Origin of the sequence: Aeromonas sobria, from assembly GCF_006243315.1 — a bacterium.
GTDB lineage: Bacteria > Pseudomonadota > Gammaproteobacteria > Enterobacterales > Aeromonadaceae > Aeromonas > Aeromonas sobria_A.
Genome location: NZ_NKWE01000061.1, coordinates 1 through 47,100 on the forward strand (window position 1 = coordinate 1; position 47,100 = coordinate 47,100).

The window sequence follows — 47,100 nt, forward strand, 5'->3', positions numbered from 1 at the left end:
TCCCCAAGCATCGCTTGGGGAGTTTTTTGAGCTTTGTTCCCCTTCCGGGATCTGAACCTTTCATCACCACATCAAGGTGCTAATACCAATGGTATTAAGGATGCTCTTCACCGAGTAGGGCGATAATGAGCACGGAGGGAATGGGGTCGGATTTAGTTGGCCACTACAGATAGTGGCTAAAACTGGGCAGCATGCGTGGCGTGAAGNNAAAAAATCCGAAACCAATCAATAGGTTTCGGATTTTCACACCTCAGAAGGATCGGTCAATAGATCCTTAACTGGTCGGCATTACGCCATGTGCGCCGGTTTTTTGTGAGTGAAGAGCTAGTGGGCCTTATTGCGCCTGCTCTATGTGTTGCTGGTAGCGCTGCTGCCACTTACTGGTTTCAGCTTCATCTCCCTGATCCTTCCAGAAGGCGCAGATGGAGTTGGCAAGTTCGGAGGCCATGGCGTGGTCCCCGTCACGGCGACTCATTAAATAATCAGCCAGCCAGCTTTGATATTGCTTCATTACCCGATCTCCTTATCTCATGAGCTCTTGATGGTGTCGTTGCTAACAGTATCTTGTTAGCCCGCTATCCGAGGTGACATCATCAGGCATGATGGTGCAAAGTCACGACCCGTGCAGACAGCCCGATGGGCAATCTGGCGGCGAACGTGGAGTGAGATGTCAAAAAACGAGCGCTATGATAGCACAAACTGACCAACTTGGGGGGATTGTCGCCACACTTGGCTGCTGTTCGGCCCCATCTCCTTGTTCCCAAAACAGAAAAACTGCCGTGATGGCGGGATTATTTGCTGATAAAGGCGCTGAAATTGACTAGCGCCGAGCGCTGGCCAGGCACTTGACCATCCCATCGGTGGCCCTTCCCCACTGCGTGAAGCCAAGGCCACAGCAGTACAGTGTGAAAAAAACCAATAAAAATGCCAGTCAGGCTTAACTGACTGGCATCAGGACCTCGGCCCCTCTCATGATACTAAATTGCGCTATTAGCGAATTTGCAGGATGGTCTGCTGCAGCGAACTGTTGACCTCCAGGGAACGGGAGTTCGCCTGGAAGTTACGCTGGGCGGTGATCAAGTCAACCAGTTCGGAGGTCAAATCCACGTTGGACTGCTCCAGCGAGGATGACTTGATGGTGCCAAAAGTCCCTGAGTTGGGCGTCCCCGGCAAAGCATCGCCAGATAGCAAAGATTGCCGCCAGGAGGTATCCCCCACTTGAGTCAGCCCTTGCGCGTTGGCGAATTTAGCCATCGCAACCATGGCAACCTTGATGGTGGTGGCGTTACTGTAAGTTGCGGACACAATGCCATCCGGTGTGATCTCCACCTTGGTCAAGCGGCCGACAGTGGAACCATCCTGTGACAACTTATTGACTTCAAAAGGAGAGGCATACTGGGTTATTGTCCCAAGTGATATCTCAACGGTTTGGGTGGGGTCTGCACCGTTAGTGATAATACCAGCGCCTACTGGGGGCGCGGCGCCCAATTGCTCTGTCTTGATGGTCGCCGGTGTGGTTGGGGTGTTCATTTTACCATCTGCGCCGAATGTAACACGTGCGCACAAAGGAGCTGCAGGTACTGTTGCGGCCATTTGTGTTGGTACACCACCATCCACATCGATCGCTTTACCACCTTCATATAGATACATACGCCATGCGGTCGGATCTGCAGGTTTGGTGGGATCTGCATCGCTTGCTTCTTTGACGAAATACTTAGTGATGGTATGAGGTTCACCAAGCGAATCGTAAATTACGACTGACGTTGAGGATGAGTAGGTTTTCGAATCTTTTGGATCAAAGTTTGATAGGCTGCCGATTACAGGAGGAACGGCTGCGGGATCAGGTACAGCTCCCGATACCAAAGGGGTCGCTTTAGACGGTAAATTGAAGCTTGCCTCAATCTTCGTGGTCTTCACTGGCTCGCCAGCCCGGTCCGGGATCTGGATCGGCTTGGTTGCATTGATACTGACCGCCTTAGGCGTACCATCGGCGTTAATTTCATACCCCTGCAGATAATGCCCCTGATTGTTGACCATATAGCTGTTTTCATTGAGCTTGAAGGCCCCGGCACGGGTGTAAGTACGATCCAGGTTGGTCAGACCGTCGGAGGTCACAAAAAAGCCGTTGCCCTGGATCGCCAGATCCAGTGCGTTATTGGTAAATTGCAGTGCCCCTTGATGGAACTGCTGGGCCACCGCCCCCGTTGCCACGCCGTTACCGACCTGGGTCCTGGCATTGACAAAGATGGAGTTGGCATACACATCGGCAAACTCCGCACGAGACTCTTTAAAGCCCATGGTGTTGACGTTGGCAATGTTGTTAGCGGTAACGTTCAGATCTTTTTGTGCCGCGTTGACACCGCTCAAGGCATTGTTAAATGACATTTTCAGCTCCTCAGATCGATACTGTCGACGTGCTCTTTGGTTCGGGGGTGGGTTTGTTTTGGTTAGGCCCTGATATTTGCAGGATGCTGTTTAGCGTGATTGGGTTAAGCCCCTTCAAATTTAGCAAGGTCGGGTTTGCGCCATTCCCAAGCACCACGCTATCAACCTTGCCATATGTATAGGCATTAATGCTTTCCGACTTGCCATCCATGATGCCATTGGCTTTGATGACATATTTTCCAGACTTGGCTGGCTTGCCATCCTTGTCTGTACCATCCCAGCTAAATTCGACATTGCCCCGTTGCTCGCCTTCCAGGGGAAACTCCTTGATGACCTGTCCACTTTCATCTTCTACGGTAATCTTGACGCTCGAGAACTTGTTTTCAACACCGACCGTCACAACACCGGATATGGTTCCATCCTTTTCCAAAAAACCTTTATTATCGGGCAATAACACATTTTGCCCGACCAAGGCTGAGGCTTGCAGCGCCTGGCTGGAGGTCATCAGGGTATTGAGGTTACCCATCTGGGCAGACAAACTGTTGATCCCCTCTGACGTCGACATGGACGTCATCTGGGAGAGCATCTGGGCGTTATCAACCGGTTTGAAGGGATCCTGATACGACAGTTGCATAGTGAGCAATTTCAAAAAGGAAGCCTGGTCCAGCTCTTTTTTGGGGGCTGTCGTCGTCTGAGGTGTGGTACGGCTGATACCGTTCACACTGTTGGTTGTATCGACCATATTGCATCCCTCCTATCAGGACTTGCCAAGCTGGAGCGTCTGCTGCAACATTTTCTTGGCCGAGTCAGCAACCTGAACGTTAGTCTGGTAACTGCGGGACGCGTTGATCATGTCAGCCATCTCTTCCACCATGTTGACGTTCGGTTTGAAGATGAAGCCATCTTTGTCCGCCATCGGGTGGTTCGGGTTAAATTCCTTAAGCAGAGGGGCCTTACTCTCAACTATGCCCTTCACCTCAACCCCGACTGCCCCCTGTTTATCAGACATTGCCTGGTCAAGCTGAGCGGCAAATATTGGCCGCCGGGCATGGTAAGTATTTTCCACACTGGAGCTGACACTGTCTGCATTGGCCATATTGCTGGCAACCGTGTTGAGCCGCACAGACTGTGCACTCATAGCCGAGCCTGCTATGTCAAAGACCTTGAACAAACTCATCACTGTTCTCCTTTCAGGGCCTTGAGCAGGCCGCTGATCTTGCCATTCATAAATTCCAGGGAGGTTTGATACTCAAGACTGTTACGCAGGAAATCACTACGTTCCTGCTGCACGTCAACAGTATTGCCATCGCCGGTATCCGGTTGTAACGGATTGCGATATTGCACAGTACCTGGAGCATCCATATTCAAGGCAAAGTGCTTCTCGCTAGTGGTTGCCAGTCCAAAACCCTGCTGATGTTGGGCATCCTGCAGCGCCTGAGCAAAATTGATATCCCTGGCTTTGAACCCCGGGGTATCAGCATTGGCAATATTGCTTGAAAGCACCTCAGCACGCTTGGCACGAACGCTGATCGTGTGTTGATGCACACCAAATACCTTGTCAAATGAAAGAGCCATAGCACACCTCCTGCTTGGTATTTGTCTTGCAATAGGTATGCCAGAAGAGCGTACGCGGCAGCGAGGTTCGAAATAGCAACACCTGACATAGCAAAAAGATCACAGGATCCTGCCCATAACGGGGAGAGCCGATCCTCATTTTTCACCTGTATCGACGTGATTCTGAAGTCAAACATAAAGAAAGAGGGAAGCAGAATGCTTCCCTCAGGTATCACAGCAAGGGTCGATACAACCCCCAGATTACGCGGTTACCGGGCCTATTTGACCTTATAAACGATCCCTGGATTACAACGGATCATCTCGAATCTGTCGGTCAGGCCGGCCAATGATTCTGACGCGCCCAGCATCAGATAACCACCTGGGTTAAGGCTGCTGGCAAACTGGTTAAGGATCTTCGACTTAACATCCGGAGCAAAGTAGATAAGCACATTACGACAAAAAATAATGTCAAATTTTCCGAGCAAGCTGTAACTTTCCAGCAGATTTATTGGCCGGAAAGTGGTCAATTTTCTGACTCGCTCAACCACCCGCATCTTGCTATCACCATAGGGTTCAAAAAACATTTTTTTGCGCTCCGGTGACAACCCCCGAGCCAAGGCCAGGCTGTCATAGACACCCTCCTTGCACTGGTTCAACATAGTTGTCGAAATATCCGTTCCCACAATCTGAACGCCACCAGGCAAGGTGCCGGGTTTTTTCATCTGTTGCTCAATGGCTGTCATGGCAATTGAGTAGGGCTCCTGCCCGGATGATGATGCAGCAGACCAGATCTTGATGGGACGACCACTTTTTCCCAACTCTGGGAAAATTTTATCGGTCAGTAACTGAAACGGATAGGTATCACGAAACCAAAGGGTCTCGTTGGTGGTCATGGCATCAACCACCGCCATTTTCAGGTCACGCTCTCGTACACTCATTGCACGAGTGACCAGATCAGACAAACTCTCGATGCCAAACTGCGCCATCAAAGGTGAAAGACGGCTCTTCACCAGATACTGTTTGTTATCACCCAGCACAATCCCGCTCTGTACCGCCAGAAAGTTGCTGAACTGTTTGTATAAGTCGTCCGAAAGTGTCTTCATGCAGCGATTCTTCTTTATTAGAGTGCGTTTTGTACGGCTTTGGCCAACTCATCCGGTTGAAACTTGGCGATGAAGTTGTTCGCACCGACTTTCTGCACCATTGCCTGGTTAAATACCCCACTGAGGGATGTATGCAGAATAACATGCAAATCCTTGAGATTTGGATTATTCCGGATCTCGGCAGTAAAGGTATAGCCATCCATTTCCGGCATTTCGATATCTGAAATCACCAGCGCAATCTGATCCTTGATAGGGCCATTCTTGGCCATTTCCAGCAGCATGTTTAACGCTTCCCGACCATCTTTTGCCAGCACACACTCAACCCCAATCGCTGCAAGTGCACGTTGCACCTGTTTACGCGCGACAGACGAGTCATCTGCAACCAGCACAGGGCGCCCCAAAGTCGGATGATCGGAACTGGCTTCCACCAACTCTTGGCTTACTTCAGTAGATACCGGAGAAATTTCGTTGAGGATCCGCTCAACGTCCAGGATCTCTACCAGCTCACCATCGACCTCAGTGACTGCGGTCATGTAGTTGATACGGCCAGCCCCTTTAGGAGGCGGCAAGATGGATTCCCAGTTCATATTGATGATGCGCTCGACCGAGTGCACCAGAAAACCCTGAACAGATCGGTTGTACTCGGAGATAATGATGAAGCACTTGCTCAAATCTTCAATCGGGCGCTTCCCCACCGCCATGCTGAGGTCGATGACAGAAATAGTCTGGCCACGAATATGGGCAACCCCGCGAATGCAGGAGTTCAACTTGGGCATCACGGTCAAATGCGGGCATTGCAACACCTCACGTACTTTAAATACGTTAATGCCAAATCTTTGACGTCCATTGAGACGAAATAACAATAACTCCAGCCGGTTTTGCCCCACTAGCTGGGTACGTTGGTTGACCGAGTCCAGGATACTGGCCATAAACACTCCCTAAAAGACGCTTGGCATTAATCATGCATGCGTAATGGATTGCATCAGACTATCGATGTGACCACAAACAGATTCTGAAGCAATCATAGTTAAATATGGTGATATGCGTGAACAACTTATCGACCAACGAGCGAAAATGATTAACCGTCTTTTACTCATCAGCCTCTTTTTAGGTAGCATCTCCTCCAGCTATGCCTCTGACGTCACCACCTATCTGCAAGAAAAAGCGCAAGAGTTCGTTTATGGCCAGCTAGAAGTGCCCTTGGATGCCCGGGCTGATGTCACCTCGGCAACGCTGGATGAACGACTCCCGCTGACCCGCTGTGAAGACCGATTAACCATCAGCTTACCCGCTAAAATGGAAATTCGTCGAAATACAACGGTTTACCTTAAGTGTGCAGAAGACAAACCTTGGGATGTCTATTTGCCTGTACGGGTTAGCATTCAAAAACCCTATGTCACCGTCGCCAACCCCATTGCTAAAGGGGATCTGCTGACCGAGCCGCAACTAATAGTGGCCTATCAGGATCAAACCCTGATCCGTGGCGACTATCTGACCGACCCCACCCCACTCATAGGGGTACGTAGCAAACGGGAAATCAAACCGGGGCAGCCCATCCGTTTGAGCCAGGTGTGTGTGGTATGCAAAGGGGATCAGGTCACTCTGACAGCAGAAAACAACAACTTCCAGATCAAAACCATGGCCCGAGCCTTGCAAGATGGCAGCTTCGGAGAGATCATCAAACTCGTCAATATTCGATCCGGCAAAACCGTTGAGGGTAAAGTAAGTGGTGTAGGTGCTGTATCGATCACTTTCTAATGCCAGATGTTCGATAATTTTTCTAAAGTTCTGACCTGCTGCACCGATAAACAGGTAAGCAAACCTTAAAGCAGACGAAGGTAACTAAAATGGCCATCAACAATATCAACAACTTGGCGAACAATCGGTTGCAAAATACCGGTAACAGCCAGGGGACAGGCAGCAAGTCAGTCACCTCATCGCCCGAAAACAAAGCGGCTACTGTCAAGCTGGACTCAGTCTCCTTGACCAGTGAGGCGCAACAATTGCAAAAGATGCAACAGACCCTCAATACCGCGTCTACCGGTAATGAAAGCAAGGTCGAACAGCTGAAAAAAGCCGTCGCAAGTGGCGAATATCAGGTCAATAGCGATGCAGTAGCCAAGAAGATGTTCAGTTTCGAAGCTAATCTGGACAAAGTTCTTAGATGATGGACTTACCTTCGTTACTGCACACCCAAGATGATTATCTCACCCAGATGCAAGGCATTCTGGAAGAGGAGTTCCGCTTGCTCGAGCAGCATCAGGCACTGGCCCTGCCTGCACTGACCGAGCGCAAACAGCAGTTGCTTGCTGCGATAGAAACCCTGGACAAGACGCTGGCAGAGATGCCGGAACTGGCACTACAGCTGGCAGCCTATCCCGATGAGATGGCGCGGCTAAGTGCAAAACTGGATGCCTGCCAGGCACAAAATGATATCAACGGTCGGCTGCTTGAATTGAGCATCGTCTCCAACCGTCGTCTGGCAACCTTTCTGAGTCAGCTGCGCGATCGCAACAGCCTGACCTATGACGCCAAAGGCAATACTCGCTCTGGCACCCGCTCCTACGGTATCAAGGCCTGACATCTCTTATCAGGCCTTGCATTTTTTCTGTCCGTTTTTTATAGCGCCAGTCGCAGCAACTCTCGTCCATCCTCACACGCATTCACTCGCAGCACCCCAGCCTCATAGCTACCGTAACTGGCAGGCAATTCGCCGCGCGGAAAACAGATTGAGCCCGGATTCATCAATACTCGCTCGCCCTGCCATTCCAATACCGGTACATGGGTATGGCCGCTCAGGAACAGACTGCCCGGCGGCAGTTGTACCTCGTCAGGATGATAGAGATGGCCATGACTGACAAACCAGCGCCGTTCATCGACCAGCAGCTGGTTGTAGGGGGCGGTGATGGGGAAACGCAATAACATCTGATCCACTTCAGAATCACAGTTACCACGCACGGCGATGATCTGTGAGGCCAACTCGTTGAGCCGATCGGCCACAGCTGGCGGGTTATACCCGTCAGGCAGAGGGTTGCGCGGCCCATGATTGAGCAGATCACCGAGCAGCAGGTAGTGATCGGGCTGCCATGGCTCAAGCAGGGTCAGCACCCGCTCCAGCGCAATGATGCTGCCGTGGATGTCGGAAATAATGGCAAGTTTCATGAAATGCTCCTCACTGCTGGCTGAAATAGAGATCCTTGGTGGCAATCGTCCCTCTCAAACTCTCGCTGGGCAGCCCACGCAGGGTGGGATCGACCAGCCTCATCTGATTGTAATGATACACGGGAAGGATCGGCGCCTCCTCAAGCAGCAACTGCTCGGCATGTCGATAGAGTTCGACTCGACTCGTGCTGTCCAGCGTGTTGGCAGCCTGATCCAGCAGCAGATCAAAATCGGCATTGCAGTAGCCACTCTCGTTGCGCAGGTCCTGACAGCGGAAACTCCCCAGCATGGCTGACGGCTCCACGTAATCGCCGAACAGGAAGCTTCTGGCTATCTGGAAGTCACCGCTATCCTTGGCCATCTGATAGGCCCCCCACTCCAGATGGTTGAGGGTGACCTGCACCCCCAACTTCTGCCACGTGGCCGCGATAGCCAGCGCCATCTGCTTGTGGGTCTCGGCGGTGTTGTAGGTAATGCTCAGCTTGAGTGGATTCGCGCTGTTATACCCGGCCGCTGACAGCAGGGCTGCCGCTTTGGCCTGCCGAGTCGGCATATCCTCCAGCGCAACAGGCAATACCACCCGCGGATAACCCGGCATCTGCGGCAACAGCGACCATGCCGCCGGCTCATCCTGCCCGCTCACCGATCCAATAAGCTGCTGCCGATCAACCGCCATGGAGAGCGCCTGACGCACCCGCACATCCTGCAGTTCGGGGCGCTTCAGATTGAAGGCGTAGAGATAGGTACCAAACAGCGGCAAGCCCCAGAGCCGCTCCGGGGATCCGCGCTTCATCTTCTGGTAATAGCCGAGAGATACCTTGTTGGTGAGCTGGATTTCGCCGGCCTCATAGCGTAGCCGTTCTGCATGCTGCGAGGCGATAGGCAGATAGGTGACCCGGGCAATCCGGCTATGGAGATCGTCCCAGTATTGGATATTACGCTCGGCTTCAAGCCGCTCATGGGGTACCCAGTCTACTAACCGGTAAGCACCATTGCTCACCAGTTTGCCTGGCGCCGTCCACTGCTTGCCAAACTTGGCTATCGCCTTCTGGCTAACCGGCACGAAGGGGCGCTGGCTGATAAGCTGCAGGAAATAGGGAGAGGGTCGTTCCAGGGTGATTTTCAGGATCTGATCGCTTTGCGCTTCAATCCCCAGGTTGTCGAGTTCCAGTGCCCCCGCATAAATGGATTGGCCGTTGTTGATGCCCGTCGCCAGCAACAGCTCAGCGGAAGGGGAACCCATTGCCGGATCGAGCAGACGGCGCCAGGCATAGACAAAATCAGCGGCAACCAAGGGGTCGCCATTGGACCACTTCAGTTGAGGTCGCAGGAAGAATCGCCACTCCAGTCCATCTTGACTCACCTCCCAGCGCTGCGCCTGCGCCGGAACGATATGCCCTTGCCCATCGTCGCTGACCAGCCCTTCAAACAGATCGACCAGGACCGCCTCCCCCGGGAAACCGGATCGCACCAGCGCAGGATCCAGCGACTCCGGCTCACCGCCATTACCTTTGACCAGGGTTTGCCGATCGGCAAGCAGAGGCTGTTGCTCAACTGTGGTTGCATGGGCCAAGGGCCCTGCCAGCACAGCAAGCAATAGCGGGGAGAGCCAGCGTTGCGCCAGCTTGGGGAAGAAACCATAGCTCATGATAAAACCTCGAATAAAACCACTGCCGGAGGGGAAGGCCGAGGGCGCGCCTGATGAATGCCTGATGCCGCTCTTGTTATCCCCGAAAACGCCCCGTATTGTATCGAGCTTGCCCGAGAGATGGAGTCTTTCGGGCTATTTTTTTCAGGAGTTTTTATGGGGTATGAGTGGCTGGCACTGGGTTCGGCCAGTTTATGGGCAATTGCGGCACTAATTTCGGTCAAACCGGCCCGTCATCTGGGGGCATTTGCCTACAGCCGCTGGCGTATGTTTCTGGTCAGCCTGATGCTCGGCAGCGTGAGTCTGCTCACTGGTGGCTGGCAAACACTCACTGCCAGTGCACTGCCCTTGCTTGCCATCTCGGGGCTGATCGGCATTTTTGTTGGCGATACAGCGCTGTTTGCCTGCATGAACCGGCTGGGGCCAAGACGCAGTGCCCTGCTCTTCTCCTGTCATGCGCTGTTTTCTGCCCTGCTCGGGCTGTGGCTGTTTAACGAAACACTCACTGATTGGCGACTGCTGGGGGCCATGCTGGTGTTTGCCGGCGTAATGCTGGCGATCCTGTTTGGCAGACGCAGTAGCAGTAACGAGTGGGAGCAGATCCGGGGCAATCTGGCGCTGGGGATTGGCCTTGGCCTGACCGCCGCGCTTTGTCAGAGTCTGGGGGCCATTATCGCCAAGCCAGTGATGATGAGTGGTGAGGTGGATGCGGTGAGCGCATCGGGTATCCGGATGGGCAGTGCCCTGCTGGCCCACTGCGTCCTGCGGCTGGGGCGCTTGCCTCTGGCTATGCCGCTCAAACCGGTCAATCGCCAGATCCTTGCCATGATCGCCACCAACGGTTTTCTGGCGATGGGGCTGGGCATGACCCTGATCCTGATGGCCTTGCGTAAGGGCGAGGTCGGCATGGTGGCCATACTCTCCTCCTCCACTCCCGTGCTACTGCTGCCGCTGTTGTGGTGGCACTCGGGGGAGCGGCCATCCGTTGCCGCTTGGGCTGGTGCCCTGATTGCCACACTCGGCACCGCACTGGTACTGGGTTTCAGCGGTCACTGAAACCGGATAAGGCAGGCGCAATCAGAACAGAGCGATCTCCTCAGCAGTGAGTTCGCGATAGTCACCCGGCGCCAGCGCATCATCCAGCACCAGGCTACCAATTTGCTCACGATGCAGGCCCACCACCTTGTTGCCGATCGAGGCAAACATTCGCTTGACCTGATGGTATTTGCCTTCGTGGATGGTCAGTCTGGCCTCGCACTCGTCGAGGATTTCAAGCTGGGCAGGACGAGTCTTGTCATCCTCATTGCGCAGGAATACACCTTCGGCAAACAGCTCGATGGCATCCGGGCTCACCGGGTCGGCAAGCCAGACATGATACGTCTTGGCGCACTCGTGGCGCGGCGATGTGATGCGGTGGGACCATTTACCATCATCGGTCACCAGCACCAGACCTGTGGTATCGAGGTCAAGGCGACCCACCACATGCAGTTTGCCCATCGCCGGCTCATCCATCAGGAAAAACACTGTCGGGTGATCAGGGTCTTCATTTGAGCAGACGTAACCGACCGGTTTGTGCAGCATGAAATAGCGGTTGCGCTGCTCTAGCATCAAGGTGACACCGTCAAATTCGATCTGGCTCTGCTCATTGATATGAAAAGCGGGTTGCTTGACCACAATGCCATCCACCATGACCTCACCCTGACGGATCAGTTTGCCGGCCAGCGAGCGGGTCAAATCAGAACAATCGCAAAGAAATTTATCAAGCCGCATTCACAACCTCAGGTCCAACAAGTAAAGGGGCGTCATTATATCGGGCGGGGGCCACAACGCCACTGTTAAGGGGCTACCAATCATGACGAGCTGGTCTTCCAATGTTACACTTATCACTAATACCTCATCCGAACGATGCTCATAATAATAAACGCCAGGAAAAATCCATGAAGTCCCAAGCATCCTATCCCGTGATCCCCGTCAACCAGCTAAAACCCGGCATGTATGTCATTGCTATCGCCAGCCAGACCGGTGGAATGGAGATCGCCCAGATGGGAATGGTGACGAATGTGGCGCAAATTGCCAATCTGGTGCGACAGGGGGTGCTGACGGTGCGCATCGATCTGGCCCGCAGCAAACTGGGCAGTGCCGAGAGCGAAGCGATAACCTCTCCCGACCTCAATGCCAATAGCGCGCAAGTGGGACGCAGGGCCAGTGCCAACGGCGAAGGGCGGGAGCTGAAGATCCGCCGTCTTTATCAGGAGGCACGCGAGCTACAGAGCAAATTCATTAGCCACCTCAAGGCGGGTGAACCCATCGACATCACCCCGCTGGCCGCAGTGGCCGAGGAGATGGTGGACACCATGTTCACCCATGGCGATGCCATGCTCTGTCTGGCCCGCATTCGCGCCAAGGATGCCTACCTGATGGAGCACTCCATGAACGTAGCCATTCTGCTCGCCAACTTCGGCCGCTATCTGGGGCTGGAGCGCAGTGTGCTCAAAGAGTTGACCCTGGGAGGCCTGCTGCACGACGTGGGCAAGATCATGACCCCGGACAAGGTGCTCAACAAACCGGGCAAACTGACCGACGAGGAGTTCGTCATCATGCGCCAGCATGTGGTGCACAGTTACGAGATCCTCAGCAATACCCAGGGCATCACCCCCACCATGCTGGAGGTAGCCGCCAACCATCACGAGCGGCTCGATGGCACCGGCTACCCGCAGCGGCTCAAGGGTGATCAACTCTCCCTCTATACCCGCATGAGCGGCATCGTCGATGTCTATGATGCCATCACCGCGGATCGGGTCTACAAAGCGGGGATGCAACCCACCCAGGCATTTCGTATCTTGCTCAAGGGGGCAAACCAGCATTTTGATGCCGAACTGGTCACCAAATTCATCAAGTGCATGGGGGTCTATCCGGTAGGAACGCTGGTGCAACTTTCCAACCAGCGGTTGGCCATCGTAATGCAGCGCAACGAACAGCAGCCACTCAAGCCGCTGGTCAAGGTGATCTACCACGCAACCCAGCGCCACTACCTCGATGTGCAATGGCTGGACTTGGCAAAATCTGGCGTGCAGGAGAGCATCGAAAACACCGTCGACCCCAAAGAATTTGGCATCAGCCTCGCTAACTTCGTCTAGGGGCGGTCGTCCATTTCACTACCCTATCTGCCTCGTCAACGGAACTATCTACAGCGACATGACAGCACCTGTACTCACTGCCACGATATTTCTGACCGAGTATGGCCTTACTCGATGAGTATATATTGGGGAAGAAGGCTGGCTGGCGCCGTTGATATAGGCAACGCATTGTTTATTAACTGATTTATTCTGGCGCCCCTCTCTGGCGAGACTTGCCATCTGATTGTGGCTGGGCCGTTAGGGTAGAAGGGTTCTGGGCGTATCACCGCTGTTGCTTGAGCTGCTTGCAAGAATCAATCTGTAGGAGACGCCACTCTTTCTCTCCTTCCTTACATCCGAAATCCCCCTGAACCCACTTATTACACTCCTCCCCTCATCTGTTGGCATTCTAATTGCTTTCTTCCGGTCAGAGTCATCTGTTTGACGGAGAATGCCATGGATCACCTGCTTTATATCGCCATGTCCGGGGCCAAAGAGACCATGAACAGCCTGGCTGTTCGGGGTAACAACCTCGCCAATGCCAATACCACGGGTTTCAAGTCTGACTTTGAGCAGGCCAGAAGCATGCAGGCGTTTGGCGAGGGCTTACCGACTCGTGTGTTCGCCATGGCGGAGCGTCCTGGTCAGAATCTGCAGCATGGCATGTTGATGACCACCGGACGGGATCTGGATGTGGCAGTTGATGGCCCGGGCTGGATTGCGGTGCAAGACCCCAAAGGGGGCGAAGCCTATACCCGCATGGGGAATTTGCAGGTCAATGCGACCGGCAATTTGCAAACGTCGACCGGGTTGAACCTGGTGGATGACGGTGGCCAGCCTATCGTGCTGCCGATGCCGATGGAAAAACTCGAGATCAATCGTGACGGTACCATCAGTGGTCGCCCAGAAGGGGCTGCCGCCAACTTGCCGGAAGATTTTCAGCGGATCAAACTGGTCAATCCGGCCGCTGATGCCGTGGAGAAGGGACAGGATGGGCTGTTTCGCCGCAAGGATGGTCAAAATGAGGCCGCCTCAGCCAATGTTGGCTTGATTGCCGGCTCTCTTGAAGGGAGCAACGTCAATGTGGTGGACGAGATGACCAACCTGATCCGGTTGCAACGCCAGTTCGAAACCCAGGTCAAAATTATGAAGACGGCCGAAGAGAATGATGAAGCCCAAACCCAGCTGCTGCGTATCAGCTAATCAAGGAGTTACACCATGAATCCTGCACTCTGGATCAGCAAGACCGGGTTGGATGCACAGCAGACCAATATTTCGGTCACCTCCAACAACCTGGCGAACGCCAGCACCGTGGGCTTCAAAAAGTCGCGGGCCATCTTCGAAGATTTGCTTTATCAGAACATCAACCAGCCTGGTGGTCGTTCCTCTGCCGATACCGAACTCCCCTCCGGCTTGATGCTGGGGGCTGGTGCCAAAGTTGTGGCGACCCAGAAAAACCACAGCCAGGGTAATGTGCAAACCACCGACAACTCACTGGATCTGATGATCAGTGGCCGGGGCTACTTTGAAATTCAGCTGCCCGATGGCAGCGCTGCTTATACCCGTAATGGCCAGTTTACCCTCAATGATGAAGGCACCATTGTCACCCCTGGTAATGGTTACCCTCTGCAGCCGGAAATCCAGATCCCGGAAAACGCCCAGAGTGTCACCGTAGGTAATGATGGTCAGGTCTCGGTGCAGCTCAAAGGAGACGGCGCCTCACAGGTGGTGGGACAGGTCAATATCTCCGACTTTGTCAACGCCAGCGGCTTGCAGCCGATGGGGGAGAACATGTTTGTCGAGACCCAATCCAGTGGCGCCGCGATTCAGGGGGTTGCCGGGGCGGATGGTCTGGGGGTGATCAAGCAGGGGATGCTGGAGACCTCCAACGTCAACGTGACCGAAGAGCTGGTGAACCTGATCCAGGCCCAGCGGGTGTACGAGATGAACTCCAAGGTTCTCTCGGCAGTGGATGGCATGATGTCCTTCCTGATCCAGCGTACCTAATTAGGAGGCGCATGATGAAAGCCGTATGGATGCTGGGATTGCTGGTGCTGGGAGGGTGTAGCAGTACCCCCAATACCCCCAGGCCGGATGATCCCGAATTCTCCCCCGTCTATGGGGAGTCGGATCCTGTCTCGGTACGACCGACAGGGGCCATTTTTCAGCCGGATCAGGTCAATGGCATCTATTCGGATATCAAGGCCCACAAGGTAGGCGACATCATCACCATTGAACTGTCGGAATCGACCTCCGCTTCCAAAAAAGCCAATACCCAGAGTGGCAAGGACAACAAGTTCAATCTGGATCCAGTCAAGTTGGGCGGCGTGCCAGTCACCGCCAGCCCCTACGACCTCTCTGCCTCTATTGGTCAAAACAGCGCGTTCAAGGGCCAAGCCAAGGCGGATCAGAGCAACAGCCTGCAGGGTAATATTTCGGTCAGCGTGGCCAAGGTGCTGCCCAACGGCAATCTGGTGGTGCGTGGTGAGAAGTGGATCATGCTCAATAATGGTAATGAGTACATCCGTATTACCGGCCTAATCCGTCCTGGCGATGTGACCTCGGATAACAGTGTCTCGTCACAGAAGGTGGCCAATGCCCGAATTTACTATGGTGGTACCGGCGATCTGGCCAATAGCCAGGAGCAAGGGTGGCTTACCAGCTTTTTCAATGGCCCCTGGTGGCCGCTCTAGGAGATGTTATGAAGTCACTCCGTCTCGTTACCCTGCTCTGCTGTCTGCTGCCCTTGGGGCTGGCGAACGCGGCCCGGATCAAGGACATCAGTTCGGTTGATGGGGTGCGCAACAACCAGTTGATTGGCTATGGTCTGGTGGTCGGTCTGCCCGGTACTGGCGAGAAGAACAACGCCTTTACCGAACAAACGTTCCGCACCATGCTCAATAACTTTGGCATCAAGGTGCCGGATAACATCAAACCCAAGATCAAGGATGTGGCACCGGTGGCGATCCACGCTGACTTGCCCCCCTTCTCCAAGCCGGGCCAGACCATAGATGTGACGGTTTCCGCCATCGGGGAAGCCAAGAGCCTGCGCGGCGGTACCTTGCTGCAAAGCTTTTTGAAGGGGCTTGATGGGCGGGTATATGCCGTGGCACAAGGCAGTCTGGTGGTCGGTGGCTTGGGGGCGGAAGGGGCTGACGGTTCCAAGGTGGTCGTCAATACCCCGACCGTGGGACGTATCGCCAATGGCGCGACTGTGGAGCGGGAGGTGCCCAACTCCTTCAGTCAGGGCGACACCATTACCTTCAACCTCAATCGTCCCGATTTTACCACTGCCCGTCGCCTGGCTGATGTGGTCAATGACCTGGTCGGCCCCAACATGGCGCAGGCACTTGATGCAACCTCGATCAAGGTTTACGCCCCGCGCGATCCAAGTCAGCGGGTGGCTTATCTGGCCACTATCGAGAATCTGGAAGTCGATCCGGCCAATGAAGCAGCCAAGATCATCGTCAACTCCCGTACCGGTACCATCGTCATCGGCAGTCAGGTCAAGCTCAAACCCGCGGCCATCAGCCATGGTGGGCTGACGGTGACCATCGCCGAAAACCAGCAGGTCTCCCAGCCCAACCCATTGGCGGGAGGAGAGACGACGGTCACCAACAACTCGACTATCAATGTGCAACAGGAGCCGGGGCGGATGTTCAAGTTTGATACCGGTGCGACCCTGGACGATTTGGTGCGGGCGGTGAATCAGGTCGGGGTGGCCCCCGGTGATTTGATGGCGATCCTTGAGGCGTTGCAGCAGGCCGGAGCCATCGAAGGACAACTGGTCATATTGTAACAAGCGGCAAGTGATTGCCATGGGTGGCAATGAGGTAAGCAAAATGGCGGAGTTTGACACCAACAGCGGCATGAATCTCGGGATGGTGCAGGACGTCAAGAACCTGGATCGTCTGCGCCAGATGAGCCAAAGCAAAGAGGGACAGGCCGAGGCACTCCAGAGTGCGTCGCGTCAGTTCGAGTCAATCTTTACCCAGATGCTGTTTCAGGGCATGCGTCAGGCCAATGCGGTACTGACCCAGGACAACCCGATGAACAGCAGTTATACCCAGTTTTATGAAGGTATGCTGGATGAGCAACGGGTAGCCGACCTGTCCAGCAAGGGCGGATTGGGGTTGGCCCAGATGGTCGTCAAGCAATTCTCCCCGGAGGCGTTTACTCACCAGGATGGTCGGGTGCTCAAGATGCCGCAGCGCACCGAACGGGTCTATAAACCCTACGAACCACCCAAGGCCGCCGCAGATGAATTGATCACTGCATCAAAAGTTGGCAAAGATTTTGCTGAGAAAGAGATGGCTGCGCCCCATGGGCTCGCCATGCCCAGTCGGCCACATCGCAGCGTACCGCCGATGGGACACCCCGCCAACGAAGCGGGCACGGCCTCTGGCAGTGGTAGCAAAGAGTTTGAAACCCCGGAAGAGTTCGTCCATCGCCTGATGCCGCTGGCCAAGAAAGCGGCCGACAAGTTGGGATTGAGCCCGGCGGTACTGGTCGCCCAAGCGGCATTGGAAAGTGGCTGGGGCAAGCGAGTGATCAAGGATGGTGACGGCCAGATGACCCATAACCTGTTTGGCATCAAGGCTGATCCTCGCTGGGAAGGGCCCAAAGCAGTGGTCAGCACCCTGGAGTATGAAGAGGGCGTCGCCTCTCGCCAGAAAGCGGCATTTCGCTCCTATGAGTCGTTTGAAGAGAGCTTCAACGACTATGTGGACTTCCTCACCTCCGGTTCTCGTTACAAGGGGGCCCTGGCGAAGGTGGATAGCCCGGATCGCTACTTCGAGGCGTTGCAACAGGCGGGTTATGCCACCGATCCGCAGTACGCCAGTAAACTGAAACAGGTATTGCGCAGTGATGCCATTGCCCAATACAACGAGATGGAGCTGTAAGGTATGGCAAGCGACCTGCTTGGAATTGGTACATCGGGCGTGTTGGCGCAACAGCGCCTGCTGCAGACCACCAGTAACAACATAGTGAACGTCAATAGCCAGGGCTATGTGCGCGAACGTACGCTGGTGTTTACCAATTCGATTGGTCTGGGCACCGGTGATCTCGTGACCGAGCGGGTGATTAACAATTACATGCAAGGTGAGGTGCGTCGTGACACCTCTGCCTACTACGGTTCCATGACTCACTATGATCAACTTGCCAGCGTCGATATTTTGCTGGGGGACGCGAGTAACAGTGTCGGCGCGACGATCAGCTCCTATTTCAAAGCGTTTCACTCCGCCAATGAATCACCTGCCGATATCGGTGGTCGCAAGGTCAGCATGACCGAGTTAAGCGGAATGGTTAACCGGTTTCATACCCTGTCGTCCCAGTTTGACAAACAAAGTGACACCATCAATACCCGTATCGAAGATGAAACCAAGCAGGTGAACAGCCTGCTCACCAGTATCAACGATTTGAATCAAGCCATTATCCGTACTCAAGGCTCGCCAGAAGAGAACCTGATGCTGTTTGATCAGCGTGATGAAGCGATCCGCCAGCTATCGGCAAAGATGGATATTCGCACTGTCGCCCAACCCAATGGCAGCATGCTGGTCAATATGAGCACCGGCCATTCATTGATCCTCGATGGCGGCGTGGCACAGTTCAAGGTGGTCGCAGGGGATCCGGACTCACGGGATCAGGAGCTGCAGCTGACCTTGGGGGACAACAAGGCATTGATTGACCATGATACCTTCGGCGGTGCCGTGGGCGGATTGTTTAAGGCCCGTACCGATCTGGAGCCGACCAAGCGTGAACTGGGGCAACTGGCGATCGCAATGGCCGATGCGCTGAACCAGCAAAATCGCCTCGGGATGGATCTGGATAACGAAATTGGCGGTGATATTTTTACCTTGCCAACCAGCAAAGGATTACCTTACGGCAGCAATACAGGGTCAGTCGGCGCGAATGTCAGTTTTGTGCCAGGCAAGGGCACATCAGTGACGCCCCTTGATTATGAAATCCATTTCAACAGCGCCACCGGTTATGAGGTGTTCTCGCTGGACAAGTCGGGCAATCGTACCTCTATCGCGACGGGGGCCACCCCACCGGCAACCTTTGAGCTGGCGGGGCACGGTATTTCGATCGATCTGACCGGTGCTCCCGCAGCTGGAGATAAACTGTTGCTGCAACCGACCAAGAGTGCCGCGGCGGGCCTTGGCCAGCTGATCACCCGGCCGGAAGATTTGGCCTTGGCGTCTCCGTTGAAAGTGCAGAAGGCCACCAATAACGTCGGTAGCGCCGACATCAAACTCGGTGGGGTGTTCAATACCGGTGCCGGGTCGGGTTTTGGTGCCAATGCTCTGGGTCCAACGGCCCCTCAGGTGGTCAAGATAGACGCCAGTGGTAACTATCAGGTCTTCCAAGCCAATGGTACTACCTTGATCGGCACTGCGCCTGCGAGCAGCAAGGGGCAAAATTTGATGTCGACTATCGTCAACCCCTTCCCGGCAGGAGCGCCTGTCTATGCCAACCCAACACAGACGCCAGGCTATGAGTTCAGTATTACCGGAACGGCTAAAGCTAACGATAGCTTCACGCTCAGTTACAACACCAACGGGTTTGCCGATAACAGCAATGGTTTGGCTCTGGCCGAGTTGCAGAACAAGGATCTGGTGCGCAAAAGCAGTAACAGCGGAACCACCAATGACAAGATGACCTTTAACGAGGCCTATTCCGGATTGGTGATGACGGTGGGTAACAATACCAGCCAAGCCAAAACACTGCTTAAGGCCAATGAATCCAAGCTTATTCAGAGCACCGGTATTTATGAAAGTGTCTCCGGAGTCAATCTGGAGGAGGAAGCGGCTAACCTTATTCGCTTCCAGCAATCTTATGCTGCTTCGGCACAGGTGGTCAGTACGGCCAAAACCATTTTCGATACACTGCTCTCTTCCGTGAGGTAACGTCATGCGCATCACCACCAACATGATCTACGACCGGAATACATATTCCCTCAACAACGCCAATGAGCGGCTAAATACTGCCTATCAACAGTTGCAAACCGGCAATAAATTTCAAACGGCGGGTGAAGATCCTGCAGGTATGAGCCAGAAGATGGCATTGACCAAAGAGATCGATCTCTTCAAACAATATGGGGTCAATGGCAGCTTGCTGGAGAACAGTCTGGGGCATGAAGAGACAGTCTTGACCTCAATTAACAACGCAATGTTAAGTGCCCAGACCCTGATCCAGAAATCCAATAATGGCGCTATCAGCCTGGATGACCGCAAAGCCATCGCCAGTGAACTGGAAGGGCTGCAAAAGCAGATGTTTGACTTGATGAATAGTAAAAACTCATCCGGTGAATTTATTTTTGGTGGTAATCAGAGCAAAACCCAGCCTTATGTAAAAGATACCAACGGAAATTACATCTATCAGGGTGATACCGGGCAGCGGAATATTCAGGTCTCCTCAACGGTGCAGATCGCCGCTAATGATTCCGGTCAGGATTTGTTTGAGATTGTAGCAACCAGACGCACAGCCAGCGCAGCCAGTGCCAATATCAAGGTCGGCATAGGGGATCAGGGCAATTTTGATAATTTTTATCAATCCAGTTATGACCCGGCACTGGCCAGCAATAGTTACACCGTATCGACGACCATAGGGCCGCCGGACACGTATGACATCAAGGACAGCGGTGGTAATACCTTGCAGACGGGCGATTACAGCCCAGGCACCAAGATCCCGTTCAATGGCCTGGAGTTAACCCTTGACCAGCCTGCGGGTGGTGCAGTGCAACAGTTTGACCTTAATCCCCCCAAGAATGACAACGTGCTAAACGGAATGTCCGATTTTATTACTGCCTTGCGTGATCCAAATATTTCAGCAGAAAACTTTGCAAGCAGCGTGGCCGATGCAACAGTTCATATGAAAAATTCCCGTTTGAATATAGATCATGGCCTGGGGGAGTTGGGTGGACGGATGAATAGTCTCGAGCAGGTCATGGGCTCTAATGAGGGATTAAGTACCCTTAATACCGGTGCACGAGCGAAAGTGTCGGAAGCAGACCTCTATGAGGTTATTTCGACACTGTCAAAAGAGGATGCGGCACTGAGTGCTTCGCAACTCTCTTTCAGCAAAATAAGTCGCTTAACGCTATTTGACTATATCCGTTAATAAAAGGCCCGCTTGGGGCCTTTTATTTTATCTCCGATCTGCAAACAGGCTCTGTGCCATCACCAGCCAATTGTAACAAGCTGTTGCCGTTACCCCTTTAATGGTTACTGCGGGGTTGACCTCCCCACGGGATTAGATAATCATGCCGCCGGCACAACCTAGGGTTGTGCAGATTATTTGCAGCATCTCGTTAGGCGAGGCTCCTGTATAAACACAGGCCACTGATCTCACGACGTCCAGAGACGCCCAAGATCAGGACAGTTTTCATCGGATTAAGGTGTAAACCCAAGTGGCTTCCGGCATGCCGGATACGTTATACAGTGCTAAAGCTGGTACGTGGGGATGATGACACGCCGAACGGCGTCATTTCCTGCCTATTACTCGTCAATCAAATTGCTGTTTTCTTTCAGACTGCGATCGGATATCCGATCGTGTTCAGGCTCAGCCTGAAATCACATAAGGTCATTTGTGATGAAGAAAACACATACCATTCTTAACCGTCATCAACTGCTCGATCTGGCTGCCCTGCAGGGTTGGCTGGAGCATAACCTGGATCCGGTTCAGCGCGCCGATCAACTGCTGACCCTGCGTCCGGAAGAGCTCAACTGTATCTTTGATACCCTGCCCGTTTCGCAAGGGGCCGAACTACTTGGCTCGCTCTCGGCCGAGAGTGCGGCCCGCTTGCTACAGCGACTGCATGGCAGCATTGTCAGCGTGTTGCAGGAGGCCATTCCCCGTCGCGAGATGGTGGCCATCCTGCGCAAACTGGGTCGTCAGGATCGCACTATCTTGCTGGCTCGATTCCCGACCCAGGCGCAGGCCATGTACTACTCCCTGCTGGATTGGCCCACCGAATCGGTCGGGGCCAACATGCGCCACGAGTATCTGGCAGTAAGGGAAGAGGACTCCATCGGTCATGCCAAACAGCTGATCCACGATGCCTGGGACAATGCCCAACTGTTTCGCCACATCTATGTGATCAATGGGGATGGTCGTCTGCAGGGGAGTATCTCTCTCAAGACGCTGCTGATCGCCGATCCGCTGGCTAATGTGGCCAACCTGATGGATCGGGAGACGGTGCGGATCAACGCCCGGGCGGATCAGGAGTTGGCCGCGCGCCTGCTGATCGACCGCGACCTCTCGGTCCTGCCGGTCGAGGAACAGGGGCGGCTGGTCGGTATTTTCCACGTCGATGACGCGGCCGATATTCTGGAGCTCGAATCCACCGAGGATGCCGAGATGCAGGGGGGCTCATCGCCGCTCGATACCCCCTACCTGCAAGCGACACCGTGGCAGCTGTGGCGCAAGCGGGTGGGCTGGCTGCTGATCCTGTTTGTGGCGGAAGCCTACACCGGCACCGTATTACGGGCATTTGAGGAGCAGCTGGAGGCCGCCATCGCGCTGGCCTTCTTTATCCCCCTGCTGATCGGCACCGGTGGTAACAGTGGAACCCAGATCACCACCACCATAGTCCGCGCCATGGCGGTCGGAGAGGTGAGCCTGCGCAATCTCGGCACTGTGCTGAAAAAGGAGCTCTCCACCGGTCTCTTGATCTCGGGGGCTATTGCCATTGCCGCCTGGGTACGCGCCTGGAGCTTAGGGGTTGGCCCAGAAATAGGCATGGTGGTGACCTTTACCATCATCGCCATCGTGCTGTGGAGTGCCACGGTCGCCTCTATCATCCCCATGGTGCTGCGTCGTTTCCGCATCGACCCGGCGGTGGTCTCTGCGCCATTCATTGCGACCCTGGTGGATGGTACCGGTCTTATCATCTACTTCGAGATGGCCAAGTGGTTATTGCCTGAGTTGCAGTAACGAGAGGTTAAACCCCGTTGATGAGACCTGGATAAACAAGCAAGGCAATGTCTATTGCCGGAACCTTGTATTGCCGAAAAGAAGGGAGCTAAGTTACTCCCGCTGCGTGAGCCAAGGCCACCGAAAAACAGTGTGAAAAAAGCCAATAAAAAATGCCAGTCAGGCTTAACTGACTGGCATTTTTTTCATGGCACAGGTTTGGATTTCTGGCCATCAACCCATCATTACATCTGGTCGATCATGTCCTGAGCGAACTGGGAGCAGGAGCGCAGGGTGGCACCTTCCATCAGACGCTCGAAGTCATAGGTGACGGTCTTGTTGGCGATGGCCGCTTCCATCCCCTTGATGATGAGATCGGCCGCTTCGACCCAGCCCATGTGGCGCAGCATCATCTCGGCGGAGAGGATCAGCGAGCCCGGGTTGACCTTGTCCTGACCGGCATATTTCGGTGCAGTACCGTGGGTCGCTTCGAACAGCGCCACGCCATCACCGATGTTGGCGCCCGGTGCGATACCGATACCACCCACCTGAGCAGCCAGCGCATCGGAGATGTAGTCACCGTTGAGGTTCATACAGGCGATCACGTCATACTCGGCCGGACGCAGCAGGATCTGCTGCAAGAAGGCGTCAGCGATGACATCCTTGACCACGATAGTCTTGCCGGTTTTCGGGTTCTTGAAGGAGCACCAGGGGCCGCCGTCAATCAGCTGGGCACTGTACTCATTCTGGGCCAGGGCATAGCCCCAATCCTTGAAGGCACCTTCGGTGAACTTCATGATGTTGCCCTTGTGTACCAGTGTCACGGAGTCGCGATCGTTGTCGATGGCATACTCGATGGCGGCACGCACCAGACGCTCGGTACCGGCCTTGGACATCGGCTTGATGCCGATACCGCAGGAGTCGGGGAAGCGAATTTTCTTCACGCCCATCTCGTTTTGCAGGAAGGCGATGACTTTCTTGGCTTCTTCGCTATCCGCCTTCCACTCAATACCGGCGTAGATGTCTTCGGCGTTCTCGCGGAAGATCACCATGTCAGTCAGATCCGGACGTTTGACCGGGCTCGGGGTCCCTTCGTAGTAACGGACCGGGCGCAGGCAGATGTAGAGATCCAGCTCCTGACGCAGGGCCACGTTGAGGGAGCGAATACCGCCGCCGACCGGGGTGGTCAACGGGCCCTTGATGGCCACGCAATATTCACGAATGAAATCCAGGGTTTCGGCCGGCAGCCAGGCACCTTCGCCATAAACATGAGTCGATTTTTCGCCGGTATAGATCTCCATCCAGGCGATCTTGCGCTCGCCCTTGTAGGCTTTCTCGACCGCAGCATTCACCACATTCAACATGGCCGGGGTTACGTCAACACCGATGCCATCCCCTTCGATAAACGGAATGATCGGATGGTTGGGAACCTGCAGCTTGCCGTTGGCATCGACTGTGATTTTCTGACCCTGGGTCGGGATTACTACTTTGCTTTCCATCGGCATCTCCTAACTTCCGTTTGTTATCAACTTGTTTGTTGCGCGCGGCCATCTTAGCCCATTCATTTTCATAATAAAACGACAAGAAAGCATGTCAGACCAAAGAGGTAGCCACCCGCCAGTGCGCCGTCACCATGCCTTCCCGACCCCGCCCCGTTACCCCTCCTGCTCGCTGGTTACGGCCTGGGGCTGGCTTAACGATCGATACTGGGAAGGGGTCAGCCCGGTCTTCAACTTGAACACCCGGCAGAAATAGTTCACATCGGTAAAACCGCAGCGATTGGCCACCTCTTCCAGACGAAAGCGATATTTTTTGAGCATGAACTTGGCCCGCTCTAGCCGTACCCAACTGATGTAGTCCGCCAGCCGCATATGCCCCTGCTGGCGGAACAAGCGGGAGAGGTGGCTGGGGGAGAGATTGAAGCGGGCGGCGATGCATTCGCGGCTGATGGGGCGGTGGAAGTTTTCCTGAATGTAGATACAGATGCCGTGAAAGAGATCGGAGCCGCGAGGACGGCCGCTCTCCGACTCCACCAGCAGTTGCCGTGAGTAACTGAGCAGCGCCTGCAGCAGGTAATTATCCATCGGCGCCCTCACCTGCTCCTGCGCCAGGGTATTAAGAGAGAGCAGGATATGATCGAGTGCCCGTCCGGCACCGGCCTGAATACTGTGCTTTTGCACATCGAAGAAACCTGTGTCCCCCTTGTGCTTGCTCACCAGACTGAACCCTATCTGGCGCTTGCCAAACAACAGACTCAGAACAGAGCAGTCGTTGTCCCAGTCAGGCTTGTTCCAGCCGTTGGGGGGGATGTACATCGCCTCACGCTGACCCATCTGTACCGACTGCACATCCCCCTCCGGGGACCAGATCTGGTTGAGATAGTGGCCACTGAACACCAGCTCGAGACGCGGGAAGTTGACCTGATAACTGAAGCAGGGAGGCACCCCTTTGTCAGAGGCAAACAACACCTTCTCAAAGCCCTCCCCTTCACTTAGGAAACCGTCCAACAGTTGGGTAAAGATGATACTCATGAATGATCCTGATCAAGATGCAGAGAGCAACCGATTGCGGTGCGCTGCCCCTGCCATGCTATAGTCCGCGCCAGACTGAAATTCCCAAAAAATCGTTCTGATACAAGGAGCCATCCATGAGCTACCCACCGTTTTTTCTAATGTGCAACCCGATCCAGGATTATGTCTGGGGCAGTCATGACTCTCTGACCACGCTGTTTGGCATCAAAAATCCCGAAGGCAAACCACAAGCTGAACTGTGGATGGGCGCTCACCCCAATGGCTGCTCCGAAGTGACCCTGAGCGGCGAGAAACTGAAGCTTTCCAGCCTGATTGACGCCAACCCCGTTGCCATGTTGGGCGCTGCCACCCAGGCTCGCTTCGGCTCACTCCCCTTCCTGTTCAAGGTGCTCTGCGCCGAGCAAGCGCTCTCTATTCAGGTGCACCCGAGCAAGGCCCAGGCAGAGGCCGGTTTTGCCAAAGAAGAGGCCGCAGGCATCGATATCAAGGCGAGCAACCGCAACTACAAGGATCCGAACCACAAGCCGGAACTGGTCTTTGCCCTCACCCGCTATCAGGCGATGAACGGCTTTCGCGCCATCCCGGCCATCCTGGCCCTGTTCGATCGGATGGCGCTGCCAGCGCTGGCCGACCTGACCACGGCACTGCGCCAGTCACAGGATGAAGCTGGCCTGCAGCACTTCTTCCACCAGTTGCTGATCCTCAGCGGTGAGCGCAAGGATGAGGCGCTGGCTGGCCTGCTGGACTATGCCGCCGCCCATCAGGATGAAGAGACCTTCGCCACCATCAGTAATCTGGCCAACCAGTACCCGGGGGATGTGGGACTCTTCTCACCACTGCTGCTCAACGTGGTGACGCTTGAGCCGGGTCAGGCGATGTTCCTCGATGCCCAGACCCCCCACGCCTACATTCACGGCACCGGCCTCGAGATCATGGCCAACTCCGACAACGTGCTGCGTGCCGGTCTGACCCCCAAATACATGGATGTGCCGGAGCTGCTGGCCTGTACCCGCTGCATCGCCAAGCCGGACGACCAGATCCTGCTCAGCCCGCGCATGGAAGGCACTGTACAGCACTTCGACGTACCGGTACCGGACTTCACCTTCAGCGTCTATGGCGCAGGGGAGCATACCCTCACCACCGGCAATGCCGAGATCCTGTTCGCCATCGATGGGCCCATCACCCTCATTGGCCAGGATGGCGAGCGTCTGACACTGACCATCGGGCAATCTGCTTTTGTGCCCGCCAGCACCGGCGATTATCGCGTGACGGCTGAAGGGCGTTTTGCCCGCGCCAGCAACCGCTGATCCTGCTGAGCCATCGGCTCACCATCGTCTGTTCAGAGGGCCCTTCAGGGCCCTTTTTTCCAGCTCATCTGACCACATGGGTGCAGGTATGGCTCACAAAGTTGGTCATTAAACCCAACGCCAAAGAGTAACACGTTGACTTATAATGATTAATATCAGACTGTCAGTTAACATACCGTTCACTCTCTCAGTCTGTGCTGAAACGCTGATAGCGCCTCCACGGTCACCAAACTCAAATCACTCCCCTTGGGCACATATTGCCACAGCAGACCATGACTGCTCCAATTCTGTCCTCGCCCCCATAAGCAATAAGTGTGGGCAAACCACACCTGCGCTCCAGCGCTGCCGACACCCACTCACGATCTCCTACGGTCTGGAAAACGCCTTCTACGACTGGGCCATAGCCCGGATCGCCAAGGTGGCCGGCAACCATCAATGGCAAACCGCTCAAGGATGGTCTCTTCTTCGAACACAAAGAGTTTGTACCCGGTGGCAACCTCCACTTTGTGATGAGCGATACCCCGCCACAAAAGTAACGAGCCATAGCATTGAAGTGACATTCAGCACACAGCCAGCAAATGTCACTTTGTGATACCCGACGGCCCACGCCAGATGGATTGATAAAATCCAATCAGCGCTGGGCCGTTTTATTTTCCAGTGGGGAACGGCAGCGCAGCAATAAAACTGGTTTTTCTAAAAACCGCCTTAAATCGGCCAATAAACCGCAAAAAATGGCCTGAAAGCTCGTTGCAAGGGTTTTTCCGCCATACCTTGATCGCTGTCACATCCTGCCATGAATTAAACAAAAACAACTATTGAGTCACTACTCAACACTTTGCGAGCTGGATCACACCGGCAGCACGATGCAACAAAAATCCAGTTATTGCTACATTCATCGCCTGTCCAACCCTACCTGTGAGGGCAATAATGAGCCCAATTCGCAACGCATGACTTAGCCCTGACGGGAAAGGAGAGTGAGATGTTACCCACCATGACCAACGGCAGACTCATCTGCCTGGAGTTGAAGGCCACCAGCAAGGAGGCCCTGTTCGACGAGATGGCACAGATGCTGGCGCGCGATGGCGCCGTGTCTGATCAACAGCAGTTCGTCAAAGATGTCTGGGCCCGCGAGCAGCTGGACTGCACCGGCTTTGAGCAAGGTGTCGCCCTGCCCCATGCCAAGAGCAAGGCCGTCAGCCGCCCTGCCATTGCCATCGGTGTCAGCCGCCAAGGTATCGAGTACGGCGCCGAAGATGGCAAGCCGACCCAGCTGATCTTCATGATCGCCTCCCCGGATGGCGGCGCCAACCACCACATCGAAGTGCTGGCCGAGCTCTCTACCCGTCTGCTGGAACCCGGTTTTATCGAGCAGATGAAAGCGGCCACCACCGTTGAGCAAGCGCTGACCCTGCTCAAACAAGGCCCGAAAGTGGCAAAGCCTGCCCCTGCCGCCAAACCGGCTGCCACTGCACCGGTTGAACCCCAAGAGCGCACCTTCAAGGATCGCCTCAATACCATGAAGCAGCACCTGCTGTTTGGTACCTCCCACATGATCCCCTTCATCGTGGCGGGCGGTGTACTGCTTTCCTTGTCGGTGATGATGAGCGGCAAGGGCGCCGTGCCGGAAGCGGGCTTCCTCAAAGACATGGCTACCATGGGTATCGCCGGTCTGACTCTGTTTACCGCCGTGCTGGGTGGCTATATCGCCTACTCGCTGGCTGACAAACCGGGCCTGGCCCCGGGCATGATCGGATCCTGGATTGCCGTTCAGCACTATCAAACCGGTTTCCTCGGCGCCATTCTGGTGGGCTTTATCGCCGGTTTTGTGGTCAATCAGCTCAAGCGGATCAAGTTGCCTGACTCCATGACTTCGCTCGGTTCCATCTTCATCTATCCACTGGTCGGCACCTTCCTGGTGTGTGGCATCGTGATGTGGGGGATCGGTGCCCCGATCGCCGCCATGATGGAAGGGATGAACCACTGGCTCTCCAGCATGGCGGGCTCAGGTAAAGTGATGCTGGGTGCCATTCTGGGTGGTATGACTGCCTTCGATATGGGCGGCCCGGTCAACAAGGTTGCTACCCTGTTTGCCCAGACTCAGGTCAACACCCAGCCCTGGCTGATGGGCGGTGTCGGTATCGCCATCTGTGTGCCGCCGCTGGGCATGGCACTGGCCACCTTCATGTCTCCGAAGCGTTACAAGAAAGAAGAGCGTGAATCCGGTAAAGCGGCCGCCATCATGGGCATGATCGGTATCAGTGAAGGTGCCATCCCGTTCGCCGCTGCTGACCCCATGCGTGTTATCCCGGCCATCGTCGCTGGTGGTATCGTCGGCAACATCACCGGTTTCATGATGCACAGTATCAACCACGCCCCTTGGGGTGGCTGGATTGTACTGCCGGTGGTAGAAGGCAAGATGGGTTACATCCTGGGTACCGTACTCGGCGCCCTGACCACCGCCGTTATCGTCAACCTGCTGAAGAAGCCGGTGAGCGAAGAAGATGACGTGACCACCACCCAAACCAGCTTCGAAATCATCGAAGCCGAAGGTGAAGCAGACGTACTGGCCATCACCGCCTGCCCGTCCGGTGTGGCCCACACCTTCCTGGCCGCCAAGAGCCTGCAGAAGGCCGCAGCCAAGCAGGGGATCAAGATCAAGGTCGAGACCCAGGGCGCCAACGGCATCATCAACCGCATCACCGCCAAGGATGTCGCCAACGCTCGCTACGTTATCTTCGCTCACGATGTGGCGATCAAATACCGCGAACGCTTCACCGATATCGAAGTCATCGATGTGAAGACCAAAGAGGCGATTCACAATCCGGAAGGTCTGCTGGCCCGTACCCTGGGCAACAAGGCAAACGCCGCCTGATAGCAGTCAGACTCCACCGATCACAAGGGGCCCATCACGGGCCCCTTTTCATTGCCTGCCGCGCAACCGCATATCATCCCACCGACCAAACTACTGATTTAAAACATATTAACCAGTCACATCACGGATCTTGGCGAGCCGTCACAGAACGGTAACGTGTAAAAAAACAGCAATTGAAGCGCTGGTCAGATCTCATGTCAAATGGCTCCGCCTACTAAACTGGAGCATCACAAAAATGATAAAAATCAATAAATTGGTTCTGGCTGTTACCCTCACCCTCACTGCCACCCCCTTGCTGGCCGCCCACTGGGCGTGCGGCGAGCACGTGCGCTTCGGCCTCCCCTCCGAATCGGATCAGAAGCTCTGCCGTGAAGGGTATGCGGTCGGCTACAACTACGACTACAAGGTGGCGGACTGGGTCTCCTACCGAATGACTGCCCAGAGCGCACAGGGCACAGTGCCACGCAAGGATGCCTTCGCCGAGGACAGGGAGATCCCGGTTGCCTACCGCGCCACCCTCTCCGACTACAAGGGTTCGGGTTATGACCGTGGCCATCAGGCCCCGGCGGGGGACATGAAATCGAACAAGAACACCATGAAAGAGAGCTTCCTGCTGAGCAACATGACGCCGCAGATCGGGGTACTCAACCAGAAGGCGTGGCGCGTACTGGAAGACAAGGTGAACAAGTGGGCGGTCTCCCGCAAGGATGTGCAGGTGATCACCGGCCCCATTTTTACCGGCTCTGAAGAGTCCATCGGTCAGGGTGTGGCAATCCCGAGCGCCTACTACAAGATCGTGATGGACCCGGCCAAACTGCAGGCCATCGCCTTTATCATGCCGCAGGAAGAGGTGCCCATCAGCCAGATCGCCGACTACCGGGTCTCGGTGCGTCAGGTGGAAGAGCAGACCCAGCTCAACTTCTTCAGCGATATGCCCGAAGAGCAGCAAGAGACGCTGGAAGCCCGCGTCTCCCCGATGTGGAACTGAGCGCGAACACTCGCCAACAGATGGATTGAGACGCCATCTGTCTTGCATCGCAACAGAGGGAGGGGGAGTCACGCTCCCCCTGTCCCTTTCAGATGGCTGCTGACCCTTTGCGGCCATTTTTGCGGCCACAGGTGTGGCATCACCCGACGACCCGCCCCGACTCACAGTTTGCCGCGCCGTTAGCTGGTATATTGCCCCCTCTTTGGCACTAACAGACTGAATTGACGCACTTTTGCCTTATCCCATCGGCCCGCAAGCCGGTACATCACGGCGCGATTCAGCCCGACAGAGGAATCCTTCGATGAAACAGACCCTTCTTGCCCTGACCCTCGGTGGCCTGCTGGCGCTCTCTCCCCTCGCCCTGCAGGCGGCCGAGAGCTCGATGCAGATGGAGCGCGATCTCAATACCCTGGTCAGCAAACGCCAGACGGTGGATATGCTGCTCGGCGACGCGCTGCAGATCTACAAGTCGCCAGCCAAGATCTCCCACGCCGGTTTTACCGCCAAGATGCCGAGCAATATGGAGCTGGTGACCGAGCGGCTGCTGGCCGCCTACCAGCTCGAGCCCTACCGCACCGACCTGCTGATCTCGGCGGCCAACGCCCAGATCTACAACGGCAACCTGAGCCGCGCCATCACCTTGCTGGAGCAGGCACAAGCCGTCGCCCCCGATGATCTCGACATCAACAGCTATCTCGCCATCTGGCAACTGGTGAAGGGCAACAAGGAGGCCTCCCGCAGCTATCTGGCGAAAGTGGCGGATCGCAACAGCGGCCGCGCCGCCGATCTGGAGGAGATCATCGCCCGGGTGCAGCGGATCACCGCCGCCCCGCTGCAGACCGAACTGACCGGGGATCAGCTCAAAGCCACCAAGGAGGGCAAGCGCGCCATCGTCACTCTGGGCTACGCCCTCAATCCCGACGGCAGCATGGACAAGATCCTGCTGGGCCGTCTGCAAACCACGCTGGCACTGGCCAAGGCTGACCCGGAGGCGCTGCTCATCCTGACTGGCGGCGTGCCGCAGAACCGTCAGACCGAGGGCAAGCTGATGGCAGACTGGCTGGCCAACCACGGCATCGACCGCAGCCGGCTGATTGAAGAGAACTACGCCACCAGCACGGTGGATAACGCCCTCTACAGCGCCTATGCCCTCGCCCGCCACCAAATTGACTATGCGGTGCTGGTGAGCTCTGCCAGCCATGTACGCCGGGGCCAGACGGTGCTGGAAGTAGCCTGCGACCAGATTGGTCCGGCCAACATCAAGGTGGCGAGCGTCAGCTACCCCGACAAGCCCCTCGAGGAGCTGGCCACCCCGAGCGAAAGCGAGCTGCTCGGCATCTACCGCGACGCCCTGCGCACCTACGGCATGTGGAGCTACCGCTCCGCCCCGCTGCTGGAGCGTTGATCGACCATCAAAATGCAAAAGAGAGGGAGGCATGATGCCTCCCTCTCTTTTTATTGGCCCGGCCGCTCCCCTTAACTGACCATAAAGCCCTGCGAGGGGGCTGCTTTGGGATCGTCGCCGAAGCGGTTTGGCCCCTGCTGGCCGTTGCAAACCATAAAGTAGATGAGCACCATGGTGCCGATAATAGGGATGAGCCCGAGCAGCAGCCACCAAGCGCTGCGGTCGGTGTCGTGCAGGCGACGGGCCGCCACCGCCAACGATGGCAGCAGCACCGCCAGCGAATAGATCGAGCTGATCAGCTCCTTGTCGCCGCCAATCAGCTTGTCCACCATGCCGAGCAGCAGCATGACGATGACGTTGCACAGCACGAACATCCAGTATTCGGTGCGGCGAGCCCGCCCGTTGAATACCGCATATTGCTTGAGGACCGAGATATACCAGTTCATTGCGCCTCCAGAGTGGCTATCACGCCAGTGAGTAAAAAAGAGAGTCGATAAAACAAGTAGTTAAGATCTTAGCGCGATCACTCCCCCGAGTCGACAGGGATGCCCGAACGCCTCCCAAACTAATCAGCTTCGGCAATCATTGACCGACCCAAGCCGGAAGATCTGCGCCCCTGCAACAGGGCAAATCATCCCCATCAGCGCATCACTCTCGTCACAAGCAGGAAAATGGTGCTTAATAATCCATTAGCAATCGTATGGACTCAGCGTGAGGATAACGGTAGATTCTGCGCCCAATCCTGAACAGGATCTGTGTCTCCCTCCCATAATGAATCCACTTATTCATTACTTCTCCTAACACAGGGATTGCCATGAGTATTACACGCAGAGATTTTCTCAATGGCGTTGCCATCACCATTGCGGCAGGCATCGCCCCCATCAATCTGCTCAAGGCTGCCGAAGGTGGCAGCGCGCTGGCGGATAAAACCCTGGCCTACCCGCCCGCCCTGACCGGCCTGCGTGGCAACCACCCGGGCTCTTTCGAACCGGCCCACAGCATCGCCCGTGACGGCAAGCAGTATGATTTCGCCAATATTCCCCTCGAGGGAGAGGTTGATCTGGTGATCGTCGGCGCCGGGATCAGCGGTCTGGCCGCTGCCTGCTTCTATCAGCAATTGCTCGGCGCGGATAAAAAGATCCTGCTGCTCGACAACCACGACGACTTTGGCGGCCACGCCAAGCGCAACGAGTTCACCACCCCCGACGGCCTGCGACTGGGTTATGGCGGCAGCGAATCCCTGCAATCGCCGCGCTCGGTCTACAGCCCGGTGGCGCTCGGCCTGCTCAAGGCGTTGGAAGTCAACATCGACGAGCTGGCCAAAGGGTTCCAGCAGACCTTCTATCCGGATCTGGGGCTCAGCCGCGGCGTCTATTTCGACGAGAAGCACTTTGGCGTCAACAAGGTAGTGAACGGCGATCCGGGCCACAACGTGGCGGACGACATCCCCCGCGATCGGCTGAACGGCCGCCCGCTGGCAGAGTTTATCGGTGACTTCCCCCTCGATGATGCCGACAAGGCCGCCCTGCTGGCGTTGCACGAAGCGAAGATCGACTACCTGAGCGGCATGACCCGCGAGCAGCAGGACGAGTGGGTGACCCGCAACAGCTACACCAGCTTCCTGCGCGATAAAGTGGGCCTCAGCGAGCGGGCGATCACCTACTTCCAGCAGCGCACCAACGACTTTCAGGCAGTCGGCATCGACGCCACCGCCTGCGCCGATGCGCGTCTGTGCGCCTTGCCGGGTTTCGATGGCCTCAATCTGACGCCCCTCGATGCCGAGGAGCAGGCGGAGCTGGACGACCCCTACATCTTCCACTTCCCGGATGGCAACGCCGGTCTCACCCGCCTGATGGTGCGCAAGCTGATCCCGCAAGTGGCGCCGGGTCACACCATGCAGGATGTGGTGCTGGCCAAGTTTGACTACAGCAAGCTCGATCTGCCTGAGCACAAGGTACAGCTGCGCCTTGGCAGCACGGCGCTGCAGGCCAAAAACGTGCGCCTCGCCGATGGCAAGCTGGCGGTGGATGTCACCTACATCAAGGAGGGGAAACTGCATCGGGTACGGGCCAAGCAGTCCGTCATGGCGGGCTACAACATGATGATCCCCTACATGGTGCCCGAGATGCCGGAGCCCCAGAAGGAGGCGCTGCGCCAGAATGCCAAGGCGCCACTGGTCTACACCAAGGTGGTGATCAAGAACTGGCAAGCCTTCGTCAAGCTGGGGGTGCACGAGGTCTACTCCCCCGCAGCCCCCTACAGCCGGGTCAAGCTCGACTATCCGGTCAACCTGGGTGGCTACGAGCATCCCAAGAGCCCGGATCAACCGATGTGCCTGCACATGGTCTATGTGCCGACCCTGCCGGGCAGCGGCCTCTCGGCCCGCGAGCAGTCCCGCAAGGGGCGCGCCATGATCCTCGGCATGCCGTTCGAGCAGCACGAGCAGATGATCCGCGAACAGCTGCAGGGGATGCTGGGCAGCGCCGGTTTCAACCATGAGCAGGATATCCTCGCCATCACGGTCAACCGCTGGTCTCACGGCTACTCCTATGTCACCAATACCCTGTTTGATGACGAAGCGCAGTGCGAAAAATGGATTGAACTGGGTCGCCAGCCAATCGGCAACATCACCATCGCCAACTCGGATGCAGGCTGGAGCCCCTACGCCCACGCCGCCATCGACGAAGCGTGGCGCGCCGTCAACGAGCTGGTGGCCATCCGCAAGGGAGGTGCCCAATGAGCCGCGCCCTGTCACTGACGGCCAGCGCCCTGCTGCTGGCTCTGCCCGCCCTGGCCGCTCACGCAGCCCCCGCCATGTCGGCGGGTGAATACGTGGCCAAGCTCGGCGATTGCGCCGCCTGTCACACCAGCGAGACCAGCAAGCCGCTGGCGGGCGGCAAAGGGTTTCCGACCCCCATCGGCACCGTGTTTGCCACCAACATCACCCCCGACAAGACCCATGGCATCGGCAACTACAGCCTGCCGGAGTTCATCAAGGTTATGCGCGAAGGGGTGGCTCGCGATGGCCATCAGCTCTATCCGGCCATGCCCTACACCGCCTACGCCAAGATGAGCGATAAGGATCTCGAAGATCTCTATCACCATCTGATGAAGGAGGTGCAGCCGCTGGCCATCGCCAACCAGGAGAGCGACATCCCCTGGCCGCTCAACATGCGCTGGCCGCTGATGGGCTGGAACTGGCTCTACCACGATGACAGCCGCTTCACCCCGATGGCAGGCAAGAGCGAAGAGTGGAACCGCGGCGCCTATCTGGTGCAGGGTGCCGGTCACTGCGGCAGCTGCCACACCCCGCGCGGGCTTGGCATGCAGGAGAAAGCGCTGACCGAGGCGGATCCCGTCTACCTGAGCGGTGCCGCCCTCGATGGCTGGTATGCCCCCGATATTCGCGGCAGCCGTTACAGCAAGCAGGCGCTGATCGACCTGCTGAAAACCGGCCGCAGCCAACATGAAGCGGTCGCGGGCCCCATGGGGGAAGTGATCACTCACAGCAGCCAGTATTTCAGCGACGCCGATCTGGCCAGCATCGCCACCTACCTCACCGATCTGAAAGATGAGCCGGTCGCGGAGAAAGGGGCCCGCGCCTATGCCAGTGCCAGCGGCAAGGCGGACTACGCCATGTACTGCTCCACCTGTCACGGGGTCAACGGCCAGGGCAATGACCACGTCATCCCCTCGCTGGTGAACAACCGCACCGTGCTGGCGGGCGATCCGTCGAGCCTGATCAACGTGCTGCTGCACGGTGCCGAAACCCCGGTCACCCGTGGCCATCTTGGCTACCATATGCCGGGCTATGGCTGGACCATGGATGACGAGCGGCTCGCCGAGCTGGTCAACACCCTGCGCGCCTCCTGGGGCAATGAAGGCACCGCCGTCAAGGCGGCGGTTGTCAAGGCCCAGCGCGAGCTGCACGGCAAGGAGTAAGGGCTGTCAGCTCTCTCTTGGCCAAGTGCCATAAAAAACGGGCCTCCACTGGAGGCCCGTTTGCTATTGATGAACCTTGCTCTGGTACTTATCCCTTGCGGGATTTGGGACTCGGCAGCGGCGCCGCCGGCTGGCGGTAATCGCCATAGGGGAAGATATTGCGAAAACGCTGAGCCACCGGCTCGGGGATGGAGCGGGAGAAGATCAGCTTTACACCATCGCCATCGCGCTGCCCCACAATGCGACCGCGTACCGTATCGTGGCGCAGGATCTGCTTGGCATGCTCAATAAAAGCGGGTGACACCTTGCCCTGCTTGACCACCACCTTGCCGGGGGCAAGGCGGATCTCGAACAGGGCGCCACGTCCCAGCTTCATCAACCACCAGATCAGCGCAATCGCCACTATCAAGGAAATCCAGGCCATCTCCATCCCTCCCAAGGTCTTGATATCAAGCAGTATAAGCGGCGGTGCGCCCCGATTGTTTGGCGCCGATCACAGCCCCCGCGTCAGCGCGATACAAGGTCACCCTCAGCAATCCTTGCCCCATGCCACTAACGTATCGCGATAGAGCGCCAGCAGCGCCTGATCCCGCACCGCCACCCCGACCTGCTGGGCACGATAGTCGGCCCAACCATCGTGGGGGTGGGACTTGCCATCGAATTTTTGCAGAGTATGGCCGATGGCAGGCCCCTCGTTGATGACCCGCACCGGCCCCTCGCGCAGGGTAAAGAGGGCCGGATCGATCACATAAGCGATGGCGGAGGGATCGTGCACATGGCAGCCATCCAGACCGATGCGCTCCGAGTAAAAACGCAGGTAGAAACGACTGACATCCCACAGGAAGCGGCCCGGCTCCCCCGCCTTATCCTTGAGATCATCCAGATAGGCGCTGCTGAAGAAGCTCTGCTGGGTCACATCCAGCCCGATGATCACCACCGGCCAGTCGGCGGTAAAGACCCGGTCGGCGGCGTCGGGATCATCGTGAATATTGGCCTCGGCATAGGGGGTGACATTGCCGCGATGGCCGTTGACGCCAAAGGCGCCCCCCATCACCACTACCTGTTTTACCAGCGAAACAATCTCGGGCGCCTGTTGCAGCGCCAGCGCCAGATTGGTGAGCGGGCCGATAGTGACTATGGTGATCTCTCCCGGCGCGGCTTTCACAGCCTCGACCATGTATTGCCAGGCGGGGCGGGGATCCGGCGCGATAGTGACCTCACCCGCCTCTATGTCGCCAAAGCCGCTCGGGCCGTGGACTATGGTGGTGGGGCCGACCGGTTCGCGCAGCAACGGCGCAGCCGCTCCCTTGGCCACATCCGCCTTCATGCCATATTTCTGCTTGAGCCAGAGGGCGTTGTGGGTGCCATTGTCGATGGTGGCGTTGCCAAAAACGGTGGTGATGGCGAGCAGCTCGATAGCGGGGTGGGCCTCGGCAAACAGGATGGCCATGGCATCGTCGATACCCGGGTCGGTATCGAGAATAATTTTATGGGTCATGAGAAATTCCTACGGTGACAAACCCTGCGACAAAGGGGAGAGTCTACCCGGCTGACGGCCTCGTATCCCGGCATGGGATCACAGACCGGGCCTTTGCTCCCGGCTGCGAGGGGGCTCTGGCGACAATCAGCACAAAAAACGGCGCGGCCCTGTTGCCAGCGCCGCGCCATAGGATTGTTCGTTATCTGCTATCTGGCACGGCTCTGCCTGACTGCGCCCTCAGTGCTTGCGATGCCAGCGCGGTGAGGTCGCCTTCTCCCCCCAGGGGGTAACGCAGGGCAGCAGCGCTCCTTCAATTACCACCTCGCTGCCCGCCAGCGCCTCGGCGATCTTCTGGTGCAGCACCCGCAGCACCTTGCCCTCGTGCTCGGCCAGAGAGTGACCGGCAGCAAAAAACTCCGGCTGATATTGCAGTGCCAGCTTCTGGGCAAATTCATAGGTGTTGAAGCAATCCGGCATCCGCTCAACCACATCGTCAAGCCGGGTCAACAAGCTGTTCAGTTCCCTGGTCATCATGATCTCTCCTTGTCGGTTAATAACCAAAACCTACCCCTTATTGGATAAGTCACCAATGAGCAAACCACAAAAATGTGGTGGGGCACACAGTTCTCCCTTGCGTCCTCCTCGCGGTGAGCGGGAAACAGCTTGCCAGCTTTACATTCTTGCAACAAAGCGCTAAATTCAGACCGACTAATCAGTCGGTTACTTTTCATGCGGAGAACGACATGGGTGCGGCGCAGCGTCAACACAATCCAGAGGATATCCTCGCCATCAAATTATCCTTACCGGACCATCTGGCTCGGCTAAAGCGGGCGAGTCTGGCCCACCCCATGCCGACACTGGCCGAGCGAAAAGCACAACTGAACAAGCTCAAACAGGCGCTGCTCGCCAACAAGGGGCCGCTGTGCAAGGCCCTGGCCGAGGACTATGGCCAGCGCAGTGAATACGACAGCCTGATCGCCGATGTACTGCCCTGCATCATGCAGATCAACTACACCCAAAAACGGCTCAAGCGCTGGATGCAGCCTCACCGCCGTCATGCGGGTCTGCTGCTGGCCCCCGCCAAAGTAGAAGTACACTTCCAGCCGCTGGGGGTGGTCGGCATCATAGTGCCGTGGAATTTCCCGGTGATGCTGAGCCTCGGCCCCCTTATCACCGCCATCGCGGCGGGCAACCGGGCGATGCTGAAGCTCTCCGAGTTCACGCCCCACACCAACACCGTATTGCGAAGCCTGCTCACCAGCGTGTTTGACGAACACGAAATCGCCATCATCGAGGGGGATGCCCAGATGGCGGCCGCGTTCAGTTCGCTCCCGTTCGATCATCTGCTCTTTACCGGCTCCACCATGGTGGGCAAGCTGGTGATGGCGGCCGCCGCGCCCCAGCTGACCCCGCTCACCCTGGAGTTAGGTGGCAAGAGCCCCTGTCTCATCGCCCCCGACATGCCGGTGGCCACCGCGGTCGAGCGAATGATCTTCGGCAAGAGCCTTAACGCCGGGCAGATCTGCGTCGCACCCGACTATGTGCTGCTGCCCCGCAGCGAGGTAGATAACTTTATCGCCGCCTATCGCAGCCACTTCAGCAAGCTCTACCCGCAAGGGCTCGCCAGTACCGACTACGGCGCCATCATCAACGACCGTCAGTATCAGCGCCTCGTCAGCTGGCTGGAGGAGGCGGAGCAGGCAGGGGCCCAGATCCACCCCTGTGCCAGCCCGGCCCGTGACGATCAGCGCCGCCTGCTGATCCCGCACCTGCTCACTGGAGTACCCGAGCGCTGCCAGGTGATGCAGCAGGAGATCTTCGGCCCGCTGTTGCCGCTCATTCCCTACGACACCCTCGAAGAGGCGCTCACTTATGTGACCGAGCGGCCCCGCCCGCTGGCGCTCTATCTGATGAGTTTCGACTCCGAGCTGCAGGCACAGGTAACCCGGGAGACCCACTCCGGCGGCATGGCGATCAACGAAAGTCTGTTTCAGGTGGCTGCCGATGATGTGCCGTTTGGCGGTATCGGCGCCTCCGGCATGGGCCACTACCACGGCCACGAGGGGTTTCTCACCTTCTCCAAGGCGAAAACCGTGCTGACCCGGGGCAAGTTCACCACCGGCTCGCTGATCCACCCGCCCTACAAAGGCTGGATCCAGAAGCTGATGATGGCCTTTTTCCTGCGCTGATGGAGAACCATGCCATGAGTCAGCCCGCACAGCAGAAACCGCTGTCACCGCCGATGACCGACAAGCGTCGCCAGATCCTCGATGCCGCCCTCGCCCTCTGTGCCGAAGATGGCCTGCAGGGGGCGGCCACGGCCCGGATCGCCAAGGCGGCTGGGGTCGCCAATGGCACCCTGTTCCATCACTTCCCCAGCAAAGAGGCACTGATCCTCCAGCTCTATCAGGATGTGAAAACCCGGATGGGGGCCGCCATCCATGAAGCAGATCCGGCCCTGCCGCTGTACGACCAGACCCGCCACTATTGGCAACTGGCGATGGGGTGGATGCAGGCCCACCCCAACGAGCTCAAATTTGTGTTGGGTTTCTTTCACTCCCCGCTGCTGGCCAGACCGGCTCGCAGCCAGATCTTGCACGAGGCTTTGCGTTTCCTGCCCGCCCTGCTGGCAAAGGGGCAGGCCAGCGGCGAGCTGATGAACGCCCCCGCACCACTACTGCTGGAAGTGTGTCAGGGGCAATTTCTTGCCTGTGCCTCACTGTTTGTCGATCAACCCCACCTTGGGCAGGATGCCTACTGGCAAGCCAGTGCGTTCGCCCTGTTCTGGTCAGCCATCTCAGGAGCCAATCCCTATGCAAACAAGGATGTTTGAATCTGCGGCCGCCCTTGGCCGCCGCCTCTGGATCACCACCCTGCTGTGGGTGGTGGGTCGCACCCTCTGCCGCGCCGCCCGCACCGACGAGGCGGTACGACGGGAGCTGGCGCCGCTGCAAGACGGGCAGGCAATCCGCCTTGAAGTCTGCGGTATCCCTTACGCCATGAATATGCACAAGCAGGGTGGCCGCTGGTATCCCGGTGCACCGGTCACCCCCCATGCCACCCTCCATCCGCTGCGGGTGTGCTTCAAGCATCCCAATATCGCTTTTCGCACCCTCAGTTTTCGGCTCGGGGTCAATCAGGCATTCAGTGAAAACCGGCTGCTGGTGGAGGGGGACTTAACCGTCGCCATGCATCTGGTGCGGGGGCTGGAACAGTTGCAAGCGCTGATCCTGCCCGCCTTTATCGCGCGCACTTTGCTGCGTGACTATCCCGCCCCGACCAACAAACTCGGTCGGGCATGCAACATCTATCTGGGTCTGGTGACCGGCTAACGCGCAAGGAGCCTTTAAATGAGCCGCTACTACGATTTTTTCTGCCCGGTCAAACTGTTGGCCGGTGAACAGGCGCTGGAGCAGTTGGCCAGTGAACTGGCCGGCCTCGGGGCACGCCGCCCGCTGCTGCTGACCGACAAGGGGGTCAATGCCACAGGTCTTGCTACTCTGCTAGCCAATGTGCTGGCCGAGGGGGAGCTGCCGGTCGCCGCCATCTGGGACGAGATCCCGGCCGACTCCTCCACCGCCGTGGTGGAGCGGATCGCCAAGCGCTACCGCGAGCTTGCCTGCGACAGCCTGGTGGCACTGGGGGGCGGCTCGGTCATCGACACCGCCAAAGCGGTCAATATTCTGGCATCCATGGGGGGCGAGCATCTGCTCGACTACTCGGGCGCAGGCTGCCTGACTCATGCTCTCAAGCCGCTGGCAGTGGTGCCCACCACGGCGGGCACCGGATCAGAAGTGACATTGGTTGCCGTGATCAAGGATGAAGCGAGCGGCCGCAAGGTGCCCTTTACCTCCCCCTTCCTGCTACCCCAGCTGGCGGTGCTCGACCCGCGCCTGACTCAGGGGCTGCCGCTCAATATCACCGCCGCTACCGCCATGGATGCCATGACCCACGCCATCGAGGCCTTTCTCGGCACCGCCAAGAACCCGGTGAGCGATGCACTGGCCCTGATGGCGGTGGAGAAGATCGCGAATGCCCTGCCGCAAATTCTCACCGATCCGCAGAACAAACAGCTGCGGCTGCAGCTGGCGGAAGGGTCCACCCTGGCCGGCATGGCCTTCTCCAACTCCATGGTGGGGCTGGTGCACGCCCTCGGCCACAGTCTGGGGGCCCGCTGCCATCTGCCCCACGGGCTGTGCATGAACCTCTTTCTGCCCACCGTGCTCGACTATAACCGCCCCGAGGTGGATAACGAGTTGGCCCGGCTGCTGTTGCCGCTGGTGGGAGCGGAACGCTTTGCTGCCACCCCGGCCCACCAGCGAGCGGAGGCGACCATCACAGCCATCCGCACCCTGCGCGATACCTTGTGGCAAGCGGTCAAGCTGCCGCGCACCATGAGCGAAGCGGGGGTGAGCGATCGCTCGCTGCTGGGGGAGATCCGCGATCTGGCGATCAACGACGGCGCCATGTTGTTCAATCGCAAAGATGCCGACCGTGAGCAGTTACTTACCCTACTGGAGCGGGCCTGGGCCTGATCCCGGCACTTAACCTGTGCCCGGCTGTCAGTCGGGCACTTTCAATCAGCATCGCGATAGCAACCCTCCCGCAAACCGGATAAACCAATGCCAAACCGGATGATATTGGCCACGGGCTCTCATTATCTGTTCTATACCTTGGCTAACCGTTATCTTGTGCCAACAGACTTATCTTCATGCCAGAGGTGCCCACCATGAGCGAGATCATTCATCAGGCCAACCAGCAGCAGTTCATCTGTATGATGGAGGGGAAAGAGTCGAGACTGCGCTACCGGCGGCTCGATGCCAAGACCATCGACGCCTACAGCACCTTCGTGCCGCCCGAGTTGCGGGTGCAGGGGATTGCCGATCAGCTGGCGCGCGCCTTCTTCAACTGGACTCAGGCGGAGGGGCTCACTATAGTGCCGAGCTGCCGTTACATTGATGTCTGGTTACGCCGCAATGCCAACAACTGAACCTCTAAACACCGCCCTAGAACAGCAATTCCAAGCCAAAACCGAAGCCCTGCTGCGGGCCGATCCGCAGCGGATGGCCTGCCTGCAAGCCGCCACCGAGCTCAATCTGCCAGACTGGGCGCTGGGTGCCGGCTTTATCCGCAACCTCATCTGGGATCACCTGCACCACAAGGCGGTGCCCACCCCGCTCAACGATATCGACCTTATCTATCTCGATAACAGCGACCCGAAAGGGCTTGCCGAGGTAGAGCATGAAGCCTGGCTGGTAAAACGGCTGCCGGGTCAGCAGTGGGAGGTGCGCAATCAGGCCCGCATGCACACGCGGCAGCTTGTCGCGCCGTTTGCCAGCAGTCTGGAGGCGCTGAGCCACTGGGTCGAAGTGCCCACCTGCATCGGCGTGCGCCTGAGCCAAGATGGCGAGTTCGAGTGGCTCGCCCCCTACGGCTTTGCCATCAACTGGTCGCTGCAAGTCAGTGCCAACCCCAGATGTCGCCAGGACAAACAGATTTTCACCCAGCGCATCAAGGAGAAACGCTGGCAGACTATCTGGCCTGACCTTCAGGTAAACTGGCCATAACCTGATTGCAATCTTTCGATAACCTTGGGCACACTAGGGGAAAAGCTGGTTGTAACTCAATGGGTTAAATAATGCGCGACTTCTTCTCTCTCGAACGCTGGCTACCGGGCCTCGCTGCCCTGCTGCAATACCAGCGCGCCTGGTTGATGCCAGACCTTCGCGCCGGACTCTCGGTGGCGGCCGTGGCGCTGCCCGTTGCCATAGCCTACGCCGAGCTTGCTGGGGTGGGGGCCATCGTCGGTCTCTACTCCTGCATCCTGCCCATGCTGGTCTACGCCCTGTTTGGCACCTCCCGCCAGCTGATTGTCGGCCCCGATGCTGCCACCTGCGCGGTCATTGCCGCTGTGGTGACGCCGCTAGCTGCCGGTGACCCGACCCGCCACTGGCAACTGGTGATGACCATGACCGCCATGACCGGCTTCTGGTGCCTGATTGCCAGCCGCTTCAAGCTGGGGGTGCTGGCGGACTTCCTCTCCCGCCCGATCCTGATGGGGCTGCTCAACGGGGTAGCCATCACCATCATGGTGGGCCAGCTCTCCAAGATCTTCGGCTTCACCTTTAGCGAGCGTTACCTCATCGAGCGGATCGCCAGCGGCGCCAGCTATATCACCCAGACCCATCTGCCGACCCTGGCCATGAGTCTGGTGGCCCTGCTCACCCTGCTGCTGGCCAAGCGCTACAAACCGGCATGGCCCTCCTCCATGGTGGCCATGGTGGTGACCGCTACGCTGGTGTGGGGGTTCAATCTCGGCCAGTTTGATATCGCCACCCTGGGGGCGGTCGGTTCCGGCCTGCCCGCGTTCCAGATGCCGGAATTTCCTCCCGGCCTGATGCGGGAACTGGTGCTGCCAGCCCTTAACCTCGCCATGGTGAGCTTCGTCTCCATGATGCTGACCGCCCGCAGCTTTGCCGCCAAAAACGGTTACGAGATAGATGCGGACAAGGAGTTTCGGGCCCTCGGCATGGCCAACCTCGCCTCCGCCATCTCCCAGGGCTTTGCCATCAGCGGGGCGGATTCGCGCACTGCGGTCAACGACGCCAACGGCGGCAAGAGCCAGCTGGTCTCCATCATAGCCGCAGCGGTGATCGCCCTCATCACCTTCTATCTGACGGCGCCGCTCAAATATATTCCCACCGCCGCCCTCGGGGTGGTGCTGGTGATGGCGTCCCTGTCGCTCACCGATTTTCGCGGCCTCTGGGCCCTGCGCCACTCGGATCGCTCCGCCTTCTGGCTGGCGCTAATCACCTTTATCAGCGTGCTCACCATGGGGGTGATCCCGGGGATCACCCTTGCGGTATTGCTGGGGCTGTTCCAGTTCCTGCGCAATGTGATGCGCCCTACCGATCAGCTGCTCGGCATGGATGACGAGGGAGTTGTGCGCACTCTGGGGGACAACGAACAGGCCAAGGCGATCCCGGGCATTCTGGTCTATCGCTTCAACTCGCCGCTGACCTACTTCAACGCCCCCTACTTCAAGCGGCGGGTACTGGCCCTGCTGGTGCAGGATCCCCGCAATCCCAAGTGTCTGGTGATCGATGCGGTGGCCTGCTTCACCCATCAGGACATCAGCGTGATGAGCATGGTGGGGGAGCTGCACAAGGATCTGAAACGGCGTGGCATCCACATGGTGATGGCGGGCCGCCACGGCCAGATGACCCACTGGCTCAAACAGGCGGGCGTGCGGGTGGGCGACGAGGGGATTATCCTCTGCCCCGATATGTATCAGGCGCTGCGCCTGACCCGCTGCTATCGCGAGCCGGTGTTCAAGGATGATGCAGTAGTGGAGAGCACCACAGATGCTATCCGCGCAAATTGGCCACAGGATGATGCCCTGCCCGACTCGGCGCGCCTCACCCTGCCAAGCGAACAGGAGGCAGGCGCAACTCCTGCCTGATCCCCTGGCCGGGCAATCCTGCACAAGGATTGCACCGGCCTCGGCCTTGGTGTTAAATGCGCCCCCAGAGGGCACTTCCCCGTGCCCGTACAGCTGTTGGACACGCCATGCAATCTCAATCCCACGCAGGCCCGGGCACGCTCTTTGCGCTGACCTGGCCGCTCTTTATCGATCTCGCCCTGCACTTTCTGACCGGCGCCCTCAACACCTTCATGGTGGGTCACGTCTCCTATCAGGGGGTAGCCGCGCTGGCGGTCGGCAATCAGGTGTTCGATCTCGCCATCACCCTGTTCAGTTTCGTCAGCATAGGTACTAGCGTGGTGATCACCCAGTATCTGGGGGCGGGCGATCGGGAGAAGAGCCGGGTGGTGATCCACACCGCCATCGGGTTCAACCTGCTGATCGGTCTGGTAGCCGCCATCGGCGTGATGGCGGGGGCCAGTACCATGCTGGCGCTGATGAACCTGCCCGCCCACCTGATGAGCGACGCCACGCTTTACTTACAGATCATCGGTCTCTGCCTGTTGCCTGAAGCGGCAGCCCTCTGTCTGGCCGCGACCCTGCGCGCCCACGGCCACACCCGGCAGGCGATGTATGTGACGCTCATCGTCAACCTCATCACCTTCGTCGGCAACCTGCTGCTGCTCTACGGCTGGTTCGGCCTGCCCCAGCTCGGAGTCGCTGGCGTTGCCATCAGCACGGTCGCTGGCCGACTGGTGGGCGTGGTACTGCTGGTATGGCTGGTGGCCCGCAAGACCGGCATTCGACTGGTAGTACGTGATATCGTCCACCCCAACCGGGAGATGCTGGGCAAGGTGCTCCATATCGGCCTGCCGGCGGCGGGGGAGAACCTCTCCTGGATGCTGCAGTTCATGGTGGTGACCGCCTTTGTCGGACTGCTGGGTGACAAGGCGCTGGCGACCCAGTCCTACTTCTTCCAGATCTGCCTGTTTATCCTGCTGTTTGGCCTCTCCATCGGCCTTGGCAACGAGATCATCATCGGCCATCTGGCGGGGGCCCGGCGTTTCGAACAGGCCTACAAACAGCTGATGAAGAGCCTGAAGCTGGGCCTCATCGTCACCACAGTGATCGCCATCGCGGCAGCGCTCAACGGCCGCACCATCATCAGTCTGTTTACCGATGATGCGGACATCATCACCCAGGTGGCGCAGCTGTTTCTCATCAGCCTCATCCTCGAACCCGGACGCACCTTCAATCTGGTGGTGATCAACGCCCTGCGGGCCACCGGGGATGCCCGTTTCCCCCTCTACATGGCGTTGCTCTCCATGTGGGGAATTGCCGTGCCACTCTCCTATTTCCTCGGTATCATGCAGGGCTATGGACTGGTCGGTATCTGGCTGGCGCTGGCCTGCGACGAGTGGGTGCGCGGTCTGGCCATGTTCTGGCGCTGGCGCAGTCGTCGCTGGCAAAACAAAATTCTTGTTGAAACAAAAGCGGAATCACAATGAAGAAGATAGGACTCTTGCTGGCTGCCATCCTGCTCAGCCCCCTGGCCATGGCGCAAACGGCCCCTGCCGCACCCAAGGCTCAAGCCACCCAGACCTGGTATGTGGCCCCCATCACCATCGATGAAACCAGCGACGCCCAGAAGGCGCTGACCAAGGACTTCATGGCCCAGATGATCAAGACCATCAAGATCAACGAGTACCAGACCGGCAAGGCGGTGGGCAACACCAAGAAGCCCAAGTGGCTGATCCGCACCAAGCTGATGCCCGCCAGCAACGAGCCGCTGGTCGGCAAGAAGCACCCACAGGGTCTCACCTACGGCAAGGGCAACCCGGCCCAGGAGATCGTCGGCGAGCTGCTGATGAACGGCACCCTTGTGGCCCACATCGGTCAGGGCTGGCGTGAGCCTATCGTCCCGGGCACCCCGGTGGCCGACAAGCTGACCATCGCCAACTATCGCTACGCCATCGGGGATCAGGCCAAGTCGGCAGATCTGGAAGAGCTGGCCGCCCAGATTGGCTTTGAAGCGGGCAAGGTGATCCACCGCGATGGCAAGCCGCTGCCCGAGAAGAAAAAGAAAAAAGAGCAGGCGGACGAAGAGAAAGAGTAACGTCGCCAGCACCCAGACAAAGGGCCATAGGGCTGACTCTTATACAGAAATCCCCAAGCATTGCTCGGGGATTTTTTTACTTTGTCCCCCTTGCGTGATCTGAACCTGTCATCGCCCCATCCAGGTTCTAACATGCCCCTCACTCAACCG

44 protein-coding genes, 1 pseudogene and 1 riboswitch are annotated in these 47,100 nt (G+C 57.3%); of the genes and pseudogenes, 28 read left to right on the forward strand and 17 right to left on the reverse strand.

All coding sequences use genetic code 11. The annotated features are described in order from the left end of the window. Positions 1 to 334: 334 nt before the first annotated feature. The 7 genes from CF137_RS22140 to CF137_RS18865 all read right to left on the reverse strand — a co-directional run bounded on the left by CF137_RS22140 (position 335) and on the right by CF137_RS18865 (position 5,971). The gene (locus CF137_RS22140; RefSeq protein ID WP_098969069.1) at positions 335 to 511 is read right to left on the reverse strand and encodes a hypothetical protein; all 177 of its coding nucleotides are present in this window, start codon (positions 509 to 511) and stop codon (positions 335 to 337) included. 479 nt (positions 512 to 990) lie between these two features. Beyond that, positions 991 to 2,385 (reverse strand): flagellar hook protein FlgE, encoded by a 1,395-nt coding sequence (gene flgE, locus CF137_RS18840; RefSeq protein WP_139720928.1) that lies wholly within the window; start codon positions 2,383 to 2,385, stop codon positions 991 to 993. Between the two features lie 10 nt (positions 2,386 to 2,395). After that, positions 2,396 to 3,127: a flagellar hook assembly protein FlgD gene (locus CF137_RS18845; protein ID WP_139720931.1), complete on the reverse strand. Its 732-nt coding sequence runs from the start codon at positions 3,125 to 3,127 to the stop codon at positions 2,396 to 2,398. Positions 3,128 to 3,142: 15 nt separating this feature from the next. After that, positions 3,143 to 3,562, reverse strand: a complete 420-nt coding sequence (gene flgC, locus CF137_RS18850; protein WP_101325244.1) for a flagellar basal body rod protein FlgC — start codon at positions 3,560 to 3,562, stop codon at positions 3,143 to 3,145. Then, the gene (flgB, locus tag CF137_RS18855) at positions 3,562 to 3,960 is read right to left on the reverse strand and encodes a flagellar basal body rod protein FlgB (protein ID WP_139720932.1); all 399 of its coding nucleotides are present in this window, start codon (positions 3,958 to 3,960) and stop codon (positions 3,562 to 3,564) included. The genes flgC and flgB overlap by 1 nt, the downstream gene beginning before the upstream one ends. A 257-nt stretch (positions 3,961 to 4,217) precedes the next feature. Beyond that, positions 4,218 to 5,042 carry a CheR family methyltransferase gene (locus tag CF137_RS18860; RefSeq protein WP_042022045.1) on the reverse strand — a complete coding sequence of 275 codons (825 nt, stop codon included), beginning with the start codon at positions 5,040 to 5,042 and terminating at the stop codon, positions 4,218 to 4,220. A 17-nt stretch (positions 5,043 to 5,059) separates the two neighbouring features. Continuing rightward, on the reverse strand, positions 5,060 to 5,971 hold the full coding sequence (locus CF137_RS18865) for a chemotaxis protein CheV (RefSeq protein ID WP_042022043.1): 912 nt from the start codon (positions 5,969 to 5,971) through the stop codon (positions 5,060 to 5,062). A 145-nt stretch (positions 5,972 to 6,116) separates the two neighbouring features. Here CF137_RS18865 and flgA point away from each other — a divergent pair, with 145 nt between their 5' ends. The 3 genes from flgA (at position 6,117) to CF137_RS18880 (ending at position 7,623) form a co-directional block, all read left to right on the forward strand. Beyond that, complete coding sequence (gene flgA, locus CF137_RS18870; RefSeq protein ID WP_101321558.1) at positions 6,117 to 6,800, forward strand: flagellar basal body P-ring formation chaperone FlgA; 684 nt, start codon at positions 6,117 to 6,119, stop codon at positions 6,798 to 6,800. Positions 6,801 to 6,889: 89 nt separating this feature from the next. Then, positions 6,890 to 7,210: a flagellar biosynthesis anti-sigma factor FlgM gene (gene flgM, locus CF137_RS18875; protein ID WP_068977204.1), complete on the forward strand. Its 321-nt coding sequence runs from the start codon at positions 6,890 to 6,892 to the stop codon at positions 7,208 to 7,210. Beyond that, positions 7,207 to 7,623 (forward strand): flagella synthesis protein FlgN, encoded by a 417-nt coding sequence (locus CF137_RS18880; RefSeq protein WP_162850445.1) that lies wholly within the window; start codon positions 7,207 to 7,209, stop codon positions 7,621 to 7,623. Before flgM ends, CF137_RS18880 begins: the two co-directional genes overlap by 4 nt. 38 nt (positions 7,624 to 7,661) lie before the next feature. Here CF137_RS18880 and yfcE read toward each other — a convergent pair whose 3' ends face one another. Both yfcE and CF137_RS18890 read right to left on the reverse strand, forming a co-directional pair. Continuing rightward, complete coding sequence (yfcE, locus tag CF137_RS18885; RefSeq protein WP_101346743.1) at positions 7,662 to 8,204, reverse strand: phosphodiesterase; 543 nt, start codon at positions 8,202 to 8,204, stop codon at positions 7,662 to 7,664. A 10-nt stretch (positions 8,205 to 8,214) separates the two neighbouring features. Further along, complete coding sequence (locus CF137_RS18890) at positions 8,215 to 9,852, reverse strand: peptide ABC transporter substrate-binding protein (protein ID WP_139720934.1); 1,638 nt, start codon at positions 9,850 to 9,852, stop codon at positions 8,215 to 8,217. Positions 9,853 to 10,008: 156 nt separating this feature from the next. Here CF137_RS18890 and CF137_RS18895 point away from each other — a divergent pair, with 156 nt between their 5' ends. Then, a complete protein-coding gene (locus CF137_RS18895) occupies positions 10,009 to 10,908 on the forward strand; it encodes a DMT family transporter (RefSeq protein WP_139720936.1) in 900 nt (299 codons plus the stop codon). A 21-nt stretch (positions 10,909 to 10,929) separates the two neighbouring features. On the opposite strand, the gene rsuA is transcribed toward CF137_RS18895, so the two are convergent. Beyond that, entirely contained in the window at positions 10,930 to 11,622 is a 693-nt protein-coding gene (gene rsuA, locus CF137_RS18900; protein ID WP_042022029.1) for a 16S rRNA pseudouridine(516) synthase RsuA, read from the reverse strand. Positions 11,623 to 11,789: 167 nt separating this feature from the next. Here rsuA and CF137_RS18905 point away from each other — a divergent pair, with 167 nt between their 5' ends. The 9 genes from CF137_RS18905 (at position 11,790) to mgtE (ending at position 22,907) form a co-directional block, all read left to right on the forward strand. Beyond that, the gene (locus CF137_RS18905) at positions 11,790 to 12,989 is read left to right on the forward strand and encodes an HD-GYP domain-containing protein (protein WP_139720938.1); all 1,200 of its coding nucleotides are present in this window, start codon (positions 11,790 to 11,792) and stop codon (positions 12,987 to 12,989) included. 435 nt (positions 12,990 to 13,424) lie between these two features. Then, positions 13,425 to 14,171 (forward strand): flagellar basal-body rod protein FlgF, encoded by a 747-nt coding sequence (gene flgF, locus CF137_RS18910; RefSeq protein WP_042022025.1) that lies wholly within the window; start codon positions 13,425 to 13,427, stop codon positions 14,169 to 14,171. A gap of 15 nt (positions 14,172 to 14,186) precedes the next feature. After that, the gene (gene flgG, locus CF137_RS18915) at positions 14,187 to 14,975 is read left to right on the forward strand and encodes a flagellar basal-body rod protein FlgG (protein WP_068977211.1); all 789 of its coding nucleotides are present in this window, start codon (positions 14,187 to 14,189) and stop codon (positions 14,973 to 14,975) included. 14 nt (positions 14,976 to 14,989) lie between these two features. After that, positions 14,990 to 15,661: a flagellar basal body L-ring protein FlgH gene (gene flgH / locus CF137_RS18920; RefSeq protein ID WP_068977212.1), complete on the forward strand. Its 672-nt coding sequence runs from the start codon at positions 14,990 to 14,992 to the stop codon at positions 15,659 to 15,661. A gap of 8 nt (positions 15,662 to 15,669) precedes the next feature. Further along, positions 15,670 to 16,767 (forward strand): flagellar basal body P-ring protein FlgI, encoded by a 1,098-nt coding sequence (locus tag CF137_RS18925; protein ID WP_101325250.1) that lies wholly within the window; start codon positions 15,670 to 15,672, stop codon positions 16,765 to 16,767. 43 nt (positions 16,768 to 16,810) lie between these two features. After that, positions 16,811 to 17,872, forward strand: a complete 1,062-nt coding sequence (flgJ, locus tag CF137_RS18930; RefSeq protein WP_139720940.1) for a flagellar assembly peptidoglycan hydrolase FlgJ — start codon at positions 16,811 to 16,813, stop codon at positions 17,870 to 17,872. Positions 17,873 to 17,875: 3 nt separating this feature from the next. Further along, positions 17,876 to 19,879: a FlgK family flagellar hook-associated protein gene (locus CF137_RS18935; protein WP_139720942.1), complete on the forward strand. Its 2,004-nt coding sequence runs from the start codon at positions 17,876 to 17,878 to the stop codon at positions 19,877 to 19,879. Between the two features lie 4 nt (positions 19,880 to 19,883). Then, positions 19,884 to 21,092, forward strand: coding sequence for a flagellar hook-associated protein FlgL (flgL, locus tag CF137_RS18940; RefSeq protein WP_139720944.1), 1,209 nt, complete (start codon positions 19,884 to 19,886; stop codon positions 21,090 to 21,092). A gap of 179 nt (positions 21,093 to 21,271) precedes the next feature. Further along, positions 21,272 to 21,441, forward strand: a riboswitch (M-box (ykoK) riboswitch). Positions 21,442 to 21,563: 122 nt separating this feature from the next. Continuing rightward, on the forward strand, positions 21,564 to 22,907 hold the full coding sequence (mgtE, locus tag CF137_RS18945; RefSeq protein WP_101325253.1) for a magnesium transporter: 1,344 nt from the start codon (positions 21,564 to 21,566) through the stop codon (positions 22,905 to 22,907). A gap of 224 nt (positions 22,908 to 23,131) precedes the next feature. Here mgtE and icd read toward each other — a convergent pair whose 3' ends face one another. Both icd and CF137_RS18955 read right to left on the reverse strand, forming a co-directional pair. Further along, a complete protein-coding gene (icd, locus tag CF137_RS18950) occupies positions 23,132 to 24,385 on the reverse strand; it encodes an NADP-dependent isocitrate dehydrogenase (RefSeq protein ID WP_101346736.1) in 1,254 nt (417 codons plus the stop codon). Between the two features lie 156 nt (positions 24,386 to 24,541). Then, positions 24,542 to 25,417: an AraC family transcriptional regulator gene (locus tag CF137_RS18955; RefSeq protein WP_068977217.1), complete on the reverse strand. Its 876-nt coding sequence runs from the start codon at positions 25,415 to 25,417 to the stop codon at positions 24,542 to 24,544. Between the two features lie 116 nt (positions 25,418 to 25,533). Between CF137_RS18955 and manA the strand changes: the two genes are divergently transcribed. Next, complete coding sequence (gene manA, locus CF137_RS18960) at positions 25,534 to 26,724, forward strand: mannose-6-phosphate isomerase, class I (RefSeq protein ID WP_139720946.1); 1,191 nt, start codon at positions 25,534 to 25,536, stop codon at positions 26,722 to 26,724. 188 nt (positions 26,725 to 26,912) lie between these two features. Here manA and CF137_RS18965 read toward each other — a convergent pair. Further along, positions 26,913 to 27,059, reverse strand: a pseudogene (locus CF137_RS18965) (IS30 family transposase); the annotation flags it as partial. A 644-nt stretch (positions 27,060 to 27,703) separates the two neighbouring features. Here CF137_RS18965 and CF137_RS18975 point away from each other — a divergent pair. The 3 genes from CF137_RS18975 to CF137_RS18985 all read left to right on the forward strand — a co-directional run bounded on the left by CF137_RS18975 (position 27,704) and on the right by CF137_RS18985 (position 31,989). After that, positions 27,704 to 29,596 (forward strand): PTS fructose transporter subunit EIIC, encoded by a 1,893-nt coding sequence (locus tag CF137_RS18975; protein ID WP_139720949.1) that lies wholly within the window; start codon positions 27,704 to 27,706, stop codon positions 29,594 to 29,596. A gap of 235 nt (positions 29,597 to 29,831) precedes the next feature. Beyond that, positions 29,832 to 30,584, forward strand: coding sequence for a DNA/RNA non-specific endonuclease (locus tag CF137_RS18980; RefSeq protein ID WP_139720951.1), 753 nt, complete (start codon positions 29,832 to 29,834; stop codon positions 30,582 to 30,584). Between the two features lie 301 nt (positions 30,585 to 30,885). Next, positions 30,886 to 31,989: a YdcF family protein gene (locus CF137_RS18985; protein WP_139720953.1), complete on the forward strand. Its 1,104-nt coding sequence runs from the start codon at positions 30,886 to 30,888 to the stop codon at positions 31,987 to 31,989. Between the two features lie 71 nt (positions 31,990 to 32,060). On the opposite strand, the gene CF137_RS18990 is transcribed toward CF137_RS18985, so the two are convergent. Further along, a complete protein-coding gene (locus CF137_RS18990) occupies positions 32,061 to 32,435 on the reverse strand; it encodes a DUF805 domain-containing protein (RefSeq protein WP_139720955.1) in 375 nt (124 codons plus the stop codon). Positions 32,436 to 32,803: 368 nt separating this feature from the next. On the opposite strand from CF137_RS18990, the gene CF137_RS18995 reads away from it, so the two are divergent. Together CF137_RS18995 and CF137_RS19000 are read left to right on the forward strand one after the other, a co-directional pair. Then, positions 32,804 to 34,729, forward strand: coding sequence for an NAD(P)-binding protein (locus CF137_RS18995; RefSeq protein WP_139720958.1), 1,926 nt, complete (start codon positions 32,804 to 32,806; stop codon positions 34,727 to 34,729). Continuing rightward, entirely contained in the window at positions 34,726 to 35,931 is a 1,206-nt protein-coding gene (locus CF137_RS19000) for a c-type cytochrome (protein WP_139720961.1), read from the forward strand. The genes CF137_RS18995 and CF137_RS19000 overlap by 4 nt, the downstream gene beginning before the upstream one ends. Positions 35,932 to 36,019: 88 nt before the next feature. Here the strand turns inward: CF137_RS19000 and CF137_RS19005 are convergent, their stop codons facing one another. The 3 genes from CF137_RS19005 to CF137_RS19015 all read right to left on the reverse strand — a co-directional run bounded on the left by CF137_RS19005 (position 36,020) and on the right by CF137_RS19015 (position 37,942). Continuing rightward, positions 36,020 to 36,355 (reverse strand): DUF3634 family protein, encoded by a 336-nt coding sequence (locus CF137_RS19005; RefSeq protein WP_162515986.1) that lies wholly within the window; start codon positions 36,353 to 36,355, stop codon positions 36,020 to 36,022. A gap of 105 nt (positions 36,356 to 36,460) precedes the next feature. Continuing rightward, positions 36,461 to 37,429, reverse strand: a complete 969-nt coding sequence (locus CF137_RS19010; RefSeq protein WP_101321530.1) for a nucleoside hydrolase — start codon at positions 37,427 to 37,429, stop codon at positions 36,461 to 36,463. A gap of 219 nt (positions 37,430 to 37,648) precedes the next feature. Further along, entirely contained in the window at positions 37,649 to 37,942 is a 294-nt protein-coding gene (locus CF137_RS19015) for a hypothetical protein (protein ID WP_042021387.1), read from the reverse strand. Between the two features lie 212 nt (positions 37,943 to 38,154). Between CF137_RS19015 and CF137_RS19020 the strand changes: the two genes are divergently transcribed. From CF137_RS19020 to CF137_RS19060, 9 genes are all read left to right on the forward strand, one after another. Further along, complete coding sequence (locus CF137_RS19020; protein ID WP_139720963.1) at positions 38,155 to 39,600, forward strand: coniferyl aldehyde dehydrogenase; 1,446 nt, start codon at positions 38,155 to 38,157, stop codon at positions 39,598 to 39,600. A 14-nt stretch (positions 39,601 to 39,614) separates the two neighbouring features. Beyond that, positions 39,615 to 40,244 carry a TetR/AcrR family transcriptional regulator gene (locus CF137_RS19025; protein WP_414731114.1) on the forward strand — a complete coding sequence of 210 codons (630 nt, stop codon included), beginning with the start codon at positions 39,615 to 39,617 and terminating at the stop codon, positions 40,242 to 40,244. Beyond that, positions 40,225 to 40,743 (forward strand): hypothetical protein, encoded by a 519-nt coding sequence (locus CF137_RS19030; protein ID WP_139720965.1) that lies wholly within the window; start codon positions 40,225 to 40,227, stop codon positions 40,741 to 40,743. The genes CF137_RS19025 and CF137_RS19030 overlap by 20 nt, the downstream gene beginning before the upstream one ends. An 18-nt stretch (positions 40,744 to 40,761) precedes the next feature. Continuing rightward, positions 40,762 to 41,946 (forward strand): iron-containing alcohol dehydrogenase, encoded by a 1,185-nt coding sequence (locus CF137_RS19035; protein ID WP_139720967.1) that lies wholly within the window; start codon positions 40,762 to 40,764, stop codon positions 41,944 to 41,946. A 194-nt stretch (positions 41,947 to 42,140) separates the two neighbouring features. Then, on the forward strand, positions 42,141 to 42,401 hold the full coding sequence (locus CF137_RS19040) for a GNAT family N-acetyltransferase (protein ID WP_139720969.1): 261 nt from the start codon (positions 42,141 to 42,143) through the stop codon (positions 42,399 to 42,401). After that, on the forward strand, positions 42,388 to 42,978 hold the full coding sequence (locus CF137_RS19045; protein ID WP_139720971.1) for a nucleotidyltransferase family protein: 591 nt from the start codon (positions 42,388 to 42,390) through the stop codon (positions 42,976 to 42,978). The genes CF137_RS19040 and CF137_RS19045 overlap by 14 nt, the downstream gene beginning before the upstream one ends. A 71-nt stretch (positions 42,979 to 43,049) precedes the next feature. Further along, positions 43,050 to 44,873 carry a SulP family inorganic anion transporter gene (locus CF137_RS19050; RefSeq protein WP_139720973.1) on the forward strand — a complete coding sequence of 608 codons (1,824 nt, stop codon included), beginning with the start codon at positions 43,050 to 43,052 and terminating at the stop codon, positions 44,871 to 44,873. Positions 44,874 to 44,980: 107 nt separating this feature from the next. After that, a complete protein-coding gene (locus tag CF137_RS19055) occupies positions 44,981 to 46,342 on the forward strand; it encodes an MATE family efflux transporter (RefSeq protein ID WP_101321540.1) in 1,362 nt (453 codons plus the stop codon). Further along, the gene (locus CF137_RS19060) at positions 46,339 to 46,950 is read left to right on the forward strand and encodes a hypothetical protein (protein ID WP_139720977.1); all 612 of its coding nucleotides are present in this window, start codon (positions 46,339 to 46,341) and stop codon (positions 46,948 to 46,950) included. Before CF137_RS19055 ends, CF137_RS19060 begins: the two co-directional genes overlap by 4 nt. Positions 46,951 to 47,100 lie beyond the last annotated feature (150 nt).

Bases quoted from the DNA above. Each gene is read 5' to 3' on its own strand.
- manA (WP_139720946.1), top strand. From the start codon at position 25,534: ATGAGCTACCCACCGTTTTTTCTAATGTGCAACCCGATCCAGGATTAT.
- yfcE (WP_101346743.1), bottom strand. From the start codon at position 8,204: ATGAAACTTGCCATTATTTCCGACATCCACGGCAGCATCATTGCGCTG.
- CF137_RS19060 (WP_139720977.1), top strand. From the start codon at position 46,339: ATGAAGAAGATAGGACTCTTGCTGGCTGCCATCCTGCTCAGCCCCCTG.
- CF137_RS18905 (WP_139720938.1), top strand. From the start codon at position 11,790: ATGAAGTCCCAAGCATCCTATCCCGTGATCCCCGTCAACCAGCTAAAA.
- CF137_RS18995 (WP_139720958.1), top strand. From the start codon at position 32,804: ATGAGTATTACACGCAGAGATTTTCTCAATGGCGTTGCCATCACCATT.
- CF137_RS19000 (WP_139720961.1), top strand. From the start codon at position 34,726: ATGAGCCGCGCCCTGTCACTGACGGCCAGCGCCCTGCTGCTGGCTCTG.
- CF137_RS18975 (WP_139720949.1), top strand. From the start codon at position 27,704: ATGTTACCCACCATGACCAACGGCAGACTCATCTGCCTGGAGTTGAAG.
- CF137_RS19030 (WP_139720965.1), top strand. From the start codon at position 40,225: ATGCAAACAAGGATGTTTGAATCTGCGGCCGCCCTTGGCCGCCGCCTC.
- flgA (WP_101321558.1), top strand. From the start codon at position 6,117: ATGATTAACCGTCTTTTACTCATCAGCCTCTTTTTAGGTAGCATCTCC.
- CF137_RS19045 (WP_139720971.1), top strand. From the start codon at position 42,388: ATGCCAACAACTGAACCTCTAAACACCGCCCTAGAACAGCAATTCCAA.
- CF137_RS18955 (WP_068977217.1), bottom strand. From the start codon at position 25,417: ATGAGTATCATCTTTACCCAACTGTTGGACGGTTTCCTAAGTGAAGGG.
- CF137_RS18860 (WP_042022045.1), bottom strand. From the start codon at position 5,042: ATGAAGACACTTTCGGACGACTTATACAAACAGTTCAGCAACTTTCTG.
- rsuA (WP_042022029.1), bottom strand. From the start codon at position 11,622: ATGCGGCTTGATAAATTTCTTTGCGATTGTTCTGATTTGACCCGCTCG.
- CF137_RS19055 (WP_101321540.1), top strand. From the start codon at position 44,981: ATGCAATCTCAATCCCACGCAGGCCCGGGCACGCTCTTTGCGCTGACC.
- flgE (WP_139720928.1), bottom strand. From the start codon at position 2,385: ATGTCATTTAACAATGCCTTGAGCGGTGTCAACGCGGCACAAAAAGAT.
- CF137_RS19020 (WP_139720963.1), top strand. From the start codon at position 38,155: ATGGGTGCGGCGCAGCGTCAACACAATCCAGAGGATATCCTCGCCATC.
- flgB (WP_139720932.1), bottom strand. From the start codon at position 3,960: ATGGCTCTTTCATTTGACAAGGTATTTGGTGTGCATCAACACACGATC.
- CF137_RS18895 (WP_139720936.1), top strand. From the start codon at position 10,009: ATGGGGTATGAGTGGCTGGCACTGGGTTCGGCCAGTTTATGGGCAATT.
- CF137_RS18890 (WP_139720934.1), bottom strand. From the start codon at position 9,852: ATGAGCTATGGTTTCTTCCCCAAGCTGGCGCAACGCTGGCTCTCCCCG.
- flgH (WP_068977212.1), top strand. From the start codon at position 14,990: ATGAAAGCCGTATGGATGCTGGGATTGCTGGTGCTGGGAGGGTGTAGC.
- CF137_RS18880 (WP_162850445.1), top strand. From the start codon at position 7,207: ATGATGGACTTACCTTCGTTACTGCACACCCAAGATGATTATCTCACC.
- icd (WP_101346736.1), bottom strand. From the start codon at position 24,385: ATGGAAAGCAAAGTAGTAATCCCGACCCAGGGTCAGAAAATCACAGTC.
- flgF (WP_042022025.1), top strand. From the start codon at position 13,425: ATGGATCACCTGCTTTATATCGCCATGTCCGGGGCCAAAGAGACCATG.
- CF137_RS19015 (WP_042021387.1), bottom strand. From the start codon at position 37,942: ATGACCAGGGAACTGAACAGCTTGTTGACCCGGCTTGACGATGTGGTT.
- CF137_RS18990 (WP_139720955.1), bottom strand. From the start codon at position 32,435: ATGAACTGGTATATCTCGGTCCTCAAGCAATATGCGGTATTCAACGGG.
- mgtE (WP_101325253.1), top strand. From the start codon at position 21,564: ATGAAGAAAACACATACCATTCTTAACCGTCATCAACTGCTCGATCTG.
- CF137_RS19040 (WP_139720969.1), top strand. From the start codon at position 42,141: ATGAGCGAGATCATTCATCAGGCCAACCAGCAGCAGTTCATCTGTATG.
- CF137_RS18980 (WP_139720951.1), top strand. From the start codon at position 29,832: ATGATAAAAATCAATAAATTGGTTCTGGCTGTTACCCTCACCCTCACT.
- CF137_RS19010 (WP_101321530.1), bottom strand. From the start codon at position 37,429: ATGACCCATAAAATTATTCTCGATACCGACCCGGGTATCGACGATGCC.
- CF137_RS18985 (WP_139720953.1), top strand. From the start codon at position 30,886: ATGAAACAGACCCTTCTTGCCCTGACCCTCGGTGGCCTGCTGGCGCTC.
- CF137_RS19050 (WP_139720973.1), top strand. From the start codon at position 43,050: ATGCGCGACTTCTTCTCTCTCGAACGCTGGCTACCGGGCCTCGCTGCC.
- flgG (WP_068977211.1), top strand. From the start codon at position 14,187: ATGAATCCTGCACTCTGGATCAGCAAGACCGGGTTGGATGCACAGCAG.
- flgJ (WP_139720940.1), top strand. From the start codon at position 16,811: ATGGCGGAGTTTGACACCAACAGCGGCATGAATCTCGGGATGGTGCAG.
- CF137_RS19025 (WP_414731114.1), top strand. From the start codon at position 39,615: ATGAGTCAGCCCGCACAGCAGAAACCGCTGTCACCGCCGATGACCGAC.
- flgC (WP_101325244.1), bottom strand. From the start codon at position 3,562: ATGAGTTTGTTCAAGGTCTTTGACATAGCAGGCTCGGCTATGAGTGCA.
- CF137_RS19035 (WP_139720967.1), top strand. From the start codon at position 40,762: ATGAGCCGCTACTACGATTTTTTCTGCCCGGTCAAACTGTTGGCCGGT.
- CF137_RS18845 (WP_139720931.1), bottom strand. From the start codon at position 3,127: ATGGTCGATACAACCAACAGTGTGAACGGTATCAGCCGTACCACACCT.
- flgL (WP_139720944.1), top strand. From the start codon at position 19,884: ATGCGCATCACCACCAACATGATCTACGACCGGAATACATATTCCCTC.
- CF137_RS22140 (WP_098969069.1), bottom strand. From the start codon at position 511: ATGAAGCAATATCAAAGCTGGCTGGCTGATTATTTAATGAGTCGCCGT.
- CF137_RS18935 (WP_139720942.1), top strand. From the start codon at position 17,876: ATGGCAAGCGACCTGCTTGGAATTGGTACATCGGGCGTGTTGGCGCAA.
- CF137_RS18925 (WP_101325250.1), top strand. From the start codon at position 15,670: ATGAAGTCACTCCGTCTCGTTACCCTGCTCTGCTGTCTGCTGCCCTTG.
- CF137_RS18865 (WP_042022043.1), bottom strand. From the start codon at position 5,971: ATGGCCAGTATCCTGGACTCGGTCAACCAACGTACCCAGCTAGTGGGG.
- flgM (WP_068977204.1), top strand. From the start codon at position 6,890: ATGGCCATCAACAATATCAACAACTTGGCGAACAATCGGTTGCAAAAT.
- CF137_RS19005 (WP_162515986.1), bottom strand. From the start codon at position 36,355: ATGGCCTGGATTTCCTTGATAGTGGCGATTGCGCTGATCTGGTGGTTG.